The sequence below is a fragment of the Pseudoflavitalea rhizosphaerae genome (assembly GCF_003991355.1).
Classification (GTDB): Bacteria; Bacteroidota; Bacteroidia; order Chitinophagales; family Chitinophagaceae; genus Pseudobacter; species Pseudobacter rhizosphaerae.
Genome location: NZ_RCSU01000004.1, coordinates 230,686 through 288,356, shown reverse-complemented (window position 1 = coordinate 288,356; position 57,671 = coordinate 230,686). Strand labels below are relative to the sequence as shown.

Below are 57,671 nucleotides of genomic sequence, written 5' to 3'. Positions count from 1 at the left end.
TTTTCTACCTTCGATCTCCTTGTTCAAAAGGGCTTTTGGCGTTTTTACACCTGTCACTTTCAGGGATGGCACAGAGAGATGCGCAACAATGCCCGGCGCATTGTCCGTTTGTACCAGCTCGTTATACCGGGCTGTATCCGGCCTCAACTGCAGATCTTTTACAGAAAGATTTCCATTCACTTCGTCGAGGTCCAGTTTGCCGAATGCAATGGAATAGATACCCTGTGATTCGCCGGCAACGGCTTCCGTTACTTTGGAGCGAAGGAACTGCTTCTTGTAAATACTCCATACCAAAAAGGCCAGGCCTGTGAGAGCCAGGAGGGATACAACGATGATGAGGATTTTTCTTGAAATCATATGCAAGAGGTAATACTAAAAAAATGCCCGGAGTTGCCTCCGGGCCGAAATTGGAATTAAAATCAGATGAAACCTGCGGATGATCTTTGTCAATCCGGCAGTATGGTAGTGCATGCTGCCAAAGCTCTGGAGCAAGTTGCCATACTGGCAATTCATTGGGTTGCGGCTTCCCGTGAGGGGAAATACAATTAAGTAATATTATGCCGCAGGCCGCAGATTTAATGCATGATGCGGACGAGGCTGGGATTTTGCCCTGCTGAAAAAATGCCACATTTGATTCCACCAGTCCTTCAGCTGCCAGCCTTGCTTGTGCCTTGCTTCAAAATATTCTGCATGCTCCACCTTTACTTTCACCAGCAGGAGTTTTGAAAGGGAAGGCAGATCAACATTACCCGGCAGGCCGATATAGTTCAGCATCTCGTCCTTATCGATAATGATTTGGGCTTGGCCGGAGATCTTCAGGAAGAATGGCTTTCCCTTTCTGTAGAAATCAAGCTTTGCAGGAAATTCCATATCGTACTCTTCCATGTACAGATCCGGCCTGTGAATGAAAAAGCAAACATTCCCCTCATTGTCGATATTCAGCGCGGAAATAATACAGGTAGGCAGTTTGAATGCCTCATTGCTTGTGTTGGCAAATAATGCACTCCGTATCTCGTGGATGCGATCACGGAGAAAATCCAATTGTTGTATTTCACTTACCATAACCGTTCCTTTAATAATATACTTTTCAAAAGGTATGCCCGGATTTCAACAACCAAAAAATCCATAATTTTTGTGGAATACCTGTTTACAAACAGGGAAGAACTCAATGAAAATGTTCAAAATTTGCCGGCAATTCCATCCTCAGAAAAGTCATTGTGACAGTAATGCACACTTGTTCGTAGACATAAATCTACAGTCCACTTAAATCAAAAAACGTAACATAAATAAAGGCAATGATTTATGTCCGGAACCTGCCCTGGCACTGGATTTTATATAATATTCATACAAGCATAATTTCTCTTTAATACAGGGTGTTCACAACGAAAGAAGTGATCTGAGAATAAACCTGAGAACCTGATCTGGATAATGCCAGCGAAGGAAAAACACAAAGAGAAAATATGTATAGGGCCTCCGTTAACACGGAGGCTTTTTTGTTGTTTTCTGCTGGCATTATTTTTATCCATATTTCATTACTTCTTTTTATTCACATCTATCAAAAATAGCAGTCATGGAAAAGAAAAAAACCTCACGCAGCAGCGCTTCCTCCAATGGAAGACAAAAACAATCCAATGTAACAAGAGCATCAAAGAACGGGAAATCTGGTTCCAAAGCCAGTTCCAGAAGCTACTCACAATCTGATGTAGCCGAAGCAGGCATGGATGAAATGCTGGAAAAATTATTTACAGATCAACTGAAAGACATTTACTATGCCGAAAAACTTTTGACCAGAGCCTTACCCAAAATGGCCAAAGCCGCTACCACAGAAGAATTGAAAGAAGCCATCCTGCAACACCAGGAAGAAACGGAAACACATGTTGAAAGACTGGAGCAGGTATTCGAGATCCTGGGCAAACGTGCACAGTCGAAAAAATGTGAAGCCATGGATGGATTGAAAAGGAAGCTGATTCCATTGTTGAAGAGACCGAAACCGGTTCCCTTACGCGCGATGTAGGCATCATCATGGCTACGCAAAAAGTGGAACACTATGAGATCGCCAGCTACGGTAGTCTCACCAAACTGGCCCGTACTTTCGGAATGGAAGAGGTAGCCTCCCTCCTTCATCAGACGCTTGAAGAGGAAAAAGCCTGTGATGAATTACTGACGAGCATTGCAGAGAACAACGTAAACTTTGAAGCCGGTCAGGAAGAGGAAGAATAAGACATTAATTTATGTGCTATAGGTTTAGGGTTATTGAAGTCGGTCAGACCAGTTGTGGTCTGACTTTTTTATACGTCTACCAAAAGAGTAAAAATGAAAAAAAAGAAAAAAAACAGTTTATCAAAACTGTTCACCCGCATATCTACCGTGATCACCAGGGCCGCAGGCCGTCCTGTCGCATTCATTTGTGCTGCCCTGGTTGTAATATGCTGGGCCATTCTGGGACCGGTATTCGATTATTCAGATACCTGGCAACTGGTGATCAATACAGGCACTACTATCATCACCTTTTTGATGGTGTTTGTGATACAACAATCGCAGAACCGGGATACACTGGCCATCCAGCTCAAGCTGAATGAGCTAATCGCCAGTCAGGAACACGCCAGCAACCGTTTGGTAGACATTGAAGACCTCACTGAAGAAGAGCTGGCCGTGATCAAGAAATATTATATCCGCCTCTCCAAACTGGCGGAGAAGGAAGTTGATCTGCATGCAACGCACAGTATCGATGAAGCTCAGGAAAACCACCTGAAGAAAACCAAAGACATCAGAAAATACCCGGGTGATGCAGGAAGAAAAAACATTGAGAAAATACCTGGCAAAAATGCAAAAGGAGAAAGATGAAATGAAGGTGATGATGTCTATCCTCAGGAAATTACATCCTTAAAAAGAAGGAAGCTGCCGTATATCCCGTTTTTCTGTGGAGACACAAACAGCTTCCATTTGTTTTCATAGCTAATACAAATACATATGTGAAGGCTGGCGTTATTATTTATTGACCTACTTACTGCTTTTTTTCCTGGATGCGGCCTTTTTACGGGGAGCGGCCTTTTTTCTTGTTGCGGATTTCCTGGGAGCGCTTTTCTTTGTTGCATTCTTCCTGGAAGCAGCTTTCCTGGGAGCCGATTTTTTTGAGGCGGATTTCTTACTGGCGGATTTCTTTGTTGCTGATTTCTTGCTGGCTGATTTTCCGGAGCTTTTCTTCTTCGGTACTTTAGCGCCCTTTTCACGCGCTTCCGACAAACCAATGGCAATAGCCTGTTCACGGCTTTTCACTTTTCCACCTTTTCCGCCCGGTCCTGAACGGAGTGTTCCCTTTTTTTTTCTTCTCATGGCGCTTTCCACAGATTTGGAAGCACCTTTTGAATATCTGGGCATCTGTTTCCTTTTAGAGTTATTGAATAGTGATGACCTGCACCACTGTTGGCGCAACCACCCATTGACTGTTTTTATCGAGCTGAATGCAGAGAACACCATCTGCGAATTTCGCATGCGCTTCACCTGCATCATCAGGTAATAAGAAGGAACGGGTAAAACTGCCTGCAAGGAATTCCTGTCGGAAGAAACGCTGCAGTTTCTTATGGCGCACAGTATGCGTTTCAGCACAAACGGTGATCAGATCGTCTTCCCGCTTCAATTGGATATCGTGAAGCTGGTAACCCGGCAACGCCACTTCTATAAAATAAGCGGAATCGGTTTCGTAAATATTTGCAGCAGGAGCACAGGGGCTCTTCCTGTCTGCCTGGTGCTCATCTTCCAGATGGTCAAGGTCAGAGAACATACCATAGAATGTTTTCACGTATGCATGTTCAGGCGGATTGATATTGATTACATCTTTCATAGCTCGAATGAATTGAAATGTTGGCTCTGAAAGCATACATATAAGGCATGCATAAGCCCGGTTATTAGTATGTAATTCTTATGCCAGCGTAAGCCCCGGTTTATCAGCATTTCCGCCATATTATCGTGGTGGGACGTCTACAAATAAAGCATGCTGCTACGGTAACCCGGGATTGGTATCGTTTTTTAGCACCTTATTCCAAATTCATCACTTTAAAACTATCACTATGCAACATAATGAAGACATGGTAAGTGTATTGAACGATCTAATCCGGATCAACAATGATCGTATCAATGGTTACGAAAAAGCCATCAGGGAAACCAAAGATGCAAACGATGACCTGAAAAGTGTTTTTCGCAGGATGGCCGATGAAAGCCGCCAGCACAAAGCTGAACTGATTCTGGAAGTGAAGAAAGCAGGTGGCGAACCTGTAGAAGACGCCTCCACAGCCTCCGGCAAGATTTACCGCGCCTGGATGGATGTGAAAGCCACCTTCTCGGGAAAGGACAGGCATTCTGTACTGGCAGCCTGTGAATTCGGCGAAGACGCTGCTCAGAAAGCCTATCAACAGGCGCTCGAAGATGATGGCACCGCGGGTGCAGACATCAAACAGCTTGTACTGAAACAAAAGAGCGCACTCAAAGCATCCCACGACCTCATCAAAAGATACAGGGACATGCAGGCCGCCATGTAAACCAGGCCGCAACCCTATGTATGATTATAAACAAAAGCAAATCGTATGCAAACACTGATCAACAGAATCACCATCTTTTCCCTCGTTGCCGCCTCCTTCGCAGTTGGTTGTAACAATGCCAACCAACAGCCTGAAGAAAGCAAGGAAGTAGCAGAAGACAAGAACGATGCTAAATTCAAGACAGACTCTACCGAACACAATGCTCAGTTTGTAGTGGACGCCGCCAATGGTAACCTTACCGAGATCAGGCTCGCAGAACTGGCACAACAGAAGTCTACAAATAAAGACATCAAGGAGATTGCAAAAACACTGTATGATGATCACACCGCTGCATTGAACGACCTCAAAGTGCTGGCCTCCAACAAGAGTATCAGTATCCCCGCCGATGTAACGGAAGACACCAAACAGGACCTGCAAAAACTGACAGATGAAAAACCCTCCTCATTCAACAAGGATTGGACAGAAAAGCTGATGGAAAAACATCAGAAAACAATCAGCGATTATGAGACAGCACTCGGAACTGTAACCGATTCAGATATCAAAAACTGGATCAATACAGTGTTACCGAAGATCCGTTCACACCACGACAAATTGATGGCCCTGAATTCAAGGCTGAAAAAATAACCAATAAGTTTCATTTAAGGCACATTGGACTGACAAGGGCTGGTTTCCACCAGCCCTTCATCATTTGCTACAGAACATAAAAGAATGGTCACTTCAATACCTTTTTCAATTCCGCCGTCAACGCTTCTCCTCTCAAATATTTCGCAACTATCTTTCCCTCCGGATTGATCAGGAAATTCATAGGGATCGCATTCACATCATAGAGTTTTGCCGCTTCATTTTCCCAGGCTTTCAGGTCGGAGACCTGCGTCCAGGTAAGACTGTCAACAGCAATCGCATCCAGCCATTTGTCTTTATCCTCCGGCTTGTCAAGCGACACCCCTAAAATAGTAAATCCTTTATCTTTAAATTCGTTGAATGCTTTTACAACATTGGGGTTCTCCCTTCTGCAAGGCTTGCACCAACTCGCCCAGAAATCAAGCAGCACCCATTTTCCACGGAAATCAGACAATTTCACGGGCTTGCCATTCACATCATTCATCGTGAAATCAGGCGCCACTGAACCTTCCTGTGTTTTCTTCACCTTCGCTATCTTCTCCCCCACTTCTTTTCCGAAATCTGTATTGCGCACTTTTTCATCCAGCAATAAATAATCTTTCTCTGCCTGCACCGCATCGAATTCAGGAGGCAGGGTGGAATTGAAAGCCATCAGCGCCATGAAGGTTTTGGGATTCGCTTTCACATATTTCATTTTCACACTAATGATCTCTTTCATGATATCAGCGGCACGTTTATCAAGGCTTGACAGGTAAGCTTCTTCCTTCTGCCTTTCTTCCGGAGCTTCCCTGAATTCCTTGTTGAGGGCATCGTAGCGGTTGTAATAAGGACGCAGCATCTCTGTTACTTTTGTATTTTCATCATTGGCCGGAGAGCCTTTGATCACTGCATTCTTAATGGAATCCTTCGCCACCACCGTAATGTTCCTTTCTTCCAGGAAGAATGGCAGCACGTCCTGTTTGGGACGCATCACCGGGTTTTCCACTTCATCACCATGTTTAACGATGATATGTGCTTCTTTTGTTCCGCCGGCAGTACCGCGGAAGACGAATTGTCCATTTTTTATTTCTGTGGAATCGAATACACGTTCCCCATCTTTCTTGTAGGTAAGGATCGCTTTGGCAGGCGCATTCAGTTTTCCAACAGAGCCTTTGATAGTAAAAGACTGCTGTGCAGCCAGGCTTACAGGAGCACCGGCGATGGCCAGCAGCATTATTTGATGCAATTTCATGGTTTCAGGAATTTAGTGAATTGAGTAGATTGTTCCAGGATGCGCAGCGCTTCTTTGAGGCTCGCATTGCTTGTATTCATCACTTGCAGGTAGTGATCATTTCCAGTGTACAGCTGACTTGCCAGTTGTGCCTTGATGCCGAGTGAGAGGAGCGACAGTACCCTTTCCTTATCAGCTGCTGTCAACAGTAGTCCGTTTTTCTCTCCCGCTTCCCTGATCTTCTGCACCAGGCTTGCCGGTACAGTGTATTGGTTTTTGAAAGAAGCGAAATCCTTGTAAATATCCAGCAGGCTGCCACGATTGGCATCCAGGTATTCGAAGGTGAATTTACTGGTAATACCACTTACAGCAATATCCTGCAACCAGCCACTGAACTCAGCTGTATCGACGGGAACATATACATCGGGCATGATGCCTCCACCTCCGAACACCGTTCTTTTGTTCACCAGTGTTTTGTATTTCAGCGAATCAGGAAAATGGAAAACTTTTCCATCTGCAAGTTCCCCACTCTGCCAGCGTGTAAGTGCATTGTCTTCATACTTCGATCCCTTGTATGGTTTCTGGATAGATCGGCCGGAAGGCGTATAATACCTGGCCCCGGTGAGCTCCAGTACAGAGCCATCGAATACAGGTACAGGCCGCTGCATCAGCCCTTTTCCGAAACTCCTTCTGCCTACTATCACGGCGCGGTCCCAGTCCTGCAATGCACCAGTGAGTATCTCACTGGCAGATGCCGTGGACTGATCGATGAGCACAACCAGTTTACCTTCCTGGAATTGACCGAAACCGCCGGAGTAATAATAATCACGTCCTTTATCTCTTCCTTCGCTGTAAAAAACCAGTTGATCTTTTTGCAGGAACTCGTCAGCCACGCCGATGGCAGATTGCACATATCCCCCACCGTTACCCTGGAGGTCGAGTACGAGATTTTGCATTCCTTCTTTCTTCAATGTGATCAGCGCCTTGTCTATTTCCTGCCTGGTGGTTTCATTGAAGATCCGGAGATTGATATATCCCGTTTTAGCATCCAGCATATACGCAGCTTTTACGGAGTGGTCGGCCACAAAATCGCGCACCAGTTCTTTCTTCAGTACAGCGCCTGTATATTTTCTGAGGACTTCCAGCGAAAGATTAGATCCTTTCTGACCGCGGATCTTCTTCATTACAGTGTAATTTGTTTGCCCGCTTCCTGTTACAGCCTGACTATCGATACGCAGAATTCGATCTCCGGCCTGCAAGCCTGCTTTTTCTGCCGGGCCGCCTTCAATGATCTGAGTGATGTATAAACTATCATTCTCCATCATGTACTGGATGCCGATTCCGGCAAACCTTCCCTTCATGGATTCATGCATCTCTTCCGAATCCTGCTTGCTGAAATACCTGCTATGCGGGTCCAGCCTGCTCATCATTCCGGCAATGGCCGCTTCCACCAGTTGATTGTCTGTAAGAGAATCCACATAATTACCCTGGATGGCCTTCAGCGTTTGCCAGAGTCTTTCTTTAGGGTTCACCTGTGCCTGCATTGCGCAGGGCAGCATGGCCACAGCCAGCATCAGGGACCAGCATCTTCTCAGTCCCATCATTTAATTCTCCTTTTTAAGTATTTCAATGGCCATACTCAGTTCTTCAGCGAGCTTGCTGGGACTTCCGGAATAGCCTTCGGAAGTATAGCGCATCACGCCATCTTTCAGTATCACTTTCCTGGGAATGGCAGAGGATTTGAAAAATGGAACGAAGGTTTTGAATACGGCATCCTGTTCTCCATTTTTTTGGTTTTTGTTATCATGCAGTAAATGGAAACGATAGCCTTCCCGTTTCACGAAGCCTACGGATTTTTCTTTGTAATCCCCTGTTTGCATGGTTCCCATGAGGAAGATCTTTACCTTATCATCCTTGCTGTACTGATCAACCAGCAATTGCATACCAGGGAATGCCTGGATGCAGGGTTTGCACCAGGTGGCCCAGAAATCGATCACCACTATCCTGTTGTTCCAATCGCTGCTCCTGATGGTTTTTCCATCAGCATCTTCCACGGCAAAAGGCATGAACTCTTCATTGGTCATATGCTCTTTTACATAGGCCAGCAGCGCTCCCTGTTCATCTTTGGAACGGAGGGAAGATGTGTAAGCTTCATATCCTTCTGCGCTATTGTTCTTTTTTACATATTGTTTCTTCAGTTCTTCCAGCATCAGTGGCGTCATGGCATTGGCAGCCATGCATTTTTCCAGGAAAGGCTGAATGGCCTGCTCATCCTTTGTTTGCAGCAAGGCATCCAGGTACATGCTATTGCGTTCTGCATCAGCATATTTCCCTTTTTCAGAGAGAAAACTGAAATATCGTTTTACATCATTATACTTTTTCATATCGCGCAGCAGGCTGATATAGGTACCCAGTTCATTATCCATCTGCTGGTTGGCATTGTGCTGCGCAGTTTCCGGTGTGAACACGCCTGACTCCACGTAAGAACCATCTTTTACTTTCGCAAGCAATTCCTTTATGAGCGGTGTGGCCACTTCATACAATGTATCCTGACCGATCAATTTGAAAACATAGGCGCGCATTACATTCCAACGGAACACTTCATTTTCAGTTTTGAAAGTAAGCGGCTTCAGCATGGCAAATAGCTTATCAAACTGCCTGGTCTCAAAATATGCGGTGCCCAACCCACGATGAACAGTGTAATAAATAAATGATTGTCCATTGGGGCTCTTACTCCAATGTTCATAGGGGAATTCTGCCAGAAATTTTTCATACTGAGCGATCATTTCCTGGTTGTTTTTTGCAGGCATGGCTTTCTGAAAAGCCGTAAGGCGTGCAAATTTTCCCTGCGGATCTTTGGCTATGAGCAGTGAAGCGAGTTCATCTGCTTTCTGTTTGTTTTTCAGTTTGAACTGGTAATAATTGTGAATGCCTTCCAGTTGTTGAATGGTAAGGTCTTTGCTTTTTACCAGGTCTTTGGGATCAGCTTTATCGTATTGCCCGAAATCCTGGGCAAAAACAGTTACTGTGCCGGCCAGCAACAGGCTGGCCAGCAGGGTGATTTTTCTTTTCATAACTATCATTTCATTTTTTATCGATCATTCTGCGTCAACTCAGGATTCAGATCGATGTTTTTGGGAGGAATCGGGTATACATATCTGTTACCAGGCACCAGGGTATAGGTATTGCCTTTGAAAGTGCGTGTTTCAAACTCTGCCAGTGCGGGATCGAGGCTCAGCCTGCGCTGATCAAACCAGCGAAGGCCTGTACCAAAGAGTTCCCTTCTTCTTTCATCCAGAACAATATGCAGGGCTTCCGTTGCATCGGCTGCAACCAGGTCTGCATAATCGGCCGGACGGAATCTTTTCTTCCTGAGTTCATTCACCAGGTTCATGGCAGCAGCAGTTTGCCCTGTTCTTGCCAATCCTTCGGCCTGGGTGAGCATCACTTCCGGAACTGTGATACCGGTAGTAACATTATCTCCTGAAAAGAGATTGGCGAGCCATGAACCCCGACCGGTGAAAGCAGGCTGGAAGCTGCTTCCGGGGCGGGTATACAATTCATATCGAAGATCATTGGTCTGGAACTTGTTCACCAGTTCATCACTCAGGCTCAAATTGAGGAAACCCGGCATGGTAGCCTGTTTACCAAGGATCACCTGCACATTCTCCAGTCTTCTCGGAAAAGCAGTGGCGCCTCCGGCATAATTGTTCAGGTCCAGTAAACTGTTCTGGAACTGCAGTGCCAGTCCTGCATTCTCTGCCGCTTCACTGTAACGGCCCATGAACAGGTAGGTTCTCGCGAGCGTAGCATAACCGGCGGCTTTAGCCGGATGTACATTATTGGCAGGCAGATTGGGTAAAGCGGGGATAGCTTCTTTCAGGTCTTTGATGATCTGGTTATACACGGCCTGCACGGATACACGCCTGAGTGAAGTGAACAGGTCCGGCGACAACAACAGTGGCAACCCCGGATCGGAAGCCGCAGTAGCCGCGGAATATGGCCGGGCATAGAGATTCACCAGAGTGAGGTAAAGGTAAGCCCGTTGAACTTTCGCTTCGGCCAGTGTGGTTGTCTTCTGTACTTCTGTACCTTCTTCGCTGCCCATCACACCATCTATCACCAGGTTGGTATTATAGATCGAATTATAATGCTGATCCCAGGTAACATCACTCTGGTCAACATTGTAATAGGAAGCGCCCCAGACGTACACACTGTCTACCCCGCTGCTCAGCAGGTTCTGCTGGTTGGGATTGGCATCGAGGTTGATATCGTCCGAGGAGATCATCGGGTTATTGGCAGTCCGATCGAAAATACTCCTGTTGCTCATGATCCGCTGATAATCGGAAGTATACTTGAACTCCCGTTGGTTGGGCTGCTCCACTTCCACAAACTTGCGGCAGGATACAAGGCCCGCGATCAATATCATTGTTGCTATATAGCTGTGCTTGATTCTCATTTTGGTGATGATTTTCTTTGGTTAGAAAGAAACGTTCAGTCCCATGTAAAAGCTGGGCGACGGTGGCAGGTTATTGTAATTGGTCCCGGATATATAACTGGGATCCACACCCGCTTTATTCTTTTTCCAGATCAGTCCCAGGTTCCTCACGGAGAAGTTCAGGTTGGCGCTTTTGAAAGCGATCCGCTGCATCAGTTTGGCTGGCACCTGGTAACCCAGTGAGACCTGCTGTAACCTGATATGACTGGCGCTTTCCACAAGGAGGTCAGACATTTTATATCGGTTGCTGCTGTTTGTACTCACATTGGCAAGACCTGGAACACTGGTGAATGCTTCATCACCGGGCTGACGCCAGCGAAGGGCCAGGTCTTTCTGGCTGCCGATCAGGCCATAATAATTATTGGTTGTATAATCAGGATAGTTCTGGATGGAAAGACGACGGAACACATGCCCCATTTCATAGGTAATGCGCACACCCAGGGAGAAGGATTTGTAATTGAAGTCATTGAACCAGGCGCCAAAGAAAGGTGGCGTACTGCGTCCCATCTTTACGATGTCTTCTGTTTTCAGCACATTGTTGAACTGATCTGCAGTGATGATCTTGCCACCTGCATCATAGATCTGTGAGCGTCCTTTGTTATCGAGACCAGCCCAGCGGTAAGCATACACTGCATCGAGGGGTTCACCTTCCACGAAGCTGCTTCCACCTACCAGTACGGTGGCTGTCGGTTTTTCAAATCGGCTGTCTGTTATTTCATTGGTATTGTAGGAAATATTGAACGTTGAAGCCCATCTGAAATCACGGGCCCTGATCGCTTCAGCACGCAGTCCGAGCTCATATCCATGTCCCTTCATGGTGGCTGCATTGAACTGGAGGGTGGTCCATCCCCATGTACTGTTGATGGGGAAGTTCCAGAGCATATCCTCTGTATTCTTCCTGTAGGCATCAGCACTGATGGTGAGCCTGTTGTTGAAGACACCGAAATCCAGTCCCATATTCCATGATTTTGTCAGCTCCCAGCTTACTGAATTGTTTGCAGGCTGCTGTACATTCCCGATCGGTTCATTGGTAATGGGGTCTGTACCCAAACTTATGATAGCTCTATTGGTAGCGCTGGTGGCAACAGTGCCGGTACTACCGTATGTGAGGCGGAGATTCAGGTTAGTGAGCCAGGTTACACTTTTCATAAATTCCTCAGAGCTCACATTCCATTTAAAGCCAGTACTCCACAGTGGTTTGGCGCGTTTATCGCGGGATATACCGAGTAAATTGAAATCATCAAAGCGAAGACTGGCAGAAAGCGTATAACGGTTATCGTAAGCAGAGAATGCTGCATTACCGAAATAAGACAGGGCCCTGGCAATACCTTTCGTGATGGCGCCATCACTGTACCCCAGCGTACTGCTCCACCCCATCACGGTTTGATAAGGCAGATTAGGGTTCCAGGCGGCGGAAGAATAAACATCTTTATCAAAACCATAACGAGTCTGGGAAAAGCGTTCGCTTGTTAGTTCCCTGATCTCGGTACCGCCGATGGCATTCAGAGAAAAATCCTTCCAGGATTTATTGATGTTCAGCTGACCACGAAGCGAGTAGCTCATTTCATTTGCGTTGCTGTTGATCATTTTTCCTCCGTAAGGAATACCGTATACCAGTTTCCCATTAGAGCCAACAGTAGTGGCTGTATTCAGCATCACGCGGGTATCATAACTCTGGAGATCGCCCATGATGATGGTTTGGGCACTGCTGCGCTGCAGCGATCCCGCCAGTTGCAGATTGGCCCAGCCGGTAAGTTTGGTATTGATATCCGCTATGAAACGAAAGCGGTTATCCTTTGTAGTGGTATTGTTGTAATTCAGTTCCTGTACAGGGTTGTAGGTCCAGGGAAGATAGCCCTTAGCCAGGAAATCTTCGGCCACTTCATCGCGGAACTGGATGGAGCGTGCGATAGCATTACCACTCGCGTCTTGCAGCATCTCATACGGACGTAGTGCCAGGTTACCATTACCGATAGCATTGAGCGTAGCCATATTCGACTGCGTGTTCACAAAATTGTAGTTGATACCTGTATTGATAGTTACGCGCTTGTTGAACAGTTCATTGCTGAGGTTGGCATTCACAAAATAGCTTTCACCTTTATTACTGCGATACACAGGCATATCGCGGGTATAGTTGGTAGAGAGGAAATAAGTGCTGTTCTGGCCGCCTCCAGAGAAACTGAGATTGTATTGTTGTGAAACGGCGCGTTGCATCAGGAGGTCGCGGATCTGGCTGCGATTGTCGAGGCCGCCGAGTACGGCAAGCGCTGAGTCTCTTTGCTTTTCTGTTGCAGTACCGCGGTCCACTTTGAACATCCATTCAAGTGCTTCGCTCACAGGGCGGTTTTGGTTGAAGGTCATCCAGCTATTGTCCCAATTGATGGGATCGGTGAAATAACCGAGGTCTTTCATTTCCTTTTCCAGTTCGATATACTGCGCGCTGTTCATCCTGTTGAGCCTGCCCATATCGGAAGGATTGGAAATGCTGAGGTTGGTACTGAAGTTCACCTGAGAGGAATTCTTTTTCCCTTTTTTTGTATTGATCACGATCACGCCGTTGGCAGCGTTGGCGCCCCAGATGGATGCGGCGGCGGCATCTTTCAGCACGGTGATAGATTCGATGTCTTCTGGATTATATCTGCTGAGTACAGTACCTATGCTCGCTACAGAGGTTTCGCGTTCGGCAAGGTCCTGGTCAAGTGCAGGGAAACCATCAATCACGATCAGGGGTTTGCTGCCGGTGCTTCCACTGATCAGTGTATTCCTGCCGCGGACCTGGATGGTATTGTTACGTACATCAAATCGAACGCCGGGGGTGGTTCCTTCCAGTCTTTCCATCAGGTTCACTGCCGGAACGGACCTGATCTCACGGGCGCTGATCTGGCTGAATGATCCGGTGGCGCGCTCTTTGGGAATGGATTGATAACCGGTGCTGACCACTTTCACCTCTTCCAGCATTTTTGTTTCGGGTTCCAGTTGTACGGACACGGAGGTCTTACCATTCAGTTCCACTTTTTGCGGCACCATTCCAACAAAGCTGAAGAGCAGTGCATTGGTCTTTTCCTTCAGGCGTAATGTATAACGTCCGTCGCTGCTGGTAGTAACGCCCCAGCGAACGGCAAAGCCTTCGGGCAATACGGTAACACCAGTAAGCGGACTGCCGGTTTCATCGGTCACAACACCTGTAAGCACCTGCACAAAATCATCGGAAACATCTTCACGTGTTTCACCGGGACGTGTGGGTTTATTATCGTTTTCTTTTTCTTTGGCAGACCTTGTATCTTTGATGATAGTGTAATAATTCGACTGTATATAAAGGAAAAGAAAGCCTTTGTTGTACAACAATCCCTTCAATACATTTTCCACTGGTTCTTTTTTTGTCAATCCACCTTTCCATTGCACCATTACATTGTCGAGCAGATTCTCTTCATACGCGAATTTGGTCCCATAAACGGTCTTCACTTCGTCCAGCGCTTTTTTCAGCGGCACCTGTTGTTGCGCCAGCAGTTGCAGGGGAAGCGCAGCACAGACGAAACTCAGTACCAGCAACAAATTTCTGTTCATCGGTTTAGTTTTGGCTGATAGTTAATTTTTTACCATTTTGTTGAATTTTGATATCAAATACCTGGCGCAGTACAAGCAGTATGTCTTCTGCGCTTTGTGCAGGAATGGTTCCGGTCAGTCGTTTTGATGCCAGTTCCGGTGACCTGAGTACGATATCATAGCCATGAGTATCATGAAGCACGGTCAGTATCTCGCTGATGGTGTAGCCATCCAGGTCCATCTCATCCTGTGTCCAGGCGCTGTTCCCTGAGGCTTTCTTAACAGAACCGGTCAGCATGTTCTGCGTGCTGTCATACACAAATGCATCGCCGGGATTCATGATCTTCACAAATCCGTCCGTTCCTTCTTTTTTGATCCGCAGGCTGCCTTCCAACAGTGATATCTCTGTCAGTTGCCGGCGGTTCTTCACGTTGAAGCGGGTACCCAGAACGGTTAGTTCGAGACCGCCCACATGGACGTGGAAGGAGTCTGATTCCTGCAGACGGTTCATTACCGCCACATGTTTCACTTCAAAGAACGCTTCACCACTAAGCCAGATCTCGCGCGGTTTATCCGATCTCCAGGTTCTCGAGTACCGGATATTGGAATTACCGTTGAGCGTGATCACAGATTCATCAGGCAGCAGGATCTGTTCCTTTTTTCCATAATCCGTAGTTCGTTCCTTAATGCCCAGTTGCGTGATCTCCATCATGGCCAGCACCAGCACTGCTGCTGCGGCCAGGGCTCCTGTCCAGCGCAGTGTTCTCCGCAATGGCCGGTAGAACCTGCGTTCTTTTCTTTCATACAGATGGATATCTGTTTCTATTTTCGACCATAATGCTGCGGGTTTGGATGAAGGCCGATAAGGTTGCTGCTGATGGATAAGGAGTATCCAAACACGGGCTTCTTCCATTGCTTTTACTTGCTGAGGATATCGATCGGCCTGATTTTTCCAGTACGCTGCTGCAGCTTCGTCCTGTTTCAATACATGGCTGATAAAATGCTCATCATTGAAGAAATCCGTTGTTGAATATTGGCTATAGTCGGGTTGTTGGTCCATGGCAATCTTTTATACACACATAATTTTCAGGTTTTATCCCTATGCGCGGAAAAAAAGGTTAAAAAAAAATATTGAGAGTTTAAAAAAGGCTACAGTACAGCCGGATGCGGCCTTTCAAGCCCCGCATCAGATCTTTTTCAGGTTCAGGAGAATAGTCAGGAGGAAGAGGTCTGTACGGGATAAATGGTTTCTGAGCGTATCGATGGCTTTGTACACCAGTTTGTAGGTACTGGATACAGATAACTGCATAATTACGGCAATTTCATCATATTCCATTTCTTCATAATAACGAAGATGGATGATTTCCCGTTGCCGGGGACTCATTTTTTCCATGGCGCGGGCCAGGTCCGCCCTGATGGCATCCAGTCTTTCCCGGCTCACAATGGCCTGGTCAGACTCCAGCCTGGCGCCCCATTCCGTGTCTTCGATCTGCGCGGAGAATTCATACTTTCGATGCTTTGTTTCCAGCATCCTCAGCAATACACGGCGGAAGGATTTGTAGAGATAGTTCTTAACGGAACCGGTTTCGCGAATGCCGCTGCGGTTCTTCCAGAGTTTCACAAAAAGATTCTGGAGCGCATCCTGGATCACATGATCATCTGCGGTGAATTTATGTCCGTAATTGAAGAGTGGATTGTGATAGGTCTCAAAGATAATTTTGAAGGCGGCTTCATCCCCGAAACGAAAATCGTCCCATATGAGTTTGTTGTCCTTCATTCGATTGTGCAGTTGCCGGTTTAACTACGAAAGTGATGAAAATGTTGCAACTAAACAAAAAAGCGGACATTGCTGCCCGCTCTAATTAATTGATCATCCCCAAGAACCTTTGCTGTTCATCTATACATCACCCCGGCGGATAATACCCACCAACAGCGAAATAATTGCCAGTACGATCAGTATATGGATCAATCCTTTTGCACTGTACACGAATACGCCCAGGAGCCACCCGATGATCAGGATCACTGCCAGAATATACAATATGCTTCTCATAGACTTCTTTTTTCCGATACAGTAAAAATTTATTGCCCTGGCAACGAGCTGTCTGTTTGTAGACAGGGCTCCACAGCTTGTGCAGGAAGCCTCCACGGGTGGCATAACATTGGTAGATATCAAAGGAAAACTGAACCATATGAGTACGTTGAACAAGACCGGATTAATTATCGGCATTTCTGGAACAGCCATCATCCTGCTTGGGTTGATGTTAATGAAACAATACGATTTCGGCATTTACATTTTGTACGCAGGACTGATTGTAGTAGGTATAGTTTGGGTATGGAGCATCTGGGACGTGATAATTACAGAAGATCTTCGTTTCTATCAGAAAATGTTCTGGCTGATCATCACCATTTCTGTGCCGGTGATGGGAGGATTATTGTACTATATCATGCACCAGAAAAGGAACAGGATCGTTACCTAATGACCGAGATTTTTAAGGCAGGTCCTCAGATTGTTGCCTTCTTTCAACACCATAAAGAACAGATCACCGAGTTTTTTTACCCTTTTCTGAATATTGTGGATCGTGAATTGCGAAGGATGAAGGCCGGCCTTCACTTCTTTCCATAACAATGGAGTGGATACCGTTGCTCCATCGCGCGGACGCAGGCTGTAAGCCGACGCAAGGGTCTGCCCTTTCGAGTTTTGCAAGAAATCGATATAGATCTTATTCCCTCTTTTTTTAAGCGATCGTTCGATGCTGGTCATACCGGGCAGCATCTCATTCACCATTGTAGCAACGATCCTTCCAAATTCGCGCACAATCTCATAATCGTATTTATTGCCCAGTGGCATATATACATGAATACCGGTTGCCCCGGAAGTTTTGGGATAAGCGATGGCGCCTGCATTGGTCATCACTTCCTGAACAGCCTGTGCAACGGTGATCACCTGGTCGAAAGTATTTTTAGGTGATGGATCGATATCGATGATCATGTAGGTTGGTTTTTCGGCGCTGCGTGTAGTGGAATTCCAGGGATTCATTTCAATGCAACCGAGATTGGCGAGATAGATCAGCGTTGCCTTGTTATTGCACACGATATAATCCACTGTTTTGTTGGACGATGGAGAGAATTCCGGGTACACTTTTACATATTTTGGCGCGTTCTCTCCGGCGTCCTTATGATAGAATCCTTTATCGGTGATCCCATTGGGATTTCGTTTGAGCGACAGCGGCCTGTCTTTCAGATAAGGCAGTATCACCGGCGCCATCATATCGTAGTAAGCGATCACATCTCCCTTGGTGATCTTGTCTTTCGGGAAATAGATCTTGTTCACGTTGGTGATGGTCAGCTGGTGACGGTCTACCTGTACGATAGCTGAAGTTTTTTCTGCTGCTTTCATCGGTCATTGTTTTTGATTACTGCTGAGGCGGCTTTGTCTTCCCGCAATCCAAGGAATACCGGATGACGGAGAATGCCTTCCTTGGTCTGTTCCGTGAACTTCACTTCACAAACAAGCTCCGGCCTGATCCAGGAGACGGGTGCATTCACTTTTATTTTTTCTGAAAAAGGCGACTGGGCTGTCATCAGTGGTTGCATGAGGTCCCATAGTTCTTTCAGCTTTTCATGTGTAAAGCCCGTTCCTGTATGCCCGATATACTGCAGCCTGCGGCCTTTGAATTCACCGAGGATCAATGCACCGAAATATTTCCGGCTTCGCCTTGGCGCAGTGAATCCGGCAATCACAGCTTCCTGGTTATTGTGGTGTTTTATTTTCAACCACTCACGGGTACGGGCACCCGAATAGTATTCGCTGTCAGATTTTTTGGCCATCATACCTTCGAAGTCGAGCTTCTTTATATGCTGGAAGAATTTCTTTCCGCTGCCCGCAACATGATCGGAATACCGGATCACATCACCTTTATAGGAACTCAATAATTTTTTCAGCAATTCCTTGCGGTCCAGCAGGGGCAAATGGCGTATATCCTTACCATTGAGGAAGAGCAGATCGAAGACATAATAGTGAATGGGATAACGGGGATCCTGTTCATATTCCTGGAGCATCTGGAAACGCGGCCTTCCTTCTTCATTCAGCACTACGATCTCTCCATCCAGTACGCAATCATGTTTGATCTTTGTGATGGCTTCAGCAACCGGAGGATATTTTTGAACGAAGGAAAGACCGTTGCGGGAATATAATTTCAGTTTTTTCTTTTTCCATTCTGCTATGGCGCGATAGCCATCCCATTTCATTTCGAAGATCCACTCATCATTGTCGAACGGGTGGTCTTCAAGACTGGCCAGCATTGGCTCGATATATTCTTCGTATTTACGGCCATTACTGCCAAAGACACGCGAAGGAGGCCGCTTTTGAGTGGCTGCACTTTTTTTACCTGGCTTTTTTTGTGCCATACGCTTTTACTTTTGGTGTGCCCAGTCGCTCGCCTCCGGCGAGTGACTTCTATTCCGTCGCCTCCGGCGACGCAGTGTTCGCCGGAGGCGAACAAATACAGGTCACTCGCCGGAGGCGAGCGACTGGCGGCACCCAGATTAATCTTTTTTAGCTTTCCTGCCTGTTTTTGCTGCTTTTGCTGTTTTTTTGGCCCTGGGGCTCCTGTTGCTCACCCATACCTTCTCTCCCCTGGCCCCCTTCGCAAATATTTCCTTTTTCGATTTTCCTTTGATCAGTTTTTCCGCATCGTATTTCGTTTTCACTGCATATTCATCATTGTGTTTGATGAGCAGCCAGTTCTTTTCATCGCGTTTCAACCTCACTAACACGAATTCACCACTGAGCTTGCTGCCCTGTATCACGAATTTCAACTCTCCATTCTTCAACCATTTCAGTGCTTCCTTTTCGGAGATCGGTTCTATTTCCGCATTCACCGGAATATAATTGCCATGGTCCCAGATCTGTACTACACCTGCACCATAATTACCTTCGGGGATCACGCCAGCGAAATCGATATAATCCACCGGGTGGTCTTCCACCTGCACGGCCAGCCGTTTGTCTGCCGGGTTCATGCTTGGTCCTTTCGGCACAGCCCAGCTTTTGAGCACTCCATCCAGCTCCAGCCTGAAATCGTAATGCAGTCGTGTGGCATCATGCCGTTGCACCACAAAACGGAGATGGTCACCCGCAGATCGTTTTACACCGGCAGGTTCGGGCGTATTCCTGAAATTCCTTTTCTTCTTATAATCTTTGAGCATGATTTCCATTTTTGATCAACAATATCAGGAAGCGCGTTTCTTTTTGGTTTCCAGGCTTGCTTTCAACTGGCTCATCAGATCGCTTGCGCGTGAATGCACCACTTTGAGTGCAGGTGTGGTGATCTTCTTTCCTTTTGCTTTGGCTTTGATCAGCTTCATCAGTTTTTCAGAGTAAGTGTCTTTGAATTCGGAGATATCGAATGGGCCGGATAGCTGATCAATGAGGCTCATGGCCATTTTCAGCTCATTGGGTTTGACGGATTTGGCGGTTAGCGTGGGTATATTCAGTTCTGAATGATCGCGGATCTCTTCTTCGAAGCGAAGCCTCTGCACAACCAGCACACCCTCTTCGGCCTTCACCACACAAACCGTTTCTTTGGTCCTCAGCACGAAGGAACCCAATCCCACTTTTCCACTTTTATTGAGTGCTGCCCAGAGCAATGCATATGCGCGAGCGCCGGATTTGTCGGGTTCGATATAGTAGGGAGTTTCCCAGTACATACTGTCGATTTCGGATTCATCTGCAAAAGTGGAAATAGCGATGGTCTTTGTTTTCTCTGGCATGGCCTTCTCGAAATCCTTATCGTCAAGCACAACATAGCGTCCGTCGAGATTATAGGCTTTCACGATATTGGCCCATTGGACCACTTTTCCACTTTTTTCATTGATGCGCTGGAACTTGATATTGGCATGATCTTTCTTATCGAGCATGTCCAGGTCCAGGGAGCTTTCCTGTACAGCGCTGTAGAGTTTTATGGGAATGTTCACCAGCCCGAAGCCGATGGCGCCCGACCAAATTGCACGCATACCGGTAGTTTTTGGGTGAGTTACGGTACGGGCCTGGGGGGTATAGTAATTTACTCAATTTTTTCCTTTCGGAAAGAAAGTACAAACATGGTGCCGCTGCCAGGTGTGGAATGAACGTCCACGCCTGCATGGTGGGCCTGCAGGATATTGAGGGTGGCTGCCAGCCCCAGGCCGAGGCCATTGCGTTTGGATGTGAAATAAGGCTCAAAGAGACGTTGTAAGTTCTCGGGAGAAATACCACAGCCATTGTCTGTGATCCGCACTTCATAGTGCTGTGGCTGAGTGCTTACATTGATCTCCAGCTCACCTTGCCCTTCGGTCATCGCCTCTACGGCATTGATGATGATATTGAGGAAAGCGATCTTCAGCTTCTCTTTGTCTGCCATCACTTCTACGATATCGTCAGGATATTTGATACTGGTCCTGATCTGCTTCAGCATGATGCGGTCCATGGCGGCCGTAAGGCTTTCGTCCATGATATCCTGTAGTGGCCATTTTCGCAGAATGATATCTGTGGGCCTGGCTGTATCCAGCAATTCGGAGATGATGCCGCCAATGCGTTTGGTGTTACGGAGAATGATCTGGTAGTAACTGATTTGTTCCTCAGTGAGGCCATCATGACGGAGATGGTCAAGCGATAAATGGATATTCGTGAGCGGGTTCCTGATCTCATGGGCCAGTGTCCGCGCCAGTCGGCCAGTTGCTGCCAGCTTCTCGCTCATCACCAGGTTCTTTTCAGCTTTACGCAGACTGGTGATATCGTGCAGGATACCCTGCATGTAAAAAGAACCATCGGGCCGTTCAACCGAAGTGGCAGAGAAGATGCAATGCAGTTCTTCTTCGTCGCTGTTGAGCAGGTCAAGCTCCAGGTCTTCCACTTCCCCTTTATCTTTCAGCAACAATGCCAGGTATTCAGCAGCCTGTTTGTTGGGCATGAGATCATAGAGCGTGCGGTCCGCCAGTTCTTCCGATGAATAATTCAACAGTTGATTAGTGGCCTGATTAACGGTAAGGAATTGCAGCGCTGTATCTGCAATGAATATTGCGTCTTTTGATTTTTCGAAAATATTCCGGTATTTCAGCTCATTGTCGCGGAGCGCTTTGATGGACCGTGCTTTCTCCAGGGAATAGCGGATACAGCGTTCCAGTTTTTCAGCATTGAGCTCGCTTTTGATGAGATAGTCTGCGGCGCCCGCCAGCATGGCTTCCATGTCCACTTTGTGATTACCCTTGCCGGTGAGCAGGATGAGCGGTGCTTCGCAATTGCGCAGCAGTGCCTCTTTCAAAAGATCGAGGCCTGTGCGCGCGCCGAGATAATAATCTATGAAGTAAAGATCATACCTGTAATTACAGATATGGTCCATTGCCTGTTGGTAATTATGACACCAGTCCACCCGGAAATTCCCATTGATCTCTTTCACCAGCGTGCTGGTGATAAAAAAATCATCTTCATCATCGTCGATGATCAGGATACGTATGGGTTCAGTGGAAATGAGCATGAAAAGACCAGTGGGTTTATTGTGATTCGGGCAGGATGATGGTGAATACGGCTCCCTTGTCCGGGGCTCCTGTGGCCGAGATCATGCCGGCATGGTTGTCTGCGATCCTTCTGCAGATAGCCAGTCCGATGCCCGATCCCGGGTATTCGGCTTTTCCATGCAATCGCTGGAAGAGCTGGAAGATCCTTTCTGCATATACTTCCTCGAAGCCGATACCATTGTCTGACACCACAAATTTATAATAGTTCCCTGCAGAACGGAGTTTCATTTTTTCTTTTTCTTCCCTGCTCAGTTTATTACTGTTTATGCTGATACGCAGCGGAACACCGGGACGCTGGAATTTGAGCGCATTGGTGAGCAGGTTGCGGAACAGCTGTTTTATCTGCACAGGATTCACTTCAATGTCGGGCATCTGTTGAATATCGATGAAAGCCTGTGAGTCCTCGATGCTCAGGTCCAGCTCATCGATCACCTGTTGTATCAACGTTCTGATATCCGTTCTCACAAATGGATGCTGCATGCGCGTAACACGGGAAAAATCCAGGAGATTGTCTATCAGCACGCGCATGTTCTCGGCAGATGCCAGCATGCGGTTCAGGTAAACGGTTCCTTCCTCTGAAAGCTGGTCTCCGCAACGGCTTCGAAGTCTTTCCCCGAATGTGCTGATCTTGCGCAGCGGCTCCTGCAGGTCATGCGAAGCCACGTATGCAAACTCCTCCAGCTCATGGTTGGAGCGGTTGAGCTCGTCCACTTTTATCTCGAGTTTCTGTTCGTACTCCTTGAGTTTGGTAACATCATGTGTGATACCGAAAATCTTCACAGCTTTCCCATGGGCATCCAGCTGCACTTTACCGAAAGACTCGATGGTTTTTGATTGCCCGTCTGTAGTGAAGATGGAGGATTGCCGCACATAGGTCTCACCATTTTCGATGATCTCATGAATGGCATCATTCGTTTTTTTCACTTCTTCCGAAGAAAGATGAGAACGGAAGAATTCGAAGAGGTCCATTCCTGCCCCGCTCATGCCATCGGTATAGCCGAGTAACCGGCTCATCCCGTCTGACATCACCATCTGCTGTGTATCCAGTGTAAGTTCCCATGTACCCAGATTGAGAAATTCCTCTTTCTGTTCCACCATTTTCTTATAGTGCATCAGATCGCGCAGTAACTGTGTTTTCTCAGTTACATCGCGGTTGATGCCGATTCCCTTCAAAGCATTCCCATTGGCATCGTATTCGAATTTCATCTTGGTAGTGATCACACGCTCCCGCTTGTCGTTCGTCATCACATGATAGGTGTATTCGAAAGGAGTTTTGTCTGCAATGGCAGCAGCGCGTATTTCACGGAACTGCTTTGCATCTCCCGGGTCCAGGTGGGCCAGGTAAAAATCATCGGTTACCTCATTGCTGGCTGTTTCCTGATCATATCCCATGATCCGGAACATGCCATCTGACCAGGTGACTTTGTCCGTTTGAATATCCCATTGCCAGGTTCCGAAGAGCAAAAGTCCTTCCACTTCGTTGTATAGCTCTTTTACTTTTTTAACCTCTTCAACAGGGTTTACGGAGCCCAATTCATCATCATTTTCATTCGTCACCATTTTCAGATATGAGATGTTGTTATTGGCTTCTTCTCGTCTCATCTCACTAACGATTATTTAATTCCTGATATAGTTTGATCTTATTATACAGTGTTTTTCTATCTATATTCAATAATTTGGCAGCTTTGCTTTTATTGAAATTGGTTTCTTTCAGCGCTTTCAGTATCAGTTCATATTCCAGGTCTATACTGGCTTCCTTGAGGCTGTTCTCGAAGGGGGCACGTCTTACGGGTCTTTGCTCCTCCACCACTACGGGCGGGGCTACCTGTGCAGCTTCCGCATACTGATCATTGTTATGCTCAAAGAGCAGCTTTTTATAATTACTGATCTCGAATGGCAGGCTGCGCACCTCGATAAAATCACCATCGGTGAGCAGTGCCGCTCTTTTAACTACGTTGCGGAGCTCTCTAAGGTTCCCGTGCCACACATAATTCCTGAAAATTTCTTCCACTTCAGGCGAAAATCCTTTTACATTTTTCTGCAATCCATCATTCGCTTTTTCCAGGAAATGCCTGGCGAATACCATAATATCATCCTTACGCTGGCGCAGTGGCGGCAGCTCGATGGTGAACTCATTGAATCGATGGAAAAGGTCTTCCCTGAACTTCCCTTTCTGCGCTGCATCCCAGAGTTTTTCGTTACTGGCGATGATGATGCGTACGTCCAGTGGGATGTCCTTTGTGCCACCCACCCTTCTCATTTTACGCTCCTGGATCACGCGGAGCAGGCTCACCTGGATATCGTAGCTCAGGTTGGCGATCTCATCCAGGAAGATAGTGCCACCGTTGGCCATTTCAAAGCTACCGGGCTTCTGGTTGATTGCGCCGGTGAAGGAACCTTTTTCATGACCGAACAGTTCACTTCCTGCCAGCTCCTTGCTTAGAGCTCCGCAATCGATGGCCACAAATGGAAAGGCGGCGCGTTTGCTCTTCTTATGAATTTCCTGCGCAATGGCCTCCTTGCCACTTCCACTCTCCCCGTAAATGATCACACTGTAATCGGTTGGTCCTACCAGTGAGATCTGATCTATCAGATGCTGGAAAACAGGACTGTTACCGAAAATATATTCAGCGTTATTGCCATTCGTTTTCTTCTTTTCTTTTTTTACATCTTGGTGCACTCCGTTGCTGGCAGGGGTTGCAGGCGGAGCGCCGGCCTGTTGCAGGGCAGACTGGATGGTATTGAGGATCTCTTCAGGGAAAAGCGGCTTGGTCACATAATCATAGGCACCCAGTTTCATCACATCCACGGCGGTTTTGAGATCATTGTAACCGGTAATGATGATCACGGGCATCGCCGGATACTTTTCCTTGATCTTCAGCAGCATGGTCTTCCCATCCATTCCCTCCATCCGGTAATCACAAAGCACGATGTCTATATCCTTCACCTCTTCCAGCAGCTCCAGGGCTTTTTTGGCAGAATAGGATTCCAGTGTCTCATAACCATGCTTGGTCAGGAATTTATTCATCAGGAAACATATATCACGATCATCATCAATGACTAAGACTTTTGGCATAGCTGGCAGGTTTTTATGGTATAAATGTACGTTGATTCGATTGATAAGGTAATGATGCCGATCATCCCCATACAGCGCGGATCTGCGCAGTGGGTATCCTCAGCAGTTCACGGTACTTGGCCACGGTCCTTCTTGCGATCTTGTAACCGTTCTTTGCAAGGATCACCACCAGTTGGTGATCGGTGAAAGGGCTCTTCTTGTCTTCCGCTGCAATCGCTTCTTCCAGCGCATGCTGGATGATACGGTTGCTTACTACTTCTCCCTGCTCATTGGCCAGCCCTTCCGAGAAAAGGTCTTTCAGCAGAATATTACCGAAAGGCGTAGCCGCATATTTATTGCTGGTGATGCGTGATACCGTTGAAATATCCACGCCCACTTCTTTGGCGATATTCTTCAGGATCATTGGTTTCATCATCAGCGGATCACCTTCTTTGAAATACTCGTATTGCCATTTCACGATGGTGCGCATCACCCGGAGCATGGTGCTTTCACGCTGCTGGATAGCCGAAATGAACCATTCTGCTGCCTGGAGTTTACTTTTGAGGTATTGCCCTGCAGCCTTATCATCCTTCGCACACTGGTTCTTCACGTTCTCCATCCAGCTGTGACTGATATGGAGCGAAGAGGAACGCTGGCGCGAAAGGCTCACATCGATGGTATCACCTTCTACCGTTATCACGAAATCGGGAACGATATAATTCCTGTTACCTGATTCTTCCGTGGCTGTCATGATAGGTTGCAAAGGCAATGCCGCGATCAACTCCAGCACGATCCTCAATTCATCTTCTTCCAACCCCAGGCTCTCCATGATCTTGTCCAGCTGACGGTTCTTCAGATCCGTGAAATGATCGCGCACCAGTTTGAAGGCGGCCGCTACATCCGGACGGTTAGTATGCTTACGCTCCAGTTGCAGCAGCAGGCATTCGCGGATATCGCGGGCTCCCACCCCGGCAGGATCCAGTGATTGAATCACTTTCAGCAACCGCTCCAGTTGCGGTGCTTCGATCCATTCGCCATACTTGAAACTCATGTCTTCCGCCAGTGAGCTGAGCTCCTGGTCCAGCATGCCGTTCTCATTCAAAGAATCTATGAGATAGCAGATCTGCTGAAAATCTTTTTCTTCCATCAACAGCAGTCTGCATTGCTCTTTCAGGTGCTCGCGGAAATCTGCTACCTGCACGATGGGCCTGTCAGGAATGGCCTCACCTGAAAAATAATTCGCATACTCCGTCTTGTAGTCCGGGATATCATCATAACCGAATTCATCCCAGTCTGCAAAATCCTGTATAACTTCGCTATCTTCCCTGAGGCTGTTATCATCTGCGGGCGCTTCCTCCAGCAGGGGATTCTCTTCCAGTTCCTGCTGTATGCGATGTTCCAGCTCCAACGTATTCAGATGAAACAGGTTCAGCAACTGGATCTGTTGAGGCAGTATCCGTACCTGCTGTTTCTGAGTAAGGTGTTGATAGATCATGGCAATTGATTAATAGTGTACAGCTCATAATGCAAGGCTTAAACCAAAAACCATATTTTATGCATTTTCTTTTTAATTCCGCTACTATGCTGATCCTTACTGAGTTTGAGCAACAATTAAAACATTTTTATATATCCGGCCCGGTTCTTGACTATGTAGAATTATTTCCACAAAATGAGAAATCTCTTCCATGAAGTTCAGATTTCAGTACATATATATCACTTTCCTTCTTTCGTTTGCGATACTTACTGTTCTGGCCGTTCTCTTTTACCAGCGGCTGATGAACACCCAACAGTATTCCAATGCGGTGGAATATACATATGAAAAACTGTATCTGCTCAGCCGCATAGATGCATATATGAAAGATGCCATCAGCAGCGAACGCGGCTTCCTCCTCACGCAGGATTCAGCATTACTGGAACCATTACTGACCAAAACTCCCAGGATCAATCCGCTGATCGACAGTCTCCGTGCACTTACCTTCGATAACAATAAGCAACAGCTCAATATCAATAACCTGAAGCGCATCGTTTCCGACAGGCTCAACCAGGTGCGTACTAACGTGAACAAAGCAGCGCTGAAAGAGAACCGTAGCCAGGACCTTCGCCTCCTTCAATCGAAAGTGCTGATGAATGACTATTATGATGTGCTGAGAAAAATAGAAAGTGAAGAGAGAAGCATGTTGCTGTTCAGGAATATCCGGAAAGACAGTTACCAGGCCAGTACCCCGAAACTGTTGTATGCTATTTTCGTTTTTGCTACCGTGGTTTTTGTGATCAGTTTTCTCTTTATCAATAGGGAGCTCCGGAAAAGGCTCAGCTTTCAGCAGCAGTTGCAAAACCAGGTAGGGTCACTGAACCGCGCCAATATTGAGCTGGAACAATTGACCAATGCACAATCCCACCACTTGCAGGAACCGTTGCGCAAAATACAGACCTTCACTACCCGTTTACTGACCAGGCAAAATGGTAATCTGAATGAGGAAACCAGGAAGCTGCTGGAAAAGATCAATACTACAGCTGAACATATGCATGGGCTTACTGCAGACATGGTAAAATATTCCAACCTCATTTCCAACCGGGAAGCAGCCGTGGACGTGGACCTCAATTATGTATTATTCAAAGTGGCCGAACAGGTGGATGCCCGCCTCACCATGAACCACGCCAGCCTTGTGGTGGCCAATACCTTACCTGTTGTGCGCGGCATTCCCATGCAGCTGGCCCTTCTCTTTGAGCAGCTGATAGATAATTCCGTCAAGTTCTCCCGACGCGATGTACCGCCGGTGATCACCATTACGCATGAAGAAACAGTGGGGAAAACCATCAGTGATAAACTCCTTTCCGTTTTTGGAGGCACCCTTTATTATAAGGTCAGCGTGGTAGATAATGGGATGGGATTCAGCAATGAATTTGCAGAAAAAATCTTCGGCATTTTTGAAAAACTGGAAACACAACAACTCTTCCTCAACAGCAAGGGCATTGGCCTCGCGATGGTGAAGCGGATCATGATCAATCATGGCGGCAATATTTCCGCATCGGGATATGTAGGCCAGGGCGCTGTTTTCCATTTATATTTTCCTGTTCCTAATCGTTAGGACTATCCCACAATCTCGCCACCATTAACGTGGATCACCTGTCCCGTGATATAAGCGGCATCATCACAGGCCAGGAAAAGGAAGGCCGGCGCCAGTTCATAGGGATAACCTGCGCGTCCCATCGGCGTATTCTTTCCGAAATTGTTCACATGCTCATTGGTGAAACTGGCAAAGATGAGCGGCGTCCACACAGGGCCCGGCGCCACTGCATTTACACGAATACCTGATTCAGCCAGGTTCTTCGCCAGCGCACGGGTGAAAGAAACGATGGCGCCCTTGGTGGCGGAATAATCTATCAAATGTTCGCTGCCTCTGAAAGCTACTACCGATGCAGTATTGATGATACATCCATCTTTATCAATCAACTTCAAAGCTTCCTGTGAGGAATAAAAGAAAGGATACATGTTCACATCAAAAGTATGCCGGAATTGTTTGGTACTGATCTTCTGAAAATCATAATCTTCTTCATGTGTTCCGGCATTGTTCACGAGGATCGATATCTTTTTGAAATGCCTGTATACATCTTTCACCATTTTACGCGCGAAAGTTTCATTGCTCAGGTCACCCTTCAGCAATAAACATTCGCGCTGTTCCGATTCCACAAGCTGCTGCGTTTCCTTTGCATCTTTATCACTGCTTTTGTACACGATGGCCACATCGGCGCCTTCACGAGCAAAGAGCACCGCCACGGAACGCCCGATGCCGCTATCGCCGCCGGTGATGATGGCTACTTTATCTTTCAACCTTCCCGATCCTATGTACCCGGGCCGGATGATCATATTGATCTGGTCCAGCTGTTTTTTCAGCCTGGGCTTTACCGGTGTCTTTTTCAGTTTTGCCATATCCATTTTGCCATTACAATAAAATTCCTGTACCAGTTACTGAGGTGTATTCTCCACAGCAAAGGAGGGTATAACAGTTGAATATCCAATCGATACAAATACAGTTAAACGGAATGGATGAATTTTTATGGGGTGTGATCGGCACCGGAAATATTGCAGAGGCATTTGCAGAAGACCTGCACCTGGCAAGAAATGCCAAACACCGGATCAGCGCGGTGCTCAGCCGGGAAATGAGTACTGCCCGCGAGTTTGCAGGGAAATTCAGCGCACCTGATTCCTTCGATGACCTGGAACAGTTTGCAGCGCATTCACAGGTGAATGCAGTCTACATCGCCACACCGCATCCGATGCATTTCGAAGAAGCGCAGGTATGTCTGAAACATAAGCTGCCTGTTCTCTGCGAAAAACCGATGGGCATCAACAAACGGCAGGTAACGGAAATGTTCGAAACAGCAAAACAGCACAACACATTCCTGATGGAAGCGATGTGGACACGCTTTCTTCCCAGCATCGATATAGTGCAGGAAATGTTGCAGAATGAAGCAATCGGCGAACTCAGGCATATCAACGCCTCACTCAGTTTCCTGGCTCCGCGGGAAGAAGGCAGTCGATATTTTGAACCATCACTCGGCGGCGGTTCTCTGCTCGATCTCGGGGTCTATCCCATCTTCCTGGCGCAACTCCTGATGGGCAAGCCCAGCAATATCCATTCTTCCATCAAACGCTCTGAACAAGGCATCGACGAAAATTGCGCCATGCTGCTGCAGTTCGGCCCTGATAAATACGCCATGCTGGAATCTTCACTGATCACGCAAACACCCAATACCGCCACCATCAGCGGCACTACCGGGCAGATCACCATCACCAATCCCTGGAACGAAAAGCCGCCTTCCATCATATATGAAAAATATCACGGTGTGAAATGTGAAGAGCCGGTGCAATGGGAAGGACGCGGGCTGCAGTTTGAAGTGGAAGAAGTGTACGAATGTATCCGGCAGGGAAAGATAAGCAGTGAAAAGATGTCGCCTGAATTCAGCCTCAACCTTATCGAAACGATGGACACTGTCCGCCACCAGCATTCCATCCGCTACCCGTTCGAATAAAAAGTTTGCCATGGAAAAAAATTCAACGCTGTTCCAGTTCTTTCACTGGTACTACCCTGATGATGGTTCCCTCTGGGACCATTGCCGTGAACAGGCCGCCCACCTGGCATCGCTGGGCGTAACGCATGTATGGCTGCCTCCTGCTTACAAATCTGCTAACGGTACCGCAGAACCGGGATATGCGGTCTACGATCTTTTCGACCTCGGTGAATTTGATCAGAAAGGAACTGTTCGTACCAAGTACGGCACTAAAGAGCAATACATCCATTGTATCAAAGCACTCCATGATGCCGGCATCCAGGCCATTGCCGATGTGGTGCTCAACCACAAGCAGGGAGCCGATGAACAGGAGCATATCATGGCCCGCCGTGTGAATTCAGAGAACCGTAATGAGATCTATCCTGAATCCATCGGGATCGATGCCTTCACCAAATTTACCTTCCCCGGCAGAAAAGGAAAATATTCCGATTATATCTGGGACCACAACTCCTTCACTGCGGTTAGCCTGGGCCGTGATAACGAAGTCCAGATCTATCTGCTGGAACACCAGAACAGACAGAACGGATGGGAACAAATGATAGACGGGGAGAAAGGGAATTTCGATTATCTCATGGGCTCAGATATAGCCTTTGACCGTGAGTTTGTAAGGAACGAGCTCAAGCACTGGATCAAATGGTATATCGAAGCCACTGGCGTAGACGGTTTCCGCCTCGATGCCGTTAAACATATCACCGTGAAATTCTACAAGGAATTCATTCCATATATCAGGGAAGTATATAGCAGGGATTTCTTCTGCATCGCCGAGTACTGGAGCCATAACAAGGAAGCCATCATTCAATACTGCAATGAACTGGAACAATATTGCCTCATGTATGATGTGCCGCTGCACTTCAATATGTATGAAGCTTCCATGAAGAAAAAAGAATATGATCTCCGCAACCTCTATCATAACACCATCCTGGAAGCATTGCCAGACAAAGCGCTCACTTTCGTGAACAACCACGACAGCCAGCCGCATCAATCCCTGGAGAGCTGGGTTGACTACTGGTTCATGCCCCATGCCTATGCACTTGCCATGCTGCGTGAAAAAGGAGTACCCTGTGTTTTCTATCCCGATCTGTACGGAGCTAAATATGAAACAAATGGACATAGCATCGAGCATGTTCCTGTATTTCCTTTAAGCAAAATGATGCAGGTGCGCCACAGGCTTTCATATGGGGAACAGGAGGACCATTTTGATCACCCAAACACCATTGGATGGGTAAGGAAGGGAGTGGAAGAAATAGAATTCTCCGGCTGCGCCATCCTGCTATGCAATGGAGAAGAAGGCAACAAATCTATGAACATGGGCCCTTCGCATGCCAATAAAACATTCGTAGACTGTACAGGTAACCGCCAGGACAAAGTGCAGACAGACGAACATGGACATGCCAGCTTCAAAGCCAATGGAGAAAGCGTTTCCGTATGGATACGCGAAGAAGCCATGGCATTGCTGGCATGAAATTTTAAACAGTATCGATAATAAAATGAACGCCTATGTTACGCTGGACAATCATATTCTTAGTGGTAGCGATCGTTGCCGCTATCTTCGGCTTCGGTGGTATCGCAGCAGGTGCTGCCGGCATTGCAAAAATACTGTTCTTCATTTTTATCGTCCTATTCTTACTTAGTTTGATTGCAGGACGACCGAAGGGTGTAGATTAATAACAACTGACTTCATAAGGCAACGGACAATTATAAGCGGGCAAGCCAGGATGGTGCAATACCTCCTGGCTTCTTTTTTTATTCTATCAGGAGCTTCAAATAAAAATAGCCCCGCCATTTCCGGCGGGGCTTTCAACCAAATCAACGTCTGCCCCAAATTCTTTCCGCACAATGTGTGGCTCTTCATTTATATATATAAACCGTCCTATTGCTATTGTATCGTAAATGCCTGTCTGATGTGTCCACTATCCTGCGGGTGTCTATTGCTTGATAGACGGTATTTTCTTTTCAGTTTTTTCCGGATCATGGATGGGAGTATCGATCTCCGGATCTTTGTTGTCTGAAAGGTCCTTTTCACCTGAATACTTACCAGGCTGGTTTCCCTGGTTCTCCGTTTCATCTATACGGTCCTGCTGGTCCGTATTGGTGATATCGTTCTCCTCGTTGGTTACTTTAGGCTGATGACCACTTTGATTTGGTTTCTGTTTTGGTTCCTTTTCCGCATATCCGCTCTTGTTATGACCCTTATCGAAATTCTGTTCTATATTATCCTTATTGCCATGCTGCTTGTTCGCTAACTTATCTTCGGGCTTTTGAGCTTGATGCGTCTTAGGATCATGTTGTTTATTCATACTTCACATTTTAATGGTTAACATTTACGTTTCCATTTTTCGCTTTGTTCTGAATGGATAAATAAAAAAACCATACCGTTGGGCATCAGGTAAAGCTTTGTACTATTTGTACTTTTCATAACTCAAATTGTTGATGGGGTGTGATTGCAACAAGCCCATCCCCCGGAAAAGCTGCGGGGTTTCTGCCGTGTATGCATCCGTATTTCCTGAAGCCAGAATACAGCGGCTAAAAATAACCGGCACCCATTGTTATTCCATATCCGGGAATTACATTTGTAGAAACGTTATCAGCCCTTTATGCAAAAACTCTTTATCCTCATAGCCGAAGATGATGCCGACGACAGGTTCCTGTTGCAGACTGCATTCGAAGAAAACGGCTTTACGGATTCCCTTGAATTTGTTGAGAACGGGATAGAGTTGATTGAATATCTTACAGGAATCATGCATAGTAAAACCCTCGATATCAATTATCCCGGTTTTATACTTCTGGACCTCAATATGCCGAAGAAAGACGGACGTGAAGTGTTGAAGGAGATCAAACAACATCCTGAATTAAAGAAGATCCCTGTTATTGTTTTCACCACCACTAAAAATGAGAACGAGATCAGGCGTTGTTATGAATTGGGAGCGAATACCTATGTTGTGAAGCCCGTGAGCTTTGATGCATTGGTAAAAGTGATCTACGAGATCCGAAGCTACTGGATGAACACTGCTTCCATACCGCTATGATTATTTCAGGGCCGGTACCTTTTTCTTCTTTTTGAATAATCCTGCAAGCAGTCCTGCTGCTTTTTCCGCCACATAACCTGTTGCCATATTCCTGATCACCGGTGCGCCGGTTTTCCTGAAAAGCAATCCCAGTCCAAGGTTCAGGCCGGCAGCTATTAATCCCTTTCCTGAAGTGAATTTTCTCACAGAAGAAATGATCTTTGCTGCAGGAGCAAATTGCTCCTTTACCGTTTGCCACTGCTCCGCAACAATTTCCTGTTGCAGGTTCAACTGATGACGCAACGTTTCTTCCTCTTTCAGCAGGTCCGCATAAGACCGGACCACCGGCTTATTCGTATATTTTACGTACGATAATGTCTCTGACATAAGCGAAGAGTTTTTTTCTTGATACAATCAGGATAAGTGTAACCAGCAGGTAAAATCCTGCAGTGATGAGGTAACCGGTGGCCATATTGCTGAGGAGGTTCCCCAGCCAATGACCCAGGGCCAGTCCTGCAAATGCAATCACTAACAGAAAGAATACAGAAATTATCAACACCACTACTATGGATGCTGCAACCCCTGAAGATTTCCTGGTGGCCGTTACCAGCGTGAGTTTGTAGTAAGTTTGTACTAATTCGATCACATCATCAGCCAGTTTCTCTGTTTGATTTCTATCTTCTGCAGCCGCCATATGGTTGATTTTTTTATTTTTGGAACGAAATTTTCTGCAAAAAAACAGTGCCTTTCACCGCAATAAGGCAAAAATGTAGATGGCCCTACACAACTAAACAAGCGAGCCAAACGTTAGTTCAAAAAGTTGATTATCTGAGCGCCCGAAAGAAAATATTGATCATCGACGACGAGCAGGACCTTTGTTCCCTGCTGAAAGTGTATTTCTCCCGTAAGAATTACGTTGTTCATTACACGCATACCCTGCAGGAAGGCGTGCAGGAAATGCAGGACCTGCATCCTGATATCCTGTTCCTTGACAATAACCTGCCGGACGGCATCGGGTGGATGCAGCTGGAATCCTTTCTGAAAGTGAATCCGCAATTACAGTTATACCTTATGAGCGGCTACCAGCCGAAAGCGCCGGAGATCCCGGGAATACAGTTCCAGGTGCTCACAAAGCCCATCTCCTTTTCTGACCTGGACCATCTCTGATCTTATTACCTTATAGCTGACGCATGTACAGCAGCCAGTCGATCATACGGCTCGTGTAACCATACTCGTTATCGAACCAGGTGATCAGCTTCAGGTGATTGCCAACAACGGTGGTGAGCGTTCCATCAACGATCACGGAATGCGTGTTGCCTTTGATGTCCAGGCTTACCAGCGGATCTTCCGTGTATTCGAGGATGCCTTTGTACTCATTCATGGAAGCTGTGCGGAACAGCTTGTTGATCTCTTCTTTCGTAACCTTATTCTTCAATTGTAAAGTGAAATCCGCCATTGCGCCATTGGCAACGGGTACGCGGGTAGACACAGCAGCGATCTTGTCTGCCATCATCGGGAACAGTTTCTCCAGCGATGTTTGCAGATCGATCTCCACAGGAATGATGCTCTCCGCGGCAGCACGTCCCCTGCGGAACTGCTTGTGCGGCGCATCCACCAGTTCCTGGCGTGATGTGTAAGAATGCAGGATATTCAGTTGCACTGACTCAATTCCAATAGCATTGAGGATATAGAGGATATGTGTGGAGCAGTTGGTCATACAGCCGCCCGGGCTAACAATTGGGGTCTCCGCAGTGAGGGCATGCTGATTGTATCCGAAGATCATAAGTGGAATATCAGCTGATCCGGTAGTGGACAGCAGCACCTTTTTAGCCCCGCCCTGCAGGTGAATGCCGGCGCCGGCTTTATTGGTGAACATGCCGGAACATTCCAGCACAACATCGATACCGAGTTCTTTCCAGGGAAGTGTGGTAGGGTCTGACTGCTGAAATACGGAAATGGACTTGCCACCTGTTTTCAACTGGTTGTTTTCCAGGGTCATAGCGGGCGGAAATGTTCCATACACCGAGTCGTATCGAAGAAGGTATTCCAGGTTTGCGGGGTCCATGATATCATTCACGGCTACCAGGTCGAGATCGGGATGGTTCACGAGGCGACGGAAAAGCAGTCGCCCGATCCTGCCCATCCCATTAATGGCTATTCGCATAGGTTTCTAACATTAAAGCAGGCGCAAATATAGCTGAAGCTGACATCTGAACATCGTTAAAAGGATAAAGAACTGATAATCAGGGATGAAAAATTAACAATTTCTAAAATTTACAAGCGGTACCCTCCCGGTGCATTCCGGGAAAGGATAAAGTCTTACATTTGACCTGAACCTCGGTCCTGTGGAAATATCCCAAAACCAATCCACGATTCGCCTTACCAGGCTCATTAAATTCTACCCCCCGGGTTAACGGGAAGCCAACTGACTTACTACCATTAATTCTTCTTTTTGTAACCTTTAAAAAAGAGTGGAGGAGATCCGTATGTATTCTTATGCTCTGTTAGAGACTGGCTGTTATTACCTGGTACAGGAGAAAGAAGAAAGTCCTGTTACCCTGATCAAGGTTTCCGTTGACACCGATCATTGCCTGTATGTAACACGCTATGCAGAAGGTCCTGTGATGGAATGGAAGAAGAAAAATGATCTCATTTTCGACATCCTGGAATTACTGAGCGACGACAAAGTACGTGAATGGCAATCTGTGTACAACGATAATGAAGACGCCTATTATGAGGAGGATGATGAATAATTAATTCATGGGCGGGACCTTCTGGTCCCGCCGCAAATTCTCCCAACCAATAAACTTATTTCCTTCGCCCCTGCCTGCCCCTTTTTTCACCTGCATCAAATTTTATTGATCTCCGGTAATCGGATGTTTACTGCCCAGTCAGGCCATTGCCCAAAATTTGCATACATTCACCCGTAAGAAAAATTTCTACCGGTTAATTGCGTTCCTATATTGCAACATGTCGTATATGGATTGTTGAATTGCATAAATTGAATACGATTTGAGTTTTTTAAATAAGTTGACGCCCGGCATGAACTACCAGGACGATAAGTACAAGGCAACCCGCAAATGGTTGCTGGTGATCATTAGTGCTCTTACTGTTTTACCGCTTGCCCCATTGATCAACCGGTATATACCACCGTTGATTATCGGTACCTGGAACCTGGACCTCACGGTATCCATTATTCTTGCTGCCGTATTCACCTGGATCGTGCTGCGCCTATTCCGCTTTCTCCTCATTCCCGCCGTGGCACTGCTGGTGCTGGTGCTGCTCTATAACCAGCTCACCAATGGTTATGGCTTCAAACGCATCATGGCCGATTACCGGACCATGGTGGAACAGAACTGGGGACGCAAAAGCCAGAAGGAGATAGACCTCGTTCTGAACCCCACCATCTTCGAAGGGCCCCTCACCAAAACAGTGAAAGCCCTGCAATCGAAAGTGAATTCGCAGGACTCTGTAGTGCGCAATTTTTCAGTGGAACATTCACTGGATTACTTCGATGAATACCATACCAAATATGGCCCTATCGTCAGGCAGCTCTCTCTCTTCAAATACATCAACAACCATTTCAAGTATGTATCTGACTCCGAGCGTGATGAATATTTCGCTACGCCGAGGGAAACCATTCAGAACGGAATGGGCGGCGACTGTGATGATCATACTATCCTCATGTCCTCAGCACTCAAAGCGATCGGCGGACATTGCCGGATGGTTTTGACGGAAGGGCATCTCTATCCTGAATTGTATGTGGGTGATGAAAAATCATTCGAAAGGATGCAACAGGCCATCATCCATCTCTTCAGCGATCAGGCCATCGAGAATATTTTTTATCATGAACAGGACGGGCAATACTGGATCAACCTGGATTACACTGCCAAATATCCCGGCGGCCCCTACCTCAGCGAAAAAGCATTCGCAATTATCGACCTGTAAGAGCTGTTCAACAGTAATCAACCAATCTAATAAGTTGTAAAAATGGAATCTTCCTGCGGCTTGTTGCGTTCGTCGGAATTACGGTCTAACCGGATCTTTTTGTGACGGGATTTCGCAGGCTCCTGCCTCCGCACCAGCAGGTAAGCACAACTACCTACCGTGAGCGCCACGATACTGGAGATATAGTAGATAATGAAGTTATCCGTTTCATTGCTGGCCTTCACCCAAAAGTAATCGAATATGTAAATGATCACATAAGTGCCATACTGGAACAGCAGGGCTGCATCGATCAGGATCTGGGCCTTTTCACGCGAAGAATGTTCCAGCTTACGCAAGTGGTATACAAGGTCCCAGATGATAATGGTGAACACCAGCATCAAACCCAGTCCCAGCAAGTACTTCAGCCCATCATAGTTCAAACCCTGAAAAAACGGGTTCACGCAGAGCGCCAGTAAATAAACAGGGAGTACGATACGGGTGAAATTGCGAAGCCCCCGCAATTTGGTGGTAAAACAATAAATAGCGATCACCAGCGGCATATCCAGCATATTATAAATGATGCTGATATTGACCAATACATTTTCCGGAATACCCGTAATCTTATCTGTAATGTTGATGAATCCGCTGAGGGCCCAGTAGGCTGCAAAAACAAGTAAAGTGGTTTCCTTCCACAGTCTTCTGATCGCCACGATCGCAATGGGCAGAAAATATGCCACGACCGTCAACACTGATATCAAATGATATAATTGATTTTTCACTGCTCTTTCGTTACGCTGTAAAATCGCTTAAAAGGGTTTAAATATTGTAACCGTTTCATTTTTCAGTAATTGTACTTCGCAAATCCTGCATAAAATACGGCCTTTCGTCATGCACTTCTGCCACTCGCCCCACCCGGTCCTCCGGGCTTTGTTTCTTTTTTTATATTTATGTTGTTCCACCAAAACTCACCAAAAACCACTGTATGCGTATAAGCTTCCCTGTTATGATGTTCCTGCTGCTGGTTTCCGTTGCATCCGCACAGGAAAACAATTTACCCCAGGATTACCTCAGCCCTGAATTCCATGCAGGCAGAAGAGAAGCCCTCAGGGAGCTAATGCCAGACAATTCCGTTGCCGTAGTATTTGCCTACCCCATGCGGAAATTTTCCAACGACGTGGACTATGTTTATCATCCCAATCCCGATCTGTATTATTTTACCGGCTACACTGAGCCCAATGCCATGCTCTTCATCTTCAAGGAACCGCAAACTGCAGCCGATGGCAGCACCTATAAAGAACTATTCTTTGTACAGAAACGTGATCCCGGCGCAGAACAATGGACAGGCATCCGCCTGGGCGCAGAAGGAGTGAAACAAAAACTGAAGATTGCGCAAGTGTTCAATGGAAGCGATTTCAACAAACATCCCGTCAGCTTCGATAAATTCAGCCAGGTGCTTCTCTACGGGTTTCCCCAGGACATGGACCGCAAACAGACACGCGGCGAAGGCATCTACGCCCTCATGAACCAGTTTATCGCAAGGTCCGGTTATGCCGATTCCCTGAATGGAAAAGGAAAATTCAATACAGCCCTTTATTACAAATACACAGCGCAGCTGCGGGAAATCAAAACCGAAGAAGAGATCGCACTCCTCCGCAAAGCCGTGGAGATCTCCTGCAATGGACAGGTGGAAGTGATGAAAGCCGTAAAACCGGATATGTCTGAACGTGAGATCCAGGGCCTGCATGAATTCGTACACAAAAAATACGGCGCGGAAGAAGTGGGCTACCCCAGTATTGTAGGCGCCGGCAACAATGGCTGTGTGCTGCATTACCAGGAAAACAACGATCTCCACGTGGCCAACCGTATGGTGCTGATGGACGTTGGCGCCCAATATCACGGCTACACTGCAGACGTAACACGCACTATTCCTGCCAATGGCAAATTCACCGCCGAACAGAAACTCATCTATCAACTGGTATACGATGCACAGGAAGCTGCCTTCAAATTATGTAAGGACGGAGCCAGCTGGCAGGAACTCAACAAAGTTTCCCGCGGAGTAATTCTCGAAGGGCTCGTAAAGCTGGGCATCGCCAAGAACAAATCCGAAGCAGGTAAGTATTATCCGCATGGGCTTGGTCATCATATCGGACTTGATGTGCACGATCGCGGAAATTACGATATCATCAAAAAGGGAATGGTGATCACCATCGAACCCGGCATCTATATTCCGAAAAACAGCAATTGCGATCCCAAATGGTGGACCATCGCAGTCCGTATCGAGGACGATCTCCTGATCAGGGAAAAGGATTATGAGCTGTTATCGCGCAATGCGCCGCGGACCATCGGGGAGGTGGAAAATACCATCGCACAGAAAAGCGCGCTGGACAATTTTGTGCTTCCCCCCTTACAATCAGGCAAAAAAGGATTTTAAACTGGTAGAACTACGTTATTTTTTATCGGAATTTACTATAATACATATGTTTTTTATACTATTCTTAACGTATTAACTGAACTACAAAAAAAGGGCAATATTGCTCTATGTCAAGAAATCGACGGTTCGTAATTTTGTTTCTACATCTGATCCAAATATCCTTCTGAATATCCCTCAGAAATCCATTCTTCCTTTCCAATACTTTTGAAAATTCAACTGTAAACCAGTATCCTTCAGTACAAGTACCTGGTCCTTTGTAAGCGTAAAGTCTTAATTAGGAAACATAATTGTCCTGGAAAAACCACCTGATCCGTGTTCAATATCATTTAGAAAGCCGTTTTGAGTCCAAGTTCCATTGAAATTCTCAGTCGATATCCTTAAAACCCCGGCTACCAAACAGCCACTCGACCGAAAGATCCAATACTTAGGAAAATTATTTGCAGATCGACTGAAACAAAAAAGGCCTTAGCTGATTACTCAGCCAAGGCTTTTTCTTTTTCCATTCTTTTCGTTTTTTTTTACTTCCATAAAAGGCTGGTTTCGCAAAGCTGAATGAACGCCCTTCTGGAAAACAAACCGGCGCGGGAGGTTGTTATTTGAGCGGTTGTGCATGGGAGAAAGCCGCGGTACAGTATTGGACTTCTTCGCTTATGTTTTCAAGGCCGGCCTTTTCATATCAGCTTTGCTGGGCACGATGATATGGCAGGGTGGTAAAAGTCATTATCCTCAGTGGTTAATAATCCTTACTTTTAGAATCACCAAATCAATTATGCTATGCGATTGCGGTTACTGCTAGGATTTTGCTTGCTCTCCCTTACAGGATATTCACAGAAAATAGAAGTTTTGAATACAGGCATCAAATCCAGCCTGCGCGGGCTTTGTGTGCTTAACGACAACCTGATCTGGGCCAGCGGCAGCGGTGGCACCGTAGGCCGCTCCACCGATGGCGGCAAAACCTGGGAATGGAATACGGTACCGGGATTTGAAAAACGTGAGTTCCGCGACATTGAAGCATTTGATGCCAATACGGCCATCGTGATCGCCATTGCAGAGCCAGGCCATATCCTCAAAACAACAGACGGCGGCAAAACATGGAAAACCGTTTTCACCGATACCACCAAAGGCGTATTCATGGATGCTATGGACTTTGCCGATGCAAAAAATGGAATTGTGATCGGAGATCCTATTAACGGTGAAGTATACCTGCTCACTTCCAAAGATGGCGGGAACTCATGGGACAAATACCGCGGCTCCCCTATTAAAGTCAGCAAGGGCGAAGCATTCTTCGCAGCCAGCGGCACCAATATCATCTATCATTCGAAGAATGAATTCACAGCCGTTTCAGGCGGAATGGTTTCCCGCTTACTCACACCTGATAATGCTGTAGAATTACCAATGGTAAAAGGAAAGGAAACCACCGGCGCATATTCTCTCGCCGTTTATAAAGACCAGGCCGCTGTAGTGGGCGGCAATTACACTTCCGATACAGCCTCCGAAGGCAACTGCGTACTCTTTAAACTCAGCCAGCCCACAGCATTCCGCAAGCCCGCTGTACCTCCGCATGGTTACAGGAGCAGCGTGGAATTCATCACAGGCGGACAACTGATCTGCTGCGGCACCAGTGGCGTGGATGTTTCCAATGATCTCGGTATGCACTGGACGCTTATCTCCAAAGACAGCTACAATGTAGTGAAACGCTCAAAATCAGGCAGGACGGTGATCCTGGCGGGTGATGGAAAGATATCGAAGCTGGTGTATTAGAACCGGCAACTAAATGTATAAGCCCGTGCTGTCCGCACGGGCTTTATATATTCATCTATATGTGAACGTTAGTAACTTAGTTGAGTCCGCGGAAATCCACGGGTACCAGCTTGCTCACGCCGGGTTCCTGCATGGTAACGCCATAGATCACGTCCACAGCGCTCATGGTCATTTTGTTGTGCGTTACGATGATGAACTGGCTTTCTTCACTGAACTTACGGATCATCTGCGTGAACTTGCCTACGTTGGCATCATCCAGCGGAGCATCCACCTCATCCAGGATACAGAATGGAGCCGGCTTGATCAGGTAGATGGCGAAGAGCAGCGCGGTGGCCGTGAGCGTCTTCTCACCACCACTCAACTGCGTGATGGATGAAGGACGTTTACCTTTTGGCTTCGCGATGATATCGATACCTGTTTCAGCAAGATTCTCGGGATTCTCCAGGATCATATCGGCCGTATCATCTTCAGTGAAGAGCGCCTTGAACACTTTCTGGAAGTTCTCGCGCACCTGGTTGAAAGTATCGAGGAACTGCTGGTTGGCAGTGGCTTCCACTTCCTGGATGGTTTGCATCAGGCTGTCCTTGGCCGTTACGAGGTCGTTCTTCTGCTCGAGGATGAACTCATAACGTTTCTTCATTTCCATGAAGGCTTCGATGGCTGTGGGATTCACTTCTCCAAGGTTCTCCAGGCGCTTCTTCATGCGATCGCATTTTTCCTGGAGCTCTTCGGTGGGAATATCGTTTGTTCTTGGCTGATCGATGATCTCATCGAGGTCGATACGGAATTCCACGTTGAGCCTTTCCTTCATACCGGCCAGCTGGAGCTTCAGCTCTGTGAGTTTGTCCTTGATCTCGGTAAGCAGATGGTCCAGTTGCTCACGCTCTTTTACTTTGGCCCGCAGTTCGGATTCCTTTTCATTGAGCGCATTGCGCATATTGTAGAAAGCCTGGTCGGCTTCGTTCAATTTCATTTCTTCTTCTTCCTTGCGGCGCATCATATCAACCAGACCATTCTCGGCATTGGCGAGCACTTCTTCATTTTCCGTGAGACTCTCAACGGTCATTTTCAATTGTGCGTTGTTGCTTTCGATCTGTGTTTTCAGATCGCGGAGCTGATTACCTTTAAACTCGGACTCCTGTTTCAGCTGGTTGATGCGGCTATGCTGGCGCGTTACCTGCAGGTTGAACTCGTTGTAGGAGGCAGTAGCCTGCTGGTACTGGCTTTCAGCATATTTATATTCTTCTTCCGCTACGCGCAGGGTTTCGCGGATCTCGTTCAGTGTGTCTACCAGTTTCATCCATTCCTGGCGTGTGCCTTCAATGGAAGCGGAAGTGTTCTGCAGGTTCATCTGCAGGTCTTCCATCCTGTTCTGGGAGGAGCTTTGCAGACCGTGGAGGCTCTCGATCTTGTTCTGGAGCGAGAACACCTGGTTGGTAAGGCGGTTGATATCTTCCTGCGCCTGTTTGATGGCGGTTTCTTTCAGTTGTTCGTTGTAGCCGATCACTTCATTGTGCTTGGCCTGGATCGCCATTTTCAGGTCGGCAACGATCTTTTCCTGTACCTGGATCTCCTCGAATAATTTCTCGAGGTTCTTGGCGCGGCCGATCTTCTTTCCTTCGAATACACCAACGCTACCACCAGTGAGGGAGAATTTCCCTTTTACATATTTACCAGTTTTTTCCAGCACTACGGAGCCGTTGGAATTTTCCAGCGCGCTTTCATTCTCCGCTATGAACACGTTGCCCAGCAGGTGTTCTGCCAGCTGACGGTATTGCGCATCCACTTCTATCACCTGCATGGCAGGGATGGTATTGGCGGGTGCGCTGTGCGCGGAGCCATCGGCGTTAGTAAACTTGTCCAGCAGGAAGAAGTTGGCTTTTCCTTTTTTGTTGTTATCCAGCAGGTGAACGGCCTGCATACCTTCCTGGAGGTTGTTCACCACATAGTAGTTGAGGTATGGCTCCAGTACGTTCTCCACGGCAGCGCGGAATTCCTCTTTTACATAAATGATATCGGAAAGAATGGGCGCTGTGTGGTTCCAGTTTGGATTATTGTGTAAGAATTTTACGCTTTCGGGATAGCCTTCCATGGAATCGATAAGGCTCTTCAGCAGGTCATATTCGTTGCGTTTGGCATCGAGTTTACGGTTCTCTTCGGCCAGTTGCTGGCGAAGGACTTCCATTTCAGACTGCGACTGAAGGATCTGTTCCTTGGTGCGTTCATGTTGCTCCTGGAGCTGTTGCAGATCGCGCTTGCGGCTTTCGAGTTCCTGTTCGCGCGTAATCATTTCCTCTTCGAGCTGTTTGAGCTGGCTGCGACGAACTTCTTTTTCTTCCTCGATCTGCGAGATGCTCGCCTGAAGGTTTTGAATGGAAGTATCGGCAACGGCCACTTTCTTCTCAGCTTCGAACTGGTTGCGCTGCATGGCCAGGTTCTCGCTGCGGAGACTGTCTACATGCACACGCTTTGTATCGAAGATGCCACGCTTCTCTTCTGATGAGGCTTTCAGGTCTTCGAGCTGCTGCTCGAGTCCTTCCAGTTTTCCTTCTTCTTCTCCGATCTGGAGTTTGGTGAACTCGATGCTTTCTTCCAGTCCTTTAAGGGTCCCTTCGGATTTGTTGAGGAATTCCTGGAGACTGTTTTCGCGTTCTTTGAGGAAGTTCAGTTTTTGTGAAGCGAGGTTTTTATCGTTTTCTTTTGTGCGCAGCAATTGCAGGAGGTCGTTGAACTCATGCTGCATGCTTTGCAGGGCGCGTTCTTTTTCGATGAAACCTACTTTTTCCGCTTCGATGCCTGCTTCTTCGTTGGCGATGATGGCTTCCAGGCGGACTTTTTTATCAGTTTCGGTTTCTGATTGTGTATTCAGATCGCGGTACGTGAGGTTAAAGCCTTCAAGAGATGCTTTGGCCAGTTCGATGGAGTACTCGCGGTATTCTTTTTTGATCTCGTAGAATTTCTCCGCTTTTTTGGCCTGGTTCTCGAGCATTTTCAACTGGTTGTTGATCTCGAAAAGCAGGTCTTCGATACGGGCGAGGTCCTGTTCCGTGGCGTCCAGCTTTTGTTTGGCTTCTTTCTTACGTGTTTTATAGATGGTGATACCAGCGGCCTGTTCCAGCATACGGCGGCGGCTGTTCTCTTTGTCTTTGATGATCTCGTCCACCATACCCAGCTCGATAATGGCATAAGAGTCTGTGCTCACCCCGGTATCCATGAAGAGGTTCTGGATGTCTTTGAGGCGGCATTGCACATCATTGAGACGGTACTCTGATTCCCCGCTTTTGTAGAATTTACGCGTTACGGTAACGGTATTGAATTCGGTAGGCAGTAGATTCTTGGTATTCTCGAAGGTAAGACTGACTTCCGCGAGGCCGCTGGCGGAGCGGGTTTTGGAGCCATTAAAAACCAGGCTTTCCAGGTTTTCAGAGCGGAGATGACTGATCTTCTGTTCACCGATCACCCAGCGGATGGAGTCAATGATATTGCTCTTGCCACATCCATTGGGGCCGATAACGCCGGTAATACCGGTGTCGAAGTTAAGTACGGTCTTGTCCGCGAAACTTTTAAAGCCCTTAATTTCTAAACTCTTTAATCGCACTTTTGTCTATTTTTTTAAAGGACAGCAAATATAACAGCTTTGAGGTACAAAATAGGTTTTGCTTTGATACCGTCCTCCAAATTCAATAGATTCTTATGCACCTTTACTTCACTTGTGCAGTTCGTGGGGATAAAAAGAGCCGGGAAGGCTATAAAATACCGGTTTCCGGTACAATAATATCTCTGCTAAGTTCCCATCCGAGAATGGCCTTCTTGCGTTCCGGCCCCCACATATAGTCTGCCAGCACCAGGTTTTTACGGATCACCCGGTGACAGGGAATAAGAAAAGCGACAGGATTGGCGCCCACAGCGGACCCTACTGCCTGAAGCGCGCGCGGGTTGCCGATTTCGCGGGCTACATCCTGATAGGTGGTCAGTGCTCCTGAAGGAATTTTCAACAGTGCATTCCAAACCTTAACCTGGAAATTGGTGCCTTTCACCAGCACGTTCAGTTTTCCCGTTCTTTTGGAAGGATCGAAAACCATTTCAGTCAACCGGGCAGTCTTTTGCGGATTGTGTTGCAGCGCGGCTTTCTCCCAGCTCAGTTGCAATTGCTGTACACTTTTTTCATGGTCTGCATCCTGCAAAAAATGCAGGTAACAAATGCCGCGTGGCGTGGCGCCGATGATCACTTCACCAAAAGGCGTTGCATGAAAACCATAGTCGATGATGATGCCCTCTCCTTTTTCCCTGAACTCCTGTGGCGTAACGGCTTCCAGCGTTACAAAGAGATCATAAACGCGGCTCTGGCTGCTGAGTCCGGCTGCATCAGCAGCATCGGCGATACTGGAAAAATCCCTCAGCTTCTCTTTGAGGAAATCAGCCGTCAGGTATTGCATGAAACGCTTGGGACTGATGCCTGCCCAATCCGTGAACATGCGCTGGAAATGAAAGGGGCTCACATGCACCTGCGCGGCCACTTCTTCCAGATCTGGCTGGTCTTTGAAGTTGGCATACAGGTATTCGATGGCCCTGGCGATGGTATTGTACTGGTGTTGTTCAGCTGTCAATGGTCGGTAAAGTTCTATCTTTTCAAATAACATACACTACAGTTTTTTGTTGTGAACGATACGATCACAAAACTCCCCCGATAACGTTGGAGAAGCAACCCGCTTCTTGCGGAAACCGTCTGACCACAATAAGCCGCATTTTCATTAACTTGACGCCTGATATGCTGAGAATTTTAGTTGCCATAGCGTTTTTTTCGTTTTCCACTTCTCCCCTTTTCGCCCAACAGGAAAAGGGAAAAGTAAAAGTGGACAGTATCGCTTTCCATCTGTACACAGACAGCCTGAAAAAGGGCGGCGTGTACAACTACATCAATGTGGATGCAAAGATGAGTAATGGACGATGGCTGCCCTTATCTGCCGAAGACCTCAACTTCACCACATCCGGTGGTAAGTTCGATGGCAACAATCTGTATTTCGATTCAACCTTCAATGCAGACAGCGTGGTAGTAAAAGCCATTCTGAAGGCAGATACATCATTGCGCGAGAGCATCACCATCTACATCAAAAAATTACCCGATGATGAGGTATTAAAAACGATGGAAGAAGTGATGCAACCTTCAGGCAAGCAGCCCGCGAGGAAGAGGAAGCGCGGGTAAAAACTGCTGCACCTCCAGCCAGTGAGGCAAAGGTTTATGACAAGACGGCCTTTAAAACATAAGCCCCAAAGCCCATCCCAACTACATAAGCCCCATCTCTCCATCCCAAAGCCCCATTATAAAACCTAAGCGCCGCTATGTTTTACAGCCGTCGGTCCATAACCTTTGCCGAACGCTTCCATAACCTTTGCCGAACGAGCATAAAAAAAGGCAAAGCGAAATTACTTCCGCTTTGCCTTCTCAGATGCCAGGCACAAGGTGTATTTCACTCCAAATACCTGGCTTCCGGTTTAGTTATTTAACAGGGGCTTTCTGTTCCTGCATTTTCTTCGCGTCTTCTACGAATTTCGCGAGACCGATATCAGTCAGCGGATGTTTCAGCAGACCAAGAATGGCATCCAGCGGGCTGGTGCAAACATCGGCTCCAACTTCAGCGCATTTCACAATGTGAAGCGGGCTGCGGATACTGGCTGCGAGGATCTCAGTTTTGAATCCCTGCAGGCTGTAGATATGAGCGATCTGCTCTATGAGTTGTACACCATCCCAGTTGCTGTCGTCAATACGACCGATGAAAGGTGAAACGTAATTGGCTCCTGCCTTTGCAGCCAGGATAGCCTGACCGGCAGAGAATACCAGTGTACAGTTGGTTTTGATTCCGTTGTCGGAAAAATATTTAAGCGCTTTCACACCATCTTTGGTCATGGGGATCTTCACCACGATGTTCGGATGGATAGCTGCAAGTTTTTTACCTTCTTCGATCATACCGGCGAGATCGGTTGAAATCACTTCAGCGCTCACATCACCGCCATCCACGAGCTCGCAGATATCGAGATAATGTTTATTGATGGCTTCTTCTCCGCGGATGCCTTCTTTGGCCATCAGGGAAGGGTTGGTAGTAACACCGTCGAGAATACCGAGATCATGAGCTTCTTTGATCTGTGCAATATTGGCTGTATCAATGAAGAATTTCATATAAAAAATTTTAGATAAGTGGTACGGAGTATAATGGAGAGGAAAAATAGAAAAAAAATCGGCAGATTACTTACATCGCACCGCTACAACCGCTTACCCTTGCTGCCTTCCGGCCCTGGGGGAGTCTGCAGGAGCTGGTCGTGTAAGACCTGCCGGCCGCAAAGATAAGGAGAAATGAATTCATGAGAAAATCAAATGAAATAAAATATTGAAAATCAATTAAGGGATATTATTTCCCGGGCCGCTTACTACTGTCAAATAAATTTTCAATAATATTATCGATCTGGCTACCAAAAAACAATTAATACTTTAAATATCAATCAATTACAATAATTTTTAAACCTCCTAACAACTCCTAATTTATCAAAAATTAGGAGATAAAATGATATTTCTTCCTAATTTTTGATAAATTTGGAGAAATTAGGAGATTATGAAATTCCCTGAACGTCCTCCCGCATACAACTTCGCTATTTACAAGGAAGTTCTGGAGGAACTCTTTCAAAAGAATAAATTCAATGAGTTCCTGAATCTGACGGAAAAAAAATACTACTACTGGAATAAATGTAAATACAAAGCAAAAGAATGGGGATTTGAACCCACGCGCTTGTGGTCTGCAGTTAAAGCGAACAGAATATCCAACAAGATCATATCTCCCTTCGCGAATCTGAATTTAAATGTAGGAACTCCATCAGTAGTGCAAAAGTTCTTACATGAATTTGATCTGAACCTCGGAGGCAATATACAGGGAGACGCCATCATACCTTCTGAAGACCGCGACCGATATCTTATCAGTTCGTTAATGGAAGAAGCCATTGCTTCGTCCCAACTGGAAGGCGCCGATACTACACGGGTTCTGGCCAAACGTATGCTTGAAACCAACCGCAAGCCCAGAAACGTTTCAGAACAAATGATTCTGAATAACTATAAAGCAATGCAGTGGATCGTTGAAAATAAAAATCAACCCATGAGCATTAAGAACATAAAAGACCTGCATACTATCCTGACGAAGGATACGTTGATCATGCCTGAAGAGGTTGGAGCATTCCGGGAAGATGATGAAGTAAAAGTAATTGACAGGCAAACCGGCAGAACTTTACACCAGCCACCTTCTCATCAGCTTCTTAATGAACTGATGGAAAAGTTCTGTGAGTTTGCGAATACAAACCAGGAGGATTTTTTTATACACCCAATCACAAAAGGAGTCATCCTTCATTTTCTCATCGGATTCATTCACCCTTTTGCTGATGGAAATGGAAGAACAGCCCGCACTATTTTCTATTGGCACCTTCTTAAGAAAGGCTACTGGCTAATAGAATACATGTCAGTATCAAGAATCATACTCAGATCAAAAGTTCAGTACGCGGAGGCATTTCTGCACACAGAACTGGATGGAAATGATCTCACCTATTTCCTGATCTACAACCTGAAATCAATCCATTTTGCCCTGGAAGACCTGAAAAAGTATATCGAAAGGAAAGTGACGGAAAAGAAGAATATGATTACCATGTTACGGGGCGCCACCAACTATAATGACAGACAGATATTCGTTATTCAGGAGATCGTCAAAGACCCGGCTACATTTTTTACGGTCAAACAAATTCAGTCCTTATTCAACACCAGTAACCAAACAGCCCGCACAGACCTGAATCACCTGGTTCAGGATGGGCTTTTGACAGCAAGCAAAAACAACAAAGCCATTAGATATGTCCCCACTCAAAACCATCTTCAGATCCTGAAGAAAATAAATCATATTCCATCAGGCCTCTAATAACTCTGTCCTCTCATGATCCCCTGCCTTCCCGTATATGAGTTCACTCTCCCCACCGAGATCAATTCATCGGCCCTGCCGCCGATCGGGCGATAATAAACCAGGATCATGTATTCATTTTCGCTCTCCCAGAAATTACCTTCCGTAAATTCAAAGCTGGTCTGGCGTTTGGGATCGTTCTTATCGATGGTCACATAACAATAATCATAATAACCCTGTTTCAAAAACAGGCTGGTTTCATAAGCGCCTTTCTCTTCGTTCCAAACCATTTTGGCGGAATCGTTGAGATTGTAATTTGTCAACTGGCCAAAAAGATAAATGTCTTTATCAGGAAAGGGGATATTACCCTTTGGCACATACGAAAAGAAAACCGTAGCATAATCTGTCTGCCAGAGCGGGTTGATACTTTCCGTGGTTTCGATGGTGTACATACCATTTGCATCGCGGAAGAAATTGAAACGTTGTCCAGTTCTGTCTGTATCGGGATGCATGAAGATATCCGTGCTGGTGGGCTTGTTTTTCACACTGGCTATCTGAGCGCTGAGGAAGCGGATGCTACGGATATCCACCCATCTCCACTCTTTTCCTGCCGGGAAGATGGCATCGTTCTCCGTATTGTATTCAAGTGTATTGCGGGAGAAAAAAGTTGGTTTGAGGTCGATATGTGCATTGTCCCAGCGGTAATTCTGCAGAATGGTCACGTGCACCTGTTGCAGGTGGTTGCTCACCCTGAGCGCATCACTGAGCTGCACTTTGAACTGCACTTTCTGTCCCGTGCGGAAGAATTGTCCGTTGAATGGCTGCTGGATCTGCGCAGGAACGCTGGCCTTTTCATCCACCACCAGGAACCTTTTGGTGAAAACGGTCTTGCTGGTATCTGCATTCAGAAAAACCCGGAGGATATAATTGCCGGAACGGGTAGGAAAACAGTTCTGATCGGGCAGCGAAGCCTGGTAATGTGTATACCTGGTGAAAGCGATGCTGGACGTGCGGTAGGTATTGATACGCTGCTGCATGAAGCCGCGCATATAGTCGAACTGGCTCAGTAAGGCTGGCGTCCAGTCTGCATTGCAGAGCTGGAAAGTGTAAGAATATGGCTTCACGCCCCCTCCTATCTCATCGAAATGCAGTTCCAGCTTTTCGCTGCTGTTGAGGCGGATCACGGGATAACTGAGCTGGTCGCCACTGCGGAACAGCTGAACAGACTTGATACCTGGCGCATAAACCGCGTCCGGGATCTGAGCCATTGACACTCCTGAGATCGTTATCAAACAAAGCAGGTACAAGGTTTTCATCGGTTGATCTGTTTACTTCGTAAATGTACTGTGCACAATTATAACATAAATAAAGAAAAAACTTTGGCAGTATTTGATGCCAGCGGCTATTTTTGAGGCGCAATAAACATACCCATCTTGAATATCGCCGCCTATATTGCCAAACGGATCGCTTTCAATACGCAGAAATCCTTTTCCAGGTTCGTGATCCGTTTATCAATCGGCGCCACTATCATCAGTGTGGCCGTGATGATCCTCACCATGGCCTTCACCAACGGGTTCAAGGAAACCATCAGCCAGAAAGTCTTCAGTTTCTGGGGACATATCCGCATCCAGAGCTGGGGCGGTTCCCGTGTCACCATTGCAGAAGAGATCCCTATCCTCAAGAATGATTCCGTTACCAATCTTCCCAAACTGCATCCGCAGATCAAATCCGTTCAGGCATTCGCCACCCGCAATGCCATTCTCAAATCGGAAGAAACCATCGAAGGCGTTCTGATCAAAGGTGTGGAAAAGGATTACGATTTCTCCAACCTCAAAGGATTCCTCATAGAAGGTCGCTGGGTGAATTTCCCCGACAGTGGCTACAGCAACGAGATCAATCTTTCTCAGCACATCGCCAACCGGCTCAACCTGAAAGTGAATGATGCCCTCCTCGTCTACTTCATCCGGCAGGGCGCCCCGCCCCGCACCCGCAAACTAACGGTAACGGGTATCTACAAAACAGGCATCGAGGAATACGACAAGCTCATCGCCATCGGCGATCTCCGACTGCTCCAACGCCTCAACAACTGGCAACCCGAACAAATTGGCGGCTACGAGCTCATCCTCAAAGACTTCAACCAGATGGACGAGGTGAACGAAGCTATCATCCCCGATCTTCCCCTGGGCATGCGCGGCAGCACCATCAAGAATATCTTCCCCAATATATTCGACTGGCTGGGCCTGCAGAACAAGACCATCATGATCGTGATCATCATCATGATCGTGATTGCCACGCTCAATCTCATCACCTGCCTGCTGATCCTGGTGATGGAGCGCATCCGCATGGTTGGACTGCTCAAGGCGCTTGGCGCCAGTAACTGGACCATCCAGAAGATCTTCCTTTTCCACGGCGCGGTGATCATCTTCACCGGCCTCTTCTTCGGCAACCTGATCGGTCTGGCTGTCTGCTGGCTGCAGCAACATTACGGACTGGTGAGCCTTCCTGAAGACGCGTATTATATTTCGAAGATCGAAGTATACATCGTTTGGTGGCAGGTAGCGCTCGTCAATGCCGGAACTTTCCTGATCTGCTTCCTGGTTTTGCTGATCCCGACTATTATCGTAAAAATGATACAGCCGGTACGGGCGATACAATTCAGATAATCTGCTTCATTGAAGGATTCGGACGGGTTCGTCGAAGGATATGAACGCCGGCTGGGAAATGAACCGGCGCAGGAGGATGTATGCTGGGCTATTGTTGGTTGGATAGGGCTGTAGTAATGCTATTTGGCTTTTTCGCTTACATTTCACAAGGCCGGCTCTTCATATCACTTCGACTCACTTTCCCGAATGTGCAGCATCTATATTGCTTTGATAGCAGCAGCCATAATCCGGAAATGACAATCTTTCACGAGAAGCCGCAAAGAATTTATTATATAAGACGGCCATCACAGATCAGAACGGGAAGAAGCAATACCGGAATTAATCAGAATTGAAAGAATCCGCATTTGTTCATTGCATATCGGCCCATTGCTGCACCAGACCAATCTCTCCCTTCCACAGCCCAACATATATCCTCCTGCGCCGGTTCGTTTCCCAGCCTGATTACACATACCCCCGGGCCCATACACATAAAATAACGTCAGACAATATGCGAAAGGATAATGCCAGTTGCCACTGCGGCATTCAGTGATTCCGCTTTGCCAATCCGCGGAATGGTAATCTTATGACTGCTCATCCCAAGAAGCTCATTGCTGATGCCCTTGCTTTCGTTACCGATCAGCAGGATGCCTTCTTTCAGTTGCCCGAGCTTCGGCAGCGGCGTGCCATTCAACGTGGCCGCATATACGGGAATATCGGAGTGCTGCTGCAGGAATTGAGGGAGTTCTTCATACAGAACACGGACCCTGGCAATGCCCGCCATGGTGGATTGAACCACTTTGGGATTGAACACGTCGGCCGAATCGCGGCTACAGATCACAGTGCTGATCCCGAACCAGTCGGCGCATCGGATGATGGTGCCCAGGTTGCCGGGATCCTGAATGGTATCGAGCATTAACGAAATTTTATTTCGAAGGCTGAGACCTGTGGGGAATGCAGGTTTGCGGAAAATGCCCAGCACCTGGTGGGGCGTCTGTAGGAAGGAGATGCGCTCCAGGTCGGCCGAAGTGACCGTCTGCACTGCATTCTGTGGCAGGAATGCCTGCTTTTGTATCCACTCATGTTCGGCATAAAGCTGAACCAGGTCTGTATTTCCGGCCTGCAACAACTCTTCCACGATCTTGGGACCTTCTGCTACAAATACACCTTCTTCATCCCTTAATTTTTTCTGGCTTAAACTTTGAATATATTTGACCTGCGTTTTAACCAACATTGCGCTTCGATTTTTTGTGATGATGTCATCCGGCCAGCAAGTTACTGCATTTGTAAAGCAATCCCGGTGGGTAGTTTATTGCCTGCTGTGCATGATGCTGGGAAGTAGTTGCATCCCTACCGTGAAGAAAGCCATGATCGGCAAGACCTTCGTTTACCAGACCAATATCGAGATCAAAGGCAATATGGCCGGATACAAGAAAAGAGAACTGGTGAGCAAGCTACAGAACCAGCTTGATGACAGCCTCAAGGTTCGCGTGGTCTCCTATGCAGGGATCGTGATGAACTATGTGAAGCCGCCCATCTTCGATACCACCAATATCGGGCGCTCAAAGGTTTTCATGACCGCCCTTCTGAAGGCTAACGGATTTTTTCAGTCGAATATATCAGATACATTTTATTTCAAAACCGTCAATAAACGGAATCGCACCTATATTACATTCAATGTGGACCCTGGTGTGCAACTGACCATCGACAGTATCGGCTATGCGCTCACAACGCCCGAACTGCAGCAGCTGGCGCTGGAATACCAGAACCGCTCTGATCTGAAGAAAAATACGCCCTACACTACAGACGCCATCTCCACGGAAATCGACCGGTTGCTGACTTCGTTCCGCGACAATGGCTATTACAAGATCACCCGGGAAAGTGTATACGCAGAAGTGGATACTATAGTTGCCGCCCTCATCGATCCCACACTCGACCCTTTCGAACAGATCCAACTGCTGGATTCACTCCGGCGTAAAAGGGAAAAGCCCACCATCAATGTAGTCTTCAAACAGCGGGAACCCAAAGACAGTACGCACCTGAACAAATTCTACATGGGGAATATTTCTGTGTACCCCGACCTGTACCTGATGGAAGATACCTCAGATCAGAAAAGGGATACTGCCACCATCGATCAGTTCAAATTCTATTACAATACACGCAAGTTCAAGCTGCCTTTCATTGCCGAAAATATTTCACTCCGTCCCGGAGCGCTGTACCGGCAGAGAAGGTATTACCGAACCATCAATAATTTCAACCAGTTGGGGCCCTGGCAGAATGTAGACCTCGATCTTCGTGAACGCTATGATTCGGTGCCACTGCTGGATGCCACACTCCGCCTCTATCCCGCCAAGAAACAAAGTATCACGGTGGATGTGGAAGCCAGTCGTAATGTGAGCGATTTCCTCTCCAATGGCCGCTTCTTCGGTATCGGCCTCAACTTACGCCTGCTTGACCGCAATGCTTATCGCGAAGCGATCCAGACCAGTACCAACGCGCGTTTCGGGATCGAATTAGGTACCAACCTGGTGCAGACATTACAGGCCAGCTTTTCGCACAATATCTATTTCCCCAAATTCATCCTGCCCTGGAAACAGAGCAATAGCCGGGAAGACCGCGTGCTCAGTCCACGTACCGTACTGAGCCTGGAAGCGGGTTATACCAACCGCCGCGAATTCTTCCAGGTGCCCAGCATAAAGGCCAGCTGGGGTTACGAATGGATCAGCGGCCGAGTACGCGGCAGCAGTGAAACACCACGCAGAAGGATCAATTGGCAATACATTCCACTCAATTTCGAATATACCAGTGTACGCAAGACCGATAGTTTACGCCGCCTGGAAAAAGATATCTCAGCCTACCGCTTCGCCTTCAACGATGGTATGATCATCAGCCAGGTGCTCAGCGCCAGCACTGTAACTACCAGGGGTAAACGAACTACGCTCCTCCGCGGACGCGTGGAAGAAAGCGGCGCCATCTTCGGACTCATCAAAAACCTGGACCTGGGTAACCTTCGCCGTTATTTGAAACTGGATGCAGAAGTAAAACATTATATCGATTTCGGCAGATCTTCACTCGCATTCCGCGCCTATGGCGGCGTGGGCCTCATCTATGGAAAAACCACAGATACCAATGGCGCCATCATCAGGGAATACAATCTCCCCTTCTTCAAAGCCTTCTCCGCCGGCGGCCCGTACAGTATGCGCGCCTGGCAGATCAGAAGACTTGGCCCGGGATCTGCAACTTTGTATGAGCCCACAGACTCAACCTCAGCTATCGACCGCTTCGGCAATATGCAGCTTGAAATGAATATGGAGTACCGCTTCAACCTCACTACCATTGCAGGTATCAAAGTGGCCAGCGCTCTCTTTGTTGATATCGGGAATATCTGGAGCAAGGAATTCGATAACACCGGCAAGAGCATCGATGATGCCAGTTTCCGGTTAGACAGGTTGTATAAAGATATTGCTGTTGGCGGAGGCACCAGTCTTCGTTTCGATTTCGACTTTTTCCTCATCCGGCTCGACTGGGCCTATAAACTCAAGAACCCGGTATTCGCCAATACCAATGGCGGATGGTTCCACAAGCTCGAGATAACGAGCGGACAATTCCAGCTGGGTATCGGTTATCCTTTCTGATCGGGCTCTGCGCCTGTTTTCACAACTTCGATATAAGTGGCTACCTGATCCATGGTCATGGACTGATCCAGTGTAAAATCTCCGATGCGTGTGCGCACCAGGCTGCTGAGATAAGCGCCACATCCTAATTCTGCACCATAATCCTGCGCCAGGCTACGTATATACGTGCCCGTTGAACAGACCACACGGAAATGCACAACCGGCAAATCCACAGAAGTGATCTCGAAGGTTTTGATAGTTACGGGACGCGGGTCCACTTTTACTTCCAGGCCCTTTCGCGCCAGTTCATAGAGGCGCTTTCCATCTTTCTTGATGGCAGAATGCATGGGAGGCATTTGTAAGATCTCGCCGGTGAATGGAACTGTGGCAGCGAGAAGCTGCTCATGGGTGAGATGCCGGAACTCTTTGAAGTTTTCCGGACCGCTTTCAAGATCGTAGGTAGGTGTAGTGGCGCCAAGTGTGAAAGTACCGGTGTACTCTTTTTCGCGGGCCATGTATTCATTGATCCGTTTGGTGAACTTGCCGGTACAAACGATCAGCAGCCCAGTAGCCAATGGGTCCAGCGTGCCTGCATGCCCTACCTTCTTGATGCGTATCATATTGCGCACTTTGCGCACCACATCGAAAGAGGTCCATTCAAGAGGCTTGTTGATCAGCAATACCGTGCCCTGTTCAAATACATTTACCGGTGTAGGTTCCATGCGGCGAAGATAGGAATAGCCGTTTAAATAGCCTGCCTCGCTTTCAGCTCCAGGTATTTATTCACGGTTTCCACCGTCAGGTTCTGCGGCGTGGTGAGAATGGTGGAGATACCATGCTGCTGCAGTTCTTTCACGATCAGTCTTTTTTCGTGACCGATCCTTTCTGCTATCGTGCGCATATAGAGACTTTCGATATCGGTCACTTTCTTTTCGGTGAGCTGTTTCAATTCCGTATTCTCGAAAAATACCACCAGCACCAGGTGGTTGCGGGCAATACTGCGGATATACGGCAACTGTCTTTGCAGCCCGCCCACAGATTCGAAATTGGAAAACAGCACTATCAGGCTGCGCTGTGTGATGCGGGTACGCACCAGCGCATAGAGCTTTTCATAATCGGATTCCAGGAACTGCGTTTGCTGGTTGTAGAGCGTTTCCAGCACCAGGTTCATTTGTCCTGCTTTCTTGTCGGCAGGCACAAACTGGCCGAGTGTATCCGCAAATGTGACCATACCTGCTTTGTCCTGCCGCAGCAGGGCCACCCTCGTGAGCACCAGCGTGGCATTGATGGCATAATCAAGCAGGCTCACACCTTCGAAAGGCATTTTCATCACACGGCCTTTGTCTATCACACAATAGATCTGCTGGCTTCTCTCATCGGAGTAATTGTTCACCATCAGTTGTCCTCCCTTGCGGGCTGTGGCTTTCCAGTTGAGACTACGGATATCATCTCCCGTAACATATTCTTTGATCTGTTCAAACTCAAGACTGTGACCTATCTTGCGGATCTTCCTGCTTCCTGCATCTGCCAGGTTATTGCTCATGGCGCGCAGCTCAAACTGGCGAAGCGCGAAGAAAGAAGGCATCACCTTGATCACGGTGGACTCACCGCTTTCCTGGAAACGGCGAATGATCAGTCCCAGCGCACTCTTCACAAATACATTGGTGTAATGGAAAGAATACTCGCCGCGCTCTACCGGCCGCAGCTTATAATGCAGTATCGTTTCTTTGCCGATTCCCAGGCTGGCCTTCATCAGAAAGTCCCTGCGCTGGAACTGCACGGGAAGCTCTTCGATCACTTTCAGGAAAACAGGAAAACTGTACCTGTTCTTCAGGTGAATGCTCACGGCATTCTCATCACCATTACTGAAACGGTCAGCCATATTCCGTTCTGCGCTGATGCCATTAGTTTTTGCAAAGAGGATCAGGTAATCCAGCAGCACCAGGGCGGCAAAGAACAAGACCGCATATTTGGCGATACTGTACAGGTACACCCAATTGTAAGACAGCACAAACAACAGGATCAGCACCGCAAATCCCCAGTAGAATGCGCGCCCGAAGAACAATGGTTTTATGAAACGCTTCAGCATCTTTTATCTTGGAACTTCAATTTGTGTAACAATATCCCTGATCACGTCGTCTGTATTGGCGCCTTCCATTTCTTTTTCCGGCGTCAGCACCAGTCGGTGGCGCAATACAGCTGGAGTGATATGGATGATATCTTCCGGGGTGATGAAATCACGTCCACGGATAGCCGCCAATGCCTTGGCGCCATTCAGGATACCGA

General features: G+C 47.2%; 54 protein-coding genes and 1 other RNA gene (2 of these 55 only partly in view). 20 read left to right on the top strand and 35 right to left on the bottom strand.

The window, feature by feature from the left end; genetic code table 11:
* Together D9Y29_RS09235 and D9Y29_RS09230 are read right to left on the bottom strand one after the other, a co-directional pair.
* Nucleotides 1-357 carry the 5' end (the start) of an AsmA family protein gene (locus D9Y29_RS09235; RefSeq protein ID WP_127127289.1) on the bottom strand. Its footprint begins 1,284 nt before the window's first position, so the window shows 357 of its 1,641 coding nt (coding positions 1-357); its start codon is at nt 355-357; its stop codon lies off the left edge, out of view.
* 198 nt (nt 358-555) lie between these two features.
* Nucleotides 556-1,062 carry a hypothetical protein gene (locus tag D9Y29_RS09230; protein WP_127127287.1) on the bottom strand — a complete coding sequence of 169 codons (507 nt, stop codon included), beginning with the start codon at nt 1,060-1,062 and terminating at the stop codon, nt 556-558.
* A gap of 508 nt (nt 1,063-1,570) precedes the next feature.
* On the opposite strand from D9Y29_RS09230, the gene D9Y29_RS26865 reads away from it, so the two are divergent.
* The 3 genes from D9Y29_RS26865 (at nt 1,571) to D9Y29_RS09220 (ending at nt 2,844) form a co-directional block, all read left to right on the top strand.
* Complete coding sequence (locus D9Y29_RS26865; RefSeq protein WP_277601117.1) at nt 1,571-2,014, top strand: YciE/YciF ferroxidase family protein; 444 nt, start codon at nt 1,571-1,573, stop codon at nt 2,012-2,014.
* Nucleotides 1,951-2,220, top strand: a complete 270-nt coding sequence (locus D9Y29_RS26860; RefSeq protein ID WP_338143006.1) for a YciE/YciF ferroxidase family protein — start codon at nt 1,951-1,953, stop codon at nt 2,218-2,220. Before D9Y29_RS26865 ends, D9Y29_RS26860 begins: the two co-directional genes overlap by 64 nt.
* Before the next feature lie 93 nt (nt 2,221-2,313).
* Nucleotides 2,314-2,844, top strand: coding sequence for a low affinity iron permease family protein (locus D9Y29_RS09220; RefSeq protein WP_127127285.1), 531 nt, complete (start codon nt 2,314-2,316; stop codon nt 2,842-2,844).
* Between the two features lie 156 nt (nt 2,845-3,000).
* Here D9Y29_RS09220 and D9Y29_RS09215 read toward each other — a convergent pair whose 3' ends face one another.
* Nucleotides 3,001-3,378, bottom strand: a complete 378-nt coding sequence (locus tag D9Y29_RS09215; RefSeq protein WP_127127283.1) for a DUF6496 domain-containing protein — start codon at nt 3,376-3,378, stop codon at nt 3,001-3,003.
* Nucleotides 3,379-3,394: 16 nt separating this feature from the next.
* Entirely contained in the window at nt 3,395-3,841 is a 447-nt protein-coding gene (locus D9Y29_RS09210) for an Hsp20/alpha crystallin family protein (protein WP_164735328.1), read from the bottom strand.
* Between the two features lie 226 nt (nt 3,842-4,067).
* Here D9Y29_RS09210 and D9Y29_RS09205 point away from each other — a divergent pair, with 226 nt between their 5' ends.
* Together D9Y29_RS09205 and D9Y29_RS09200 are read left to right on the top strand one after the other, a co-directional pair.
* Nucleotides 4,068-4,535, top strand: a complete 468-nt coding sequence (locus tag D9Y29_RS09205; RefSeq protein WP_127127279.1) for a ferritin-like domain-containing protein — start codon at nt 4,068-4,070, stop codon at nt 4,533-4,535.
* Nucleotides 4,536-4,580: 45 nt separating this feature from the next.
* Nucleotides 4,581-5,159 carry a DUF4142 domain-containing protein gene (locus D9Y29_RS09200; protein WP_127127277.1) on the top strand — a complete coding sequence of 193 codons (579 nt, stop codon included), beginning with the start codon at nt 4,581-4,583 and terminating at the stop codon, nt 5,157-5,159.
* 88 nt (nt 5,160-5,247) lie between these two features.
* On the opposite strand, the gene D9Y29_RS09195 is transcribed toward D9Y29_RS09200, so the two are convergent.
* From D9Y29_RS09195 to D9Y29_RS09160, 8 genes are all read right to left on the bottom strand, one after another.
* Nucleotides 5,248-6,387 carry a TlpA disulfide reductase family protein gene (locus D9Y29_RS09195; RefSeq protein WP_127127275.1) on the bottom strand — a complete coding sequence of 380 codons (1,140 nt, stop codon included), beginning with the start codon at nt 6,385-6,387 and terminating at the stop codon, nt 5,248-5,250.
* Nucleotides 6,384-7,970: a S41 family peptidase gene (locus tag D9Y29_RS09190; protein WP_127127273.1), complete on the bottom strand. Its 1,587-nt coding sequence runs from the start codon at nt 7,968-7,970 to the stop codon at nt 6,384-6,386. The genes D9Y29_RS09195 and D9Y29_RS09190 overlap by 4 nt, the downstream gene beginning before the upstream one ends.
* Nucleotides 7,971-9,440, bottom strand: a complete 1,470-nt coding sequence (locus D9Y29_RS09185; protein WP_164735327.1) for a TlpA family protein disulfide reductase — start codon at nt 9,438-9,440, stop codon at nt 7,971-7,973.
* Between the two features lie 17 nt (nt 9,441-9,457).
* A complete protein-coding gene (locus D9Y29_RS09180) occupies nt 9,458-10,825 on the bottom strand; it encodes a RagB/SusD family nutrient uptake outer membrane protein (protein WP_127127269.1) in 1,368 nt (455 codons plus the stop codon).
* Nucleotides 10,826-10,846: 21 nt separating this feature from the next.
* On the bottom strand, nt 10,847-14,428 hold the full coding sequence (locus tag D9Y29_RS09175) for a SusC/RagA family TonB-linked outer membrane protein (RefSeq protein ID WP_127127267.1): 3,582 nt from the start codon (nt 14,426-14,428) through the stop codon (nt 10,847-10,849).
* Nucleotides 14,429-14,432: 4 nt separating this feature from the next.
* Nucleotides 14,433-15,467, bottom strand: a complete 1,035-nt coding sequence (locus D9Y29_RS09170) for a FecR family protein (protein WP_127127265.1) — start codon at nt 15,465-15,467, stop codon at nt 14,433-14,435.
* A 126-nt stretch (nt 15,468-15,593) separates the two neighbouring features.
* Nucleotides 15,594-16,184 (bottom strand): RNA polymerase sigma factor, encoded by a 591-nt coding sequence (locus tag D9Y29_RS09165; protein ID WP_127127263.1) that lies wholly within the window; start codon nt 16,182-16,184, stop codon nt 15,594-15,596.
* A gap of 120 nt (nt 16,185-16,304) precedes the next feature.
* Nucleotides 16,305-16,457: a lmo0937 family membrane protein gene (locus D9Y29_RS09160; protein WP_127127261.1), complete on the bottom strand. Its 153-nt coding sequence runs from the start codon at nt 16,455-16,457 to the stop codon at nt 16,305-16,307.
* A 139-nt stretch (nt 16,458-16,596) separates the two neighbouring features.
* On the opposite strand from D9Y29_RS09160, the gene D9Y29_RS09155 reads away from it, so the two are divergent.
* Nucleotides 16,597-16,884, top strand: a complete 288-nt coding sequence (locus D9Y29_RS09155; RefSeq protein ID WP_127127259.1) for a PLDc N-terminal domain-containing protein — start codon at nt 16,597-16,599, stop codon at nt 16,882-16,884.
* On the opposite strand, the gene ligD (D9Y29_RS26660) is transcribed toward D9Y29_RS09155, so the two are convergent.
* From ligD (D9Y29_RS26660) to rpoN, 8 genes are all read right to left on the bottom strand, one after another.
* Nucleotides 16,881-17,804, bottom strand: coding sequence for a non-homologous end-joining DNA ligase (gene ligD, locus D9Y29_RS26660; RefSeq protein ID WP_206513748.1), 924 nt, complete (start codon nt 17,802-17,804; stop codon nt 16,881-16,883). The genes D9Y29_RS09155 and ligD (D9Y29_RS26660) overlap by 4 nt on opposite strands.
* Complete coding sequence (ligD, locus tag D9Y29_RS26655; RefSeq protein ID WP_206513747.1) at nt 17,801-18,814, bottom strand: non-homologous end-joining DNA ligase; 1,014 nt, start codon at nt 18,812-18,814, stop codon at nt 17,801-17,803. Before ligD (D9Y29_RS26655) ends, ligD (D9Y29_RS26660) begins: the two co-directional genes overlap by 4 nt.
* Nucleotides 18,815-18,952: 138 nt before the next feature.
* Nucleotides 18,953-19,612 (bottom strand): DNA polymerase ligase N-terminal domain-containing protein, encoded by a 660-nt coding sequence (locus D9Y29_RS09145; protein ID WP_241237881.1) that lies wholly within the window; start codon nt 19,610-19,612, stop codon nt 18,953-18,955.
* Nucleotides 19,613-19,636: 24 nt separating this feature from the next.
* A complete protein-coding gene (gene ku, locus D9Y29_RS09140; protein ID WP_127127257.1) occupies nt 19,637-20,419 on the bottom strand; it encodes a non-homologous end joining protein Ku in 783 nt (260 codons plus the stop codon).
* Nucleotides 20,420-20,469: 50 nt separating this feature from the next.
* Nucleotides 20,470-21,918 carry a hybrid sensor histidine kinase/response regulator gene (locus D9Y29_RS09135; protein ID WP_127127255.1) on the bottom strand — a complete coding sequence of 483 codons (1,449 nt, stop codon included), beginning with the start codon at nt 21,916-21,918 and terminating at the stop codon, nt 20,470-20,472.
* Between the two features lie 16 nt (nt 21,919-21,934).
* Nucleotides 21,935-23,560, bottom strand: a complete 1,626-nt coding sequence (locus D9Y29_RS09130) for a PAS domain-containing sensor histidine kinase (RefSeq protein ID WP_127127253.1) — start codon at nt 23,558-23,560, stop codon at nt 21,935-21,937.
* Nucleotides 23,561-23,564: 4 nt separating this feature from the next.
* A complete protein-coding gene (locus D9Y29_RS09125) occupies nt 23,565-25,034 on the bottom strand; it encodes a sigma-54-dependent transcriptional regulator (protein WP_127127251.1) in 1,470 nt (489 codons plus the stop codon).
* A gap of 61 nt (nt 25,035-25,095) precedes the next feature.
* A complete protein-coding gene (gene rpoN / locus D9Y29_RS09120; RefSeq protein WP_127127249.1) occupies nt 25,096-26,508 on the bottom strand; it encodes an RNA polymerase factor sigma-54 in 1,413 nt (470 codons plus the stop codon).
* A gap of 190 nt (nt 26,509-26,698) precedes the next feature.
* Between rpoN and D9Y29_RS09115 the strand changes: the two genes are divergently transcribed.
* Entirely contained in the window at nt 26,699-28,102 is a 1,404-nt protein-coding gene (locus D9Y29_RS09115; protein ID WP_127127247.1) for a sensor histidine kinase, read from the top strand.
* A gap of 2 nt (nt 28,103-28,104) precedes the next feature.
* Here the strand turns inward: D9Y29_RS09115 and D9Y29_RS09110 are convergent, their stop codons facing one another.
* Nucleotides 28,105-28,944 (bottom strand): SDR family oxidoreductase, encoded by an 840-nt coding sequence (locus D9Y29_RS09110; RefSeq protein WP_127127245.1) that lies wholly within the window; start codon nt 28,942-28,944, stop codon nt 28,105-28,107.
* A 113-nt stretch (nt 28,945-29,057) separates the two neighbouring features.
* Here D9Y29_RS09110 and D9Y29_RS09105 point away from each other — a divergent pair, with 113 nt between their 5' ends.
* The 3 genes from D9Y29_RS09105 to D9Y29_RS09095 are packed head-to-tail and all read left to right on the top strand — an operon-like array spanning nt 29,058 to nt 31,751.
* Entirely contained in the window at nt 29,058-30,047 is a 990-nt protein-coding gene (locus D9Y29_RS09105; RefSeq protein WP_127127243.1) for a Gfo/Idh/MocA family protein, read from the top strand.
* A 10-nt stretch (nt 30,048-30,057) separates the two neighbouring features.
* A complete protein-coding gene (locus D9Y29_RS09100) occupies nt 30,058-31,548 on the top strand; it encodes an alpha-amylase (protein ID WP_127127241.1) in 1,491 nt (496 codons plus the stop codon).
* Nucleotides 31,549-31,583: 35 nt separating this feature from the next.
* Complete coding sequence (locus tag D9Y29_RS09095) at nt 31,584-31,751, top strand: DUF1328 domain-containing protein (RefSeq protein ID WP_127127239.1); 168 nt, start codon at nt 31,584-31,586, stop codon at nt 31,749-31,751.
* A gap of 260 nt (nt 31,752-32,011) precedes the next feature.
* Here the strand turns inward: D9Y29_RS09095 and D9Y29_RS09090 are convergent, their stop codons facing one another.
* A complete protein-coding gene (locus D9Y29_RS09090; RefSeq protein WP_127127238.1) occupies nt 32,012-32,383 on the bottom strand; it encodes a hypothetical protein in 372 nt (123 codons plus the stop codon).
* 297 nt (nt 32,384-32,680) lie between these two features.
* Between D9Y29_RS09090 and D9Y29_RS09085 the strand changes: the two genes are divergently transcribed.
* Entirely contained in the window at nt 32,681-33,112 is a 432-nt protein-coding gene (locus tag D9Y29_RS09085) for a response regulator (protein ID WP_127127236.1), read from the top strand.
* Here the strand turns inward: D9Y29_RS09085 and D9Y29_RS09080 are convergent, their stop codons facing one another.
* Complete coding sequence (locus D9Y29_RS09080; protein ID WP_127127234.1) at nt 33,113-33,478, bottom strand: hypothetical protein; 366 nt, start codon at nt 33,476-33,478, stop codon at nt 33,113-33,115. It abuts the gene before it with no gap.
* Entirely contained in the window at nt 33,441-33,785 is a 345-nt protein-coding gene (locus D9Y29_RS09075; protein WP_127127232.1) for a hypothetical protein, read from the bottom strand. The genes D9Y29_RS09080 and D9Y29_RS09075 overlap by 38 nt, the downstream gene beginning before the upstream one ends.
* 155 nt (nt 33,786-33,940) lie before the next feature.
* Between D9Y29_RS09075 and D9Y29_RS09070 the strand changes: the two genes are divergently transcribed.
* Nucleotides 33,941-34,258, top strand: a complete 318-nt coding sequence (locus D9Y29_RS09070) for a response regulator (protein WP_164735326.1) — start codon at nt 33,941-33,943, stop codon at nt 34,256-34,258.
* 10 nt (nt 34,259-34,268) lie between these two features.
* Here the strand turns inward: D9Y29_RS09070 and D9Y29_RS09065 are convergent, their stop codons facing one another.
* Entirely contained in the window at nt 34,269-35,255 is a 987-nt protein-coding gene (locus D9Y29_RS09065; RefSeq protein ID WP_127127228.1) for a type I glyceraldehyde-3-phosphate dehydrogenase, read from the bottom strand.
* 322 nt (nt 35,256-35,577) lie between these two features.
* Between D9Y29_RS09065 and D9Y29_RS09060 the strand changes: the two genes are divergently transcribed.
* Nucleotides 35,578-35,844 (top strand): hypothetical protein, encoded by a 267-nt coding sequence (locus D9Y29_RS09060; RefSeq protein WP_127127226.1) that lies wholly within the window; start codon nt 35,578-35,580, stop codon nt 35,842-35,844.
* A 259-nt stretch (nt 35,845-36,103) separates the two neighbouring features.
* Complete coding sequence (locus tag D9Y29_RS09055; protein WP_241237880.1) at nt 36,104-37,039, top strand: transglutaminase-like domain-containing protein; 936 nt, start codon at nt 36,104-36,106, stop codon at nt 37,037-37,039.
* 26 nt (nt 37,040-37,065) lie between these two features.
* Here the strand turns inward: D9Y29_RS09055 and D9Y29_RS09050 are convergent, their stop codons facing one another.
* Nucleotides 37,066-37,776 (bottom strand): hypothetical protein, encoded by a 711-nt coding sequence (locus D9Y29_RS09050; RefSeq protein ID WP_127127224.1) that lies wholly within the window; start codon nt 37,774-37,776, stop codon nt 37,066-37,068.
* 224 nt (nt 37,777-38,000) lie between these two features.
* On the opposite strand from D9Y29_RS09050, the gene D9Y29_RS09045 reads away from it, so the two are divergent.
* Both D9Y29_RS09045 and D9Y29_RS09040 read left to right on the top strand, forming a co-directional pair.
* On the top strand, nt 38,001-39,449 hold the full coding sequence (locus D9Y29_RS09045; RefSeq protein WP_127127222.1) for an aminopeptidase P family protein: 1,449 nt from the start codon (nt 38,001-38,003) through the stop codon (nt 39,447-39,449).
* An 843-nt stretch (nt 39,450-40,292) separates the two neighbouring features.
* Nucleotides 40,293-41,210, top strand: a complete 918-nt coding sequence (locus tag D9Y29_RS09040; RefSeq protein ID WP_241237879.1) for a WD40/YVTN/BNR-like repeat-containing protein — start codon at nt 40,293-40,295, stop codon at nt 41,208-41,210.
* Nucleotides 41,211-41,286: 76 nt separating this feature from the next.
* Here D9Y29_RS09040 and smc read toward each other — a convergent pair whose 3' ends face one another.
* On the bottom strand, nt 41,287-44,808 hold the full coding sequence (smc, locus tag D9Y29_RS09035) for a chromosome segregation protein SMC (RefSeq protein WP_127127218.1): 3,522 nt from the start codon (nt 44,806-44,808) through the stop codon (nt 41,287-41,289).
* Between the two features lie 148 nt (nt 44,809-44,956).
* A complete protein-coding gene (locus D9Y29_RS09030; RefSeq protein WP_127127216.1) occupies nt 44,957-45,850 on the bottom strand; it encodes a methylated-DNA--[protein]-cysteine S-methyltransferase in 894 nt (297 codons plus the stop codon).
* Nucleotides 45,851-45,978: 128 nt separating this feature from the next.
* On the opposite strand from D9Y29_RS09030, the gene D9Y29_RS09025 reads away from it, so the two are divergent.
* Nucleotides 45,979-46,413, top strand: a complete 435-nt coding sequence (locus D9Y29_RS09025) for a hypothetical protein (RefSeq protein ID WP_127127214.1) — start codon at nt 45,979-45,981, stop codon at nt 46,411-46,413.
* Between the two features lie 294 nt (nt 46,414-46,707).
* On the opposite strand, the gene fsa is transcribed toward D9Y29_RS09025, so the two are convergent.
* The gene (gene fsa, locus D9Y29_RS09020; RefSeq protein WP_127127212.1) at nt 46,708-47,385 is read right to left on the bottom strand and encodes a fructose-6-phosphate aldolase; all 678 of its coding nucleotides are present in this window, start codon (nt 47,383-47,385) and stop codon (nt 46,708-46,710) included.
* Nucleotides 47,386-47,441: 56 nt separating this feature from the next.
* An RNA gene (gene ffs, locus D9Y29_RS09015) (signal recognition particle sRNA small type) lies at nt 47,442-47,540 on the bottom strand.
* 275 nt (nt 47,541-47,815) lie between these two features.
* On the opposite strand from ffs, the gene D9Y29_RS09010 reads away from it, so the two are divergent.
* Nucleotides 47,816-49,153, top strand: coding sequence for a Fic family protein (locus D9Y29_RS09010; RefSeq protein WP_127127210.1), 1,338 nt, complete (start codon nt 47,816-47,818; stop codon nt 49,151-49,153).
* Here D9Y29_RS09010 and D9Y29_RS09005 read toward each other — a convergent pair.
* A complete protein-coding gene (locus D9Y29_RS09005; protein ID WP_127127208.1) occupies nt 49,150-50,448 on the bottom strand; it encodes a type IX secretion system plug protein in 1,299 nt (432 codons plus the stop codon). The two genes, D9Y29_RS09010 and D9Y29_RS09005, sit on opposite strands and share 4 nt — an antisense overlap.
* Nucleotides 50,449-50,565: 117 nt before the next feature.
* On the opposite strand from D9Y29_RS09005, the gene D9Y29_RS09000 reads away from it, so the two are divergent.
* Complete coding sequence (locus D9Y29_RS09000; RefSeq protein ID WP_127127206.1) at nt 50,566-51,795, top strand: ABC transporter permease; 1,230 nt, start codon at nt 50,566-50,568, stop codon at nt 51,793-51,795.
* A 478-nt stretch (nt 51,796-52,273) separates the two neighbouring features.
* Here D9Y29_RS09000 and D9Y29_RS08995 read toward each other — a convergent pair whose 3' ends face one another.
* Nucleotides 52,274-53,005, bottom strand: a complete 732-nt coding sequence (locus D9Y29_RS08995) for an RNA methyltransferase (protein ID WP_127127204.1) — start codon at nt 53,003-53,005, stop codon at nt 52,274-52,276.
* A 91-nt stretch (nt 53,006-53,096) separates the two neighbouring features.
* On the opposite strand from D9Y29_RS08995, the gene D9Y29_RS08990 reads away from it, so the two are divergent.
* Nucleotides 53,097-55,406, top strand: a complete 2,310-nt coding sequence (locus D9Y29_RS08990) for a BamA/TamA family outer membrane protein (RefSeq protein WP_164735325.1) — start codon at nt 53,097-53,099, stop codon at nt 55,404-55,406.
* Here D9Y29_RS08990 and truB read toward each other — a convergent pair.
* The 3 genes in view from truB to D9Y29_RS08975 are tightly spaced (at most 23 nt apart) and all read right to left on the bottom strand, a layout consistent with a single transcriptional unit that may run on beyond the window.
* Entirely contained in the window at nt 55,394-56,107 is a 714-nt protein-coding gene (truB, locus tag D9Y29_RS08985; RefSeq protein WP_127127200.1) for a tRNA pseudouridine(55) synthase TruB, read from the bottom strand. The two genes, D9Y29_RS08990 and truB, sit on opposite strands and share 13 nt — an antisense overlap.
* 23 nt (nt 56,108-56,130) lie before the next feature.
* Nucleotides 56,131-57,474, bottom strand: a complete 1,344-nt coding sequence (locus D9Y29_RS08980) for a DUF58 domain-containing protein (protein WP_127127198.1) — start codon at nt 57,472-57,474, stop codon at nt 56,131-56,133.
* A gap of 3 nt (nt 57,475-57,477) precedes the next feature.
* Nucleotides 57,478-57,671, bottom strand: the end of a protein-coding gene (locus tag D9Y29_RS08975) for an AAA family ATPase (RefSeq protein WP_127127196.1). Its footprint extends 787 nt past the window's final position; 194 of the gene's 981 nt are visible here — the last part of the coding sequence; the start codon falls outside the window, past its right edge — the gene reads right to left on this strand; the stop codon is at nt 57,478-57,480.

What these genes read in the sequence shown, in the direction of transcription:
- D9Y29_RS09190 (WP_127127273.1), bottom strand. Translation starts at nt 7,970, where the DNA reads ATGATGGGACTGAGAAGATGCTGGTCCCTGATGCTGGCTGTGGCCATG.
- D9Y29_RS09200 (WP_127127277.1), top strand. Translation starts at nt 4,581, where the DNA reads ATGCAAACACTGATCAACAGAATCACCATCTTTTCCCTCGTTGCCGCC.
- D9Y29_RS26865 (WP_277601117.1), top strand. Translation starts at nt 1,571, where the DNA reads ATGGAAAAGAAAAAAACCTCACGCAGCAGCGCTTCCTCCAATGGAAGA.
- D9Y29_RS09115 (WP_127127247.1), top strand. Translation starts at nt 26,699, where the DNA reads ATGAAGTTCAGATTTCAGTACATATATATCACTTTCCTTCTTTCGTTT.
- D9Y29_RS09215 (WP_127127283.1), bottom strand. Translation starts at nt 3,378, where the DNA reads ATGCCCAGATATTCAAAAGGTGCTTCCAAATCTGTGGAAAGCGCCATG.
- D9Y29_RS09085 (WP_127127236.1), top strand. Translation starts at nt 32,681, where the DNA reads ATGCAAAAACTCTTTATCCTCATAGCCGAAGATGATGCCGACGACAGG.
- D9Y29_RS09185 (WP_164735327.1), bottom strand. Translation starts at nt 9,440, where the DNA reads ATGAAAAGAAAAATCACCCTGCTGGCCAGCCTGTTGCTGGCCGGCACA.
- ligD (WP_206513747.1), bottom strand. Translation starts at nt 18,814, where the DNA reads ATGGCACAAAAAAAGCCAGGTAAAAAAAGTGCAGCCACTCAAAAGCGG.
- rpoN (WP_127127249.1), bottom strand. Translation starts at nt 26,508, where the DNA reads ATGATCTATCAACACCTTACTCAGAAACAGCAGGTACGGATACTGCCT.
- ku (WP_127127257.1), bottom strand. Translation starts at nt 20,419, where the DNA reads ATGCGTGCAATTTGGTCGGGCGCCATCGGCTTCGGGCTGGTGAACATT.
- D9Y29_RS09105 (WP_127127243.1), top strand. Translation starts at nt 29,058, where the DNA reads ATGGATGAATTTTTATGGGGTGTGATCGGCACCGGAAATATTGCAGAG.
- fsa (WP_127127212.1), bottom strand. Translation starts at nt 47,385, where the DNA reads ATGAAATTCTTCATTGATACAGCCAATATTGCACAGATCAAAGAAGCT.
- truB (WP_127127200.1), bottom strand. Translation starts at nt 56,107, where the DNA reads ATGGAACCTACACCGGTAAATGTATTTGAACAGGGCACGGTATTGCTG.
- D9Y29_RS09170 (WP_127127265.1), bottom strand. Translation starts at nt 15,467, where the DNA reads ATGGACCAACAACCCGACTATAGCCAATATTCAACAACGGATTTCTTC.
- D9Y29_RS09025 (WP_127127214.1), top strand. Translation starts at nt 45,979, where the DNA reads ATGCTGAGAATTTTAGTTGCCATAGCGTTTTTTTCGTTTTCCACTTCT.
- D9Y29_RS09090 (WP_127127238.1), bottom strand. Translation starts at nt 32,383, where the DNA reads ATGAATAAACAACATGATCCTAAGACGCATCAAGCTCAAAAGCCCGAA.
- D9Y29_RS09145 (WP_241237881.1), bottom strand. Translation starts at nt 19,612, where the DNA reads ATGCTCAAAGATTATAAGAAGAAAAGGAATTTCAGGAATACGCCCGAA.
- D9Y29_RS09160 (WP_127127261.1), bottom strand. Translation starts at nt 16,457, where the DNA reads ATGAGAAGCATATTGTATATTCTGGCAGTGATCCTGATCATCGGGTGG.
- D9Y29_RS09010 (WP_127127210.1), top strand. Translation starts at nt 47,816, where the DNA reads ATGAAATTCCCTGAACGTCCTCCCGCATACAACTTCGCTATTTACAAG.
- D9Y29_RS09205 (WP_127127279.1), top strand. Translation starts at nt 4,068, where the DNA reads ATGCAACATAATGAAGACATGGTAAGTGTATTGAACGATCTAATCCGG.
- D9Y29_RS09065 (WP_127127228.1), bottom strand. Translation starts at nt 35,255, where the DNA reads ATGCGAATAGCCATTAATGGGATGGGCAGGATCGGGCGACTGCTTTTC.
- D9Y29_RS09100 (WP_127127241.1), top strand. Translation starts at nt 30,058, where the DNA reads ATGGAAAAAAATTCAACGCTGTTCCAGTTCTTTCACTGGTACTACCCT.
- D9Y29_RS09095 (WP_127127239.1), top strand. Translation starts at nt 31,584, where the DNA reads ATGTTACGCTGGACAATCATATTCTTAGTGGTAGCGATCGTTGCCGCT.
- D9Y29_RS09180 (WP_127127269.1), bottom strand. Translation starts at nt 10,825, where the DNA reads ATGAGAATCAAGCACAGCTATATAGCAACAATGATATTGATCGCGGGC.
- D9Y29_RS09130 (WP_127127253.1), bottom strand. Translation starts at nt 23,560, where the DNA reads ATGAGACGAGAAGAAGCCAATAACAACATCTCATATCTGAAAATGGTG.
- D9Y29_RS09155 (WP_127127259.1), top strand. Translation starts at nt 16,597, where the DNA reads ATGAGTACGTTGAACAAGACCGGATTAATTATCGGCATTTCTGGAACA.
- D9Y29_RS09220 (WP_127127285.1), top strand. Translation starts at nt 2,314, where the DNA reads ATGAAAAAAAAGAAAAAAAACAGTTTATCAAAACTGTTCACCCGCATA.
- D9Y29_RS08980 (WP_127127198.1), bottom strand. Translation starts at nt 57,474, where the DNA reads ATGCTGAAGCGTTTCATAAAACCATTGTTCTTCGGGCGCGCATTCTAC.
- D9Y29_RS09135 (WP_127127255.1), bottom strand. Translation starts at nt 21,918, where the DNA reads ATGCTCATTTCCACTGAACCCATACGTATCCTGATCATCGACGATGAT.
- D9Y29_RS09045 (WP_127127222.1), top strand. Translation starts at nt 38,001, where the DNA reads ATGCGTATAAGCTTCCCTGTTATGATGTTCCTGCTGCTGGTTTCCGTT.
- D9Y29_RS09125 (WP_127127251.1), bottom strand. Translation starts at nt 25,034, where the DNA reads ATGCCAAAAGTCTTAGTCATTGATGATGATCGTGATATATGTTTCCTG.
- D9Y29_RS09080 (WP_127127234.1), bottom strand. Translation starts at nt 33,478, where the DNA reads ATGTCAGAGACATTATCGTACGTAAAATATACGAATAAGCCGGTGGTC.
- D9Y29_RS09060 (WP_127127226.1), top strand. Translation starts at nt 35,578, where the DNA reads ATGTATTCTTATGCTCTGTTAGAGACTGGCTGTTATTACCTGGTACAG.
- D9Y29_RS09175 (WP_127127267.1), bottom strand. Translation starts at nt 14,428, where the DNA reads ATGAACAGAAATTTGTTGCTGGTACTGAGTTTCGTCTGTGCTGCGCTT.
- D9Y29_RS08990 (WP_164735325.1), top strand. Translation starts at nt 53,097, where the DNA reads ATGATGCTGGGAAGTAGTTGCATCCCTACCGTGAAGAAAGCCATGATC.
- D9Y29_RS09230 (WP_127127287.1), bottom strand. Translation starts at nt 1,062, where the DNA reads ATGGTAAGTGAAATACAACAATTGGATTTTCTCCGTGATCGCATCCAC.
- D9Y29_RS09075 (WP_127127232.1), bottom strand. Translation starts at nt 33,785, where the DNA reads ATGGCGGCTGCAGAAGATAGAAATCAAACAGAGAAACTGGCTGATGAT.
- D9Y29_RS09195 (WP_127127275.1), bottom strand. Translation starts at nt 6,387, where the DNA reads ATGAAATTGCATCAAATAATGCTGCTGGCCATCGCCGGTGCTCCTGTA.
- D9Y29_RS09030 (WP_127127216.1), bottom strand. Translation starts at nt 45,850, where the DNA reads ATGTTATTTGAAAAGATAGAACTTTACCGACCATTGACAGCTGAACAA.
- D9Y29_RS09110 (WP_127127245.1), bottom strand. Translation starts at nt 28,944, where the DNA reads ATGGCAAAACTGAAAAAGACACCGGTAAAGCCCAGGCTGAAAAAACAG.
- D9Y29_RS08995 (WP_127127204.1), bottom strand. Translation starts at nt 53,005, where the DNA reads ATGTTGGTTAAAACGCAGGTCAAATATATTCAAAGTTTAAGCCAGAAA.
- D9Y29_RS09165 (WP_127127263.1), bottom strand. Translation starts at nt 16,184, where the DNA reads ATGAAGGACAACAAACTCATATGGGACGATTTTCGTTTCGGGGATGAA.
- ligD (WP_206513748.1), bottom strand. Translation starts at nt 17,804, where the DNA reads ATGAAAGCAGCAGAAAAAACTTCAGCTATCGTACAGGTAGACCGTCAC.
- D9Y29_RS09005 (WP_127127208.1), bottom strand. Translation starts at nt 50,448, where the DNA reads ATGAAAACCTTGTACCTGCTTTGTTTGATAACGATCTCAGGAGTGTCA.
- D9Y29_RS09210 (WP_164735328.1), bottom strand. Translation starts at nt 3,841, where the DNA reads ATGAAAGATGTAATCAATATCAATCCGCCTGAACATGCATACGTGAAA.